Raw genomic sequence first — 53,286 nt, 5'->3', positions numbered from 1 at the left:
GTGTCGCGTTCGGCAGAAGCTTGGCGGACAGCATCGCCGAGTCGTCGATAGGCACGATCTGGTCGTCGTCGCCGTGCATTACCAGCGTCGGCACGGTGATGCATTTGAGGTCGTCGGTGAGGTCGGTCTGGGAGAACGCGACGATGCCGTCGTAGTGCGCTTTCGCGTCGCCGGTCATGCCTTGGCGCCACCAGTTGTCGATGATGGCCTGGTTGGGCCTTCGGTCGGGACGGTTGAAGCCGTAGAACGGGCCGGCGGCCAGTTCGCGGTAGAACACTGATCGGTTCGCCGCCAGCTGTGCCTGCTGATCGTCGAACAACGATTTCGGCAGGCCCCCCGGGTTGGTCTCGGTCTTGACCATCAGTGGCGGGATCGCGCTGATGAGCGCGGCTTTCGCTGCCCGGTCGAGACCGTGACGGGCTCGGTAGCGGGTGACTTCACCGCCTCCGGTGGAGTGGCCGACGAAGATGGCGTCGTGCAGGTCGAGGTGGTCCACGACCGCCGCCAGGTCGTCGGCGTAGTGGTCGAGGTCGTGACCATCTGGAGTTTGGGTGGTTCGGCCGTGTCCCCGCCGGTCAGCCGCGATCACGCGGAAGCCCTGGGCGAGGAAGAAGAACAGTTGCGGCTCCCAGTCGTCGGATGACAGTGGCCATCCGTGGGAGAACACGATGGGCTGGCCAGCTCCCCAGTCCTTGTAGCTGATGTCCAGGCCCTCAGGTGTGGTGACGGTAGGCATGTGTGCTCCTCTGCGAGGGTGCCTCGATGCGGCCGGGCGACCGCACGTTTGTTGACGTGGGTTTGCACTGGGTCGTGCCGACGTGTCACGGGGCGTCGCCGGCGATCATGCGAGCGGTGATGGCTGGCTGGTCCCATTGCGGCCAGTGGCTGGCGTCGTTGATCAGGTGCAGGCTTGCATTGGTGAATCGGGCGGCGAGGTGGGCTGCGACGGTCGGGTTGAGATACTGGTCGTCGCGGCCGAAGGCGACGGTGACCGGGACAGTGATCGTGGCGAGCTTGCCGGCTGAGATCTGCCGGTCCTGCCGGTCAAGTTCGGGGTATAGCGTCCCGGTCCAGGCGCGGATCGCAGCCAGCGCGTCCGGCCACCCCGTCTCGCCGAAGAACTGTGGCACGACCGAGGCGACGGCTACCCCGTGCGGGTCGTCGACCTCGTAGCCGAATTGGCGGCGGGTGTGGGCCAGTAGCCATTGCCGCATAGCCGGATCGCCGAGCAGCGCATCGGCCAGCGGGGTGAAGTGTGGGTCGCCGAGCAGCCGGATCATTTCCGGCAGTCGCAGATCCGGGTCAGAACCGTAATAGCAGTTGAGCAGGATCAGGTGGTCGACGCGATCCTGGTGCGCGAGGGTGAAGTTGATCGCAACTGCGCCGGAAGCGTCATGTCCGATGATTGTGGCCCGGTCCAGTCCCAGTCCGTCGAGGACCGCGCCAACCTCCTCCTCGCGGCGATCGGGTGGAAGGTCGTCGTAGTCGACCCGGTCGGAATGTCCGAAGCCGACGAAGTCGACGGCCAGAAGCCGTCTCGGTGCGAGCTGCGGCGCGATCCGGTCGTAGATGCGTGAGTCGTCGGGAAAGCCATGCAGCGCCACGACCGGTGGGCCGTCGCCGTCGTGTTCGCGGACGTGCAGGCGTCCGAACTGGGTATCGAGGTAGCGCGACCGGATGGGTACATCGAGCCTGTTGTCCGTCATCGCCTTCGTCTCCTCGTGCGGGATGAGCACGGCGCGCGTCCGGTGGCGCCGGATTGGCGCGGGGCGAGCCCTGTGCCGACAGCGTCGGCGCCTCAGCGGCGCGACCGGAACCCAGTGGCGGTTGACGTGCAGTCCAGGCACAGAACGGATCATGTCCTGCACATCGCCAGGCCCGGCGAGCTACTAGACAGGTCATGGAAGCAACCCCGTCCGCTAGGAGTCGCACATGTTGAGCATCGCCGAAGGGTTCCCGCTGGCCAATGGGGTCCGTGTCCCGAAGATCGGGTTTGGAACCTGGCAGATCCCCGATGGTGACCCGGCCTACGACGCGACCATGGCGGCGCTGCAGCTCGGGTACCGGCACATCGACACCGCCCGCGCGTACGGCAACGAGGCAAGCATCGCCCGTGCCGTGGCCGACAGCGGAGTGGCGCGCGACGAGCTGTTTCTGACCACCAAGCTCCCTGCCGCGCTGAAGACCTACGACGAGGCAATGGCCAGCTTCGCTGACAGTGCCGCCGCGCTCGACACCGACTACGTCGATCTGTATCTGATCCATTTTCCAACGCCGCTTCAGGACCCCGGCGGTGACTACCGGGCCGGCAACGCCGAGGTGTGGCGCGCTATGGAGGGGCTTCACGCAACGGGCCGGGTGCGGGCCATCGGAGTGTCCAACTTCAGCGTGAAGGACATCGAAGCCCTGCTGAAGACGGCGAAGGTCGCCCCGCACGTCAACCAGATCAAGTTCCATATCGGCAACACCGAGCCGGACATCACGGCCTTCTGCCAGGACAGCGCGATCCTGGTCGAGGGGTACTCGCCGCTGGCCACCGGTGCGCTGCTGGACAATGTGCAGCTCGCCCACGTCGCGGCCCGCTACGCCAAGTCCGTCGCCCAGCTCAGCATCCGCTACTTGCTGCAACGAGATGTGCTCCCGCTACCGAAGAGCACCACGCCGTCGCGGATGGCCGCGAACATCGAGGTCGACTTCCAGATCAGCGACAACGACATGGCGTTCCTCGACTCACTACACGCGACCACCTGAAAGTCGGTACCAGTGATGGACGTAGAGTCACGCGACTACCCGCTCGAGGTCGTCGAGTCCCTCGATCCCTACCCCGTCCTCGACGACCTGTCGCTGGGCAGGCTGGCCTCGTACGGGACCGACGTCGAAGTCGACGCCGAGACCGTGCTGTTCGCAGCCGGCAACCGCGCGACGATGCTGTTCTTGCTGCAGACCGCCTCGGTGCAGATAGTCCGCCCGGCCACGCTGCTGCAAGACGAAGAAGTACTCGACGAACTCGGACCGGGGAGATTCGTCGGCGAATTCGCCATCCTCACCGGGCAACGGCTGTACCTGACCGTTCGAGCCTCTCGACCGGGCCGGGTCACCGCTATTGACCTGCCTGGATTCCACCGGCTGATGGCGGAGGACCCCGAGCTGTCCGACCTCGTGCTGCGTGCGCTGCTAGCGCGACGGACACGGTTGCGACGCGGACGGGCCGCGGACTCGCTCGTCATCGTCGGTCACGAGTTGTCGGCCGACACCAGAGCCGTCCGCGGACCGGCGCGCAGTACCGGACACTTCCGCTGGCGCGGTGGGCCGAGTTCGAGAATTCCGGCATCTTCTACGCGGCCACCGAGTTGGAGGCACGAGCGTGCGAGTCGTCTCCCGTCGTGGTGATGGGTGGAGGCAACTCGGCAGGCCAAGCAGCCGTGTTCCTCGCCTCGCGCGGCGCGCTGGTCACTCTCGTGATCCGCGGATCGGACCTCGCGGCTGGAATGTCGCAGTACCTTCTCGACCGCGTCCTCGCGCACCGTCGGATCGACGTGCGAACGAACACTGAGATTGTTGAGCTGCACGGGGGTACGCGCCTACAGGCAGTGACGCTGGTCAAGCGTGGGGACCCGGCGAGGGAGGAGCTGGCGTGCAGCGGGCTGTTCAGCTTCATCGGCGCGGACCCAGCGACTGAGTGGCTGACCCAGGTCGACCGGGATCAGGCGGGGTTCATCACCACCGGCGAGCAGATGTCAGGCGACGCCCTTGCGTGCTTCGCGCAGGCAGCGGGACCGCGGCCATTGCCGCTGGAGTCGAGCCAGCCCGGCGTGTTCGCGGTTGGCGACGTGCGACTTGGATCAATGAAACGGGTCGCAGCCGCGGTCGGCGAGGGCGCGACCGTCGTCGCGTCAATACACCAGGCGCTCGCGAGCGAGCCGAGAGCAACGGTCTGAGTTGGCACCGAACCGCCGGACGGCCCGCTTCAGATGCTTGGTGTCAAGGTTGTACACGCTTGCCCAGACCGTATTGAGCTTGGCCTTACGCATTTCGTTCACTTCCCTCCCGCGGCCCGATGGGCGACGGCGGCGAGGCGCTGCCGAAGCGGGTTCGGCAGTAGTCACATCGCGCACGGATTCCGGGCGCTACCGGAATTGCAGGAACCAGCAGCATCACTTCATCAATCACCTGCTACCGCGCCGCACGAACCGTGTTCAGCGAGCGCCAGCCGTGGGTCTCCTACAACGCCGATCGACTGGCGAATCCGCACCTACCTACGCGCGTTGCAGACGAGTTCGGACATCTGTGCAGCGGACTTCGAACATCGACAGCGGACGATCGCGATCCGACTAGTTGACTGAACTCTTTCGAGCGCTAGTTGGTGCTATAGCAGGTGTCAGAGACGGCATGCCGGGCTTGCGTTGCCGTTTCGCCATGGGACGCCATGCGGGCGGCGGCGCGGGCGTGGGTGACGGCGAGCGGGGTGCGACCGGCACGAGCCGCCTCACTCAGGACCTCGGAGACAGTGGTGCCGATCGAGTCGACCAATGGTCGGACTGCTTTCTCGTCCAGCCCATGGCGTTCGATGCCGATCGCGTGGATGACGCCGCCTGCGCTGGCCAAGAAGTCGGGGATCCAGGTGATGCCGCGGTCGCGCAACTGGTCCGCCACGCGATCATCGGCGAGTTGATTGTTGGCCGGCCCAACGACCAACCGGGCGGAGAGTTCGGCGGCCAGGGTCGAGGTGAGGACGCCGCCGACAGCAGCCGGGATAAGCACGTCCAGGTCGGACTTGAGCAACGTTTCCGGCGACGCCCACTGCGCGCCGAGCCGGGAAGCGTCCGCGCGCCGCGCCTCATCGACGTCTGCCACGATCAACTCGGCGCCGCCCAGGGATTCCGCGAGTCGCAGACCGACCGAGCCCAGACCGATGATACCGATCCGCAGGCCCTCCAAAGCTCCATCACCAAAGACGTGGGCTGCGCCGGCCCGGAGCGCAGCCAGTACGCCGTCAGCCGTCGCCGGCCCGGAGTCACCACTGCCTCCTCTGGCCACCGGACGGCAGAAGGCGAAGCCGGTGCGGTCGAAGAGGAACTGCATATCGTCCGGCCCCGTGCCGATGTCCGGTCCGGTCAGATACGTCCCGCCCATGGACGCGAGCGCGTCGGACACGTCTTCGAGCAATGAGCGCCACGGTGCAGACCCTGCGGGCAGGACGACGACGGTCTTTCCCCCACCATGGTCGAGCCCCGCGATCGATGCCTTCCACGTCATAGCCTCGGACAGCCGCACCGCGTCGTCGAGCCCGGCCTGCCAGGACGGATAGTGCCGCACCCGGCACCCACCGATGGCTGGCCCGAGCACCGTCGAATGCACCGCCATGATCACCGTCGCGCCGCTACGGCGGCCACGGCGGACAACAATCCCCTCGTGTCGAATCATGTCGGCCAACCTAGCCAGTCGTCCCGCTTCGGATATGCGGATCCGAATATTGTCCGGAAATCATCCTATGATCCGGACATGGATGAGATTGACCGCAGTATCGTAACCGAGCTCCAGAGAGACGCCCGGCAGACTAACCGGGAACTGGCCCAGCGCATCGGCGTCGCGCCGTCGACCTGTTTCGAGAGGGTACGACGCCTGCACGACAGGGGGGTGATCCGCGGGTACCACGCCGAGGTGGACCCAGAAGCGCTCGGCCGGACCGTGCAGGCGCTGGTGTTCGCCCAGGTCCGGCCGCTGCGTCGCGAACTCATCGACGACTTCCAGCGCGAGGTGTCCGCGCTACCCGAGGTGATGTCGGTGTACGTGCTGGCCGGCGGTGACGACTTCCTGCTGCACGTCGGCGTACCGCGCATCGACCTGCTGCACGCGTTCCTGGTCGACCGCCTCAGCCGTCGCCGCGAGGTCACCGGCTTCCGCACCTCGGTCGTCTTCCAACACCACCGCAACCCGGCGGTCGCACCGCTGACCGCAGCGGACTTCAATGGAAGAAATGCCTGACCCTGGTGAGGTACATAGTGATACCGGTTTCGGCAGCCTCGATGGCGCCTCGTCGCCGATCAAGCCCCCGCAGGGCTCAGCCCTGCTCAGCATGTGACAACACCGCACCAGCTCGGCTGTGGTCAGCCGGCTTGGCGACTTCAGTGAAGGTAGCCATCCCACTTCACCTCGTAGCGTGACCCGCCCGGCAGCGCGTTCAGTGCCGGGATCTGATCGACCGAGCGAGCCAACGCGACCTCCACGGGTCCGGCCAGCTCGGCCGGGATCCGCACCCTGGCCGGCGCGCTACGCCGCCGCGCCGGCGTCACGCGGGGCCTCTGCGCCGCACCCGGCCGAACGGCGGCCACACCACGACCACCACCCGCTGCACCGTGCGCGGCGTGTCGCGGTGCAGGCAGAACCGGTGGTGCTCGGGGACGTCGGCCCCGTCACCACACCGCCACACCCTGGCCACGGCACCAGCATGCGCCCGCTGGTCAACTCCTGTCGCCGTTCGGAGGTCGAGGCGCTGCAGCAACCTGCAAACGACTGTTCGAATCACCGCCGCCGAAGCTACTGTGCAGAGGGTGAACGGGGCCGATAGCAACCACCATGCCAACCGCCCGGTCCCTCCTCACCGCGGGTCCCTCACCTTCGCAACCCAGGAGCGACCAGGCGTCGCCCACCCGCTGTGCGGCCTGATCCTCCGCCTCGGAGACCGCTGCCCGCTCCGCGACCAGGTCACGGACCGGCACCCGGCCCAGCGCCAGCACAGCCACCGCGACCGCTCCGGACCTCACCGATCGTCTCGCCGAAGCTCCCACAGCTGCCGGAGCTCGTGCGGAAGGTGAAGCCTTCGGCGTGGGTTGAGCTGGCGCTCGCTCTGCCCTGGCTGTGGTGGCCAGTTGACTGCACTAACGGCCCTACCGAGTTGGTTGCCCGGGCAGGCCTTCGTGATGATCTGCGACGTGTCTACTGGGCAGCCCCGTTCGTACGGTGAGTTGATGGAGGGGCGTGTCGCCCTTCCTCGGGTCGGTGCTGTTTCGGCTGGCGGGCTTGAGTCGTTGCCGTGGCTGGTGGTCGATGCGGCCGGCAGCGAGGTCGAGGCGGTGAGCCGGTATCTGCGGGATCTCGCGCTGGGCGATGCCAGCCCGGCCACAGGGCGCAGCTACGCGCACGACCTGCTGAGGTGGTTCCGGCTGCTGTGGCTAGTGGATGTTGGCTGGGAGCAGGCGACGGAGGCTGAGGCGGCCGCGATGGTTGGTTGGCTGCGGTCGGCGCCGAATCCGCAGCGGAAGCGTGCCGGTGGAGTGGTGAATGCCCGTACGGGCAAGCCGACCTTGGCGGCTGGGTATGCGCCGTCGACGATCGCGCACGCGCTGACGGTGGTGCACGGGTTCTATGAGTATCACCGGCACTACGGCCGCGGGCCGGTCATCAACCCGGTTCCGCAGAACCCGGATCGCCGGACGCGGCTGGCGCACCGTTCACCGCTGGAGCCGACGGTGCCGGTCCGGCGTGGCAGGCTGCGCCCCAAGGTCAGGTCCCGGGCGCCGCGGGCGATCCCGGACGGGCTGTGGGAGGAGCTGTTTGCTCAGCTGCGGTGTGTTCGTGATCACGCGCTGCCGGCGTGTTTCGTGTCGTCCGGGCGCGAGCGGCTGAGCTGCTCGGGCTGCGCCTGGAAGACGTCGACTGGTCAGCGGGCAAGGTCTGGGTGATCAGCAAGGGCACCCGGCAGCACGAGCCGGTGCCGGTGTCAGCGGGAGGCCTTGGCCTATCTGGCGGCCTACCTGGACGAGGCGTTCCTCCGCGGCAAACGCACCCAGGCCCGCCGCGCAGTCAACCTCGGCATGCCGCCATCCCGACCTCACCGCACAGCCAGGCACGCCACCTGGCTCCTAGCAGCAGCTCGAACCTCTCCCGCGACACCCTCAATATCTGTGGTGATGGGATTAGACATTCACCGGCGACGTGTGTAGTGTTCCTCGTGTTGACAGAGAAGAACAGCGAAGCTGACGTGGACAGCTACCGTCCTGTCCAAGAGTGTGATTGCGAAGTACGTACGACGGCGGATTCCGCCGGGCCGATCAGTGAAGGGGCTCGGGTTTCCCGCCAGGATCCGGTCAGAGTCACTGGAGCCAGTGGTCGGAAAGGGTTCCAGGCTTGACGGATGGAAGTAGCTGTTGCAGTTCGCAGTTGTAGTCAGCGGTTGAAGTCGCAGTTCCGTACCAGCAGTAGCAGTTGCTGTTTGTAGTTGAGGTAGCAGTAAGTAGTTGCTGTTCGAGAGAGAGAAGGGAAGGGATTACACCGTCGGATCGCCCGCCAGTGCCAGTACTTCGCCGGGCGGGTGCCGTAGCTCCATCAGATGGGAAGGTGGTCTTCGGTTACGCATTCAGCGATCCCCGCAGTGACAGCCTTCACGTGGCGCGCTGCGGACATGCAAGACCGGCCTCACGGCCGGTAGATGGTGACAATCCACAACCCCTGGGCCCCGGTGCTTCGGCACCGGGGCCCTTCGGCATGGAGGTTCGATGACCCCAGACCTGCACACGGAGACACCGATGAGTTCAACCCCGCCGGCCGGGCCGGCCAGTTTCGACGATGAGGACTACCCCGCCTACACGATGGGCCGGGCGGCGGAGATGCTCGGCACCACGCCGGGATTCCTGCGGAGCCTCGACGAGGCGAAACTCATCACCCCGCAACGCTCCGAGGGCGGCCACCGCCGCTACTCCCGCTACCAACTGCGTCTAGCAGCACGCGCCCGTGAACTCGTCGACCAGGGCACTGCGCTCGACGCGGCCTGCCGGATCATCATCTTGGAAGACCAACTCGCCGAAGCCCTGCGCATCAACGAGCAGCGGCGGGAACAGGACTAGCGACCGAGGGTCCGCTGAGCCTTGCCCTTCGAGCGGCGAGCACCATGTGCAGCCGAGTTCAGACAACTGCGCAGCCGACTTCGGACATCGACACCGATCTGACTCGGTGGGTATCGGATCGGTGTCGATAAAACGTGTCGAGAAGTCGGAGTGTCGAACAACTTGCCTTAGGCCCCTTTCTCGTACAGTCCAGGGCCTGACGACCGTCCCGGACCTTGCCCAGTTGGAGCTTGATGGTGATCCGATCGACTCGATCGGCGGTGCAGGCGCGTTGATCGGGTACGCCCGGGTCTCGACCCGTGACCAGAAGCTCCACCGCCAGGTCGACGCCCTCACCGCGGCCGGCTGCCAGCGGATCTTCGAGGAGAAGCTGAGCGGCAAGAACACCGACCGCCCCGAGCTTGCCAAGTGCCTGGACTACCTGCGTCCCGGGGACACGATCGTCGTCCTCGAGCTGTGGCGACTCGGCCGCAGCCTGCAGGACCTGATCTCGATCATCGGCGAACTGCGCCGCCGCCGCATCGGGTTCAAGTCCCTGCACGAAGCACTCGACACCACCACCCCCGGCGGCCGGCTCGTCTTCCACGTCTTCGCTGCCCTCGCCGAGTTCATCCGCGAACTCATCGTCGAAGGCACCAATGAAGGCCTCGCCGCCGCACGAGCCAGAGGTGTGCGGCTTGGCCGGCCACCGGCGATGACCCGGAGCAGATCCAGTCCGCCCGCACCCTGCTCACCCAGCACGAGAACAGCGTGTCCTCGATCGCCAAGCTGCTCGGCGTGAGCCGGTCGACGATCTACAAGTACGTCCCTGAGCTGACCAAACAGCCGACCCTCCCGCAGGAGGCCGAGCAGCAGCCTGAGGCAGCCGCGATCATCGAGGCACCGCAGCCGGTGAGTAGGCCCGTACCGGCTGGGCGAGGGCCTGTATGTCCGACCTGCGACTACCGGCCGACCGACTCTCGCGAGCTCGAGCTGCACCGCGACGGTCTCGCCACGATCTGGCTGACCCTCGACCCCGACCACGCCGGACGGATCCTCGAGCGGCGCCACTGCGAACGTTGCCAGCCGCACCGGGCGCGCATCGTCATGTGTGGACTGTTCGACACCACCGTCATGCTCGGTGACGACCTGGCCGTCCCCGAACCCTCCCCCCTCCCCCAACTGGCCGTGCACTGGCTCACCACGAACGCCTGGCAACAGCACCGGGGCGACTGGTACTGCGACAACCATGCCGAGGCCAGGCGGTGAGTCAGTCCGGGCCGTCGCCGACGAACGCTGAGGTCGATCCCCGATCGATCCTCTCCTGGGGCAGCAGCGCATGGTTGCCGATCCGTATCAGTGCTGTCCAGGCAGCCGCCATCCTCGGTTGCCCGACCGCACAGGTGCACCCGCTCATCGCGAAAGGCCTGGCGTGCAGGGCAGCGTCGGCGGCGACGTGGCCACAGACCGACATTCGTGGTCATCCAGCGCACGATCCCGTCGTACTGGTTACCAGCGATGCTGGACAAGCCTTCGTCGCTGTGTGTGGGTGGCATCTTGATGTCGACGAGCGCGACGTCGGGCCGGTCCAGCGCGACCACCCGGACGAGGGACGGCTGGTCTCACGGAACTCGGCTCGTCCTCGGGGCAATGACCACACCTCGCGTCACCCATTTGCCAACGCGGCGACTGCAGTTGGAACGCATGGTGTTCCGAAACGACCGTTTGTGGAACGGGAACGCGCCGCCCTGGCCTGGCCGCGAGCATCGTGGTCGGGCCTCGTTGTACTGCAGGCGATGGACGCGTCTACGACGTCCGGGCCGGGCCGCTCGAGTCAGGCCGGGCGAGACCTGCCTCTACTTGCGGCTACGGACGGGTTCGGGAGTTCTGGGCTGTGGGTGGACGAGTCATCGGCTCGTACACGGCTTGTCCGTCGGCTGGTCATGTCATTCGTAGTGCCGTAGCCGGGGCCAGAGTTGTGCCCACGTGGAGGTGAGTCCTGAGCATTGCAGCACTGGTGCGCCGTACTCACCGTTGTCCAGCTCGACGGGGTTGCTGATGCGGCTGATGACACGGCATCCGGTGAAGTAGGCGCTGGCCTGCTGCGGTGAGTCGTAGCCGACGACGATCGTCGTGGTCTGGTCTGGCTTCGGCTGTCCCCACAGGCTGAACCCGTTGTGACCGGAGAAGGCGTGCGGGAGTCCGTCGCGGTCGCCGAGGACGTCGACGGCGCCGGCTTCGCTGTAGCTTCCTGTGAAGATCACCGCGTGGGCTCTGGTCGCCGGCGGAACGGCATTCCACACCGTGCCGATCGTGTCGATGAACTGTGGCCAGCCGACCTCGTTGCCGATGTCAGGGTTGAGTGCGATGGTGGCGCTGTTCGGCAGATCGCGCTCGGGTAACAGCGGTAGCGCGACCACGGCGCTGATGACCGCCGAAAGCCCGACGGCGGTTGCGAGCGATCCCCACCTCAACCACGTCCTCGTGCCACGCGTCAACCAGGCCGCGGTCGGGATCGAACCGAGCCCGATCAGGGTGGGATAGAGGCTGGCAAGGTAGTAGGCCTTGCCGTCGCCGAGTAGATACGCCAAGGCCAGCATCCCGTACAGGACCGGGATGAAGCGCAACAGTCGCAGTGCCGGGTTGCGCCACGCGGCCACCAGGCCGGCGATCCAGATCGGGACGAGTAGTGGCGAGACCATCACCAGCTGGAACGGGATGAACCCCGCCCGGCCGCCCTCAGCGGATCCGCCGATGTTGCCCGCGACGGTGAGTTGTGGCCAGCCATGACGCTGCTGCCAGATCAGGTACGGCGCGCCGAGCACGAAGGCAATGACAACGCCCGTCCACAGGTGTCTCGATCGAAACACCCACCGGGGCCCGATGACGGCAAGCGCCACGAGCGAGACGACTGCGACGAAGGCCACCTGCGGCTTGGCCTCGAAGCCGACACCGACCACCACCCCCGCCCATACCAGCGGCCGCGGGTCGTGTCGCATCACCGCCCGCACCAGCAGCCAGCCCAGCAGGGTCGTGGACAGCACGTCGAACGTGGTCGTGGTCACGAAATGGCCAGTGGCCAACGAAATCGCCGACACCGCCACAACACAAGCCGCGATCAGCTGAGCCCGCCGGCCGCCACCGGCGTCACGAGCGATCGCAGCGGCCACCATCACCGTCACAGCCGCCGCCACCGCAGACGGGAGCCGCAACAGGTACAACGAGGCCGCGATGTGGTGCATCAGACCCGCGAGCAAGGGCACCAGCGGCGGCTGGTCGGGATATCCGAACGCCGGATGCGACCCGGCGACGATGAAGTACAACTCGTCGCCGTGATACCCGTACCGACCAGCGAACAGCATCAACTCGACGAACACCACGGCAGCGATGACCGCCACCAGCCGGTTGAAACCTACAGCGGCGGTCGCTGGAACGTCGGAGGACTGTTGCGCCACCCCTGCCTCCATCCTCCCGCGCAGCCCATCGAGCCGCGCCGCGCCCGCCCTCACCTACCGGAGATAACCCGGTCGCCGTGACAGCGGCCGCGGACTGACAAACCCTCAGTGATAACGCTAGGCCGGTGATCATCGTCCCCGCGCGGCTCGAGGCAACACGGCGAACGGCCCGGAGCCGAAAATGGCATCGCTCTGCGGGCCAGGCGTTTCTTTGTACCAGCGGTAGCGGGGGTGGTGGTCATCCGGCAGGTCGTCGCCGGGCGTCGAGTCCGACCGGGTCAGCACCTCAACCCGGTCCCGGATCTCGTCTTCGGACAACCGTTCCCCGCTGTCCCAGCTCTCAGCACTCGCGATGCGTACCCGCTCGTACCGCTGCTCGCGGTCCGGGTGCTCGGACACCAGGGCTCGGTAAGCATCGGCCCACAGGTTCCGGTACGCCGCGCGCTCGATGACCTCGCTCATCGCTGCTGCTCCTGACGGTCGTTGTAGCCCTGCTGGTTGATGGCGGCCTGTGCCTGCTCGAACGCCTGGCCCAGTTCGCGGGCGAGCCAGGACGAAGTGAGTTCTGGCGGGCGACAGACCATCAGTGTTCGGCCGGAAGTGGTTCGAGTAGCTCGGGTCCGTTGTTCTTCACGCTGTTCACGGCCTTGGACACGGCGTACATGTCGAGACTGTCGAGGATCGCGAACCGTAATGGGGGCTGATGTCGGTGATGATCGGTGAGCCGATGGACACCGACATCTCGGGCGAGATCATGAAGGAACTCATCAGCCGCGACCTGCGGTAGAACACTGGTTTCCTAAACTGTGGTTCTTCACTCCGATGCCCGAGGCGAACACGGTGAAGAACGAGGACATGCGCCGGATCTCGTCCTGGGTGGCGATCCCCGCAGGGTCGACGTGATCGACCCCAGCTGGCGGTAGATCTTCCGGATCAACTACCCAGCTGGTACAGGTTCGACAGGTCGCAGACGAGCGCTCAGCCCTCAGCGGGGAGCGGCTCCAGCAGCTCAGGGCCGTTGTTCTTCACGTTGTCCACGACCTTCGACACCGCGTACATGTCGAGACTGCCGTCGACAGGCGGCGCCATGATCGCGCCCTGGCCCGACCCGGCCGAGCGGCGGCGGGCGCCCGATCTCGACGAGCACGGCGCCGCGATCCGCGCCGAGCTCGGGTTCTAGCCGGCCTACTCGGTGAACTTCTCGTGCGCGGCCATCGCCGCGCCGACGATGCCGGCGTTTGTTGAGCAGCTGAGCCTGCTTCACCGGGGTGGAGATCTCGAGCAGCGGCACCCACTTGTCGGCGTGCTTGCTGACCCCGCCGCCGACCACGAACAGGTCGGGGGTGAACAGGTTCTCCACGTGCCGAAGGTATCGCTGCACTCGCTTGGCCCACTGTTCCGGACATTTGTGCAGTCGACTTCGAACATCGACAGATCTGCCCCGTGGCACCTAGCTTCGACCGCAAGGGCCGAGAACTCCAGGCCCCAGGGAGAGGGGGCGAACGATGTCAGAAGCAAGAGATGGCTCACGTGCATTGGCCGCGGCCACCACCCTGGCCGTCGTGATCGCCGGGACGGTGATCGCCATGGTGGCACCTGCCCAAGCCGGCGCCGTCGCGGCGGCGACTGCGGTGAAGACGACCCTCCATTGCGGTGACACGATCACGGCTGACACCAAGCTGCACGCCGATCTCGTCAACTGTCCGGGCGACGGCATCGTCATCGGCGCCGACAACATCACGCTCGACCTCAACGGACACACCATCGACGGGGACGGCGTACGGTCGGAGTGTCCCGACGGGCCCTGCGACATCGGGGTGTCGAATCTGGACGGCCACGATCGCGTGACCGTCACCGGCGGGAAGGTCCGCCAGTTCCGGGCCGGAGCGTTCGTCGGGGGAGGTGCCGCTCACAATCGTCTCCGTCAACTGGTGATTGCGGACACCAACGACGCCGGGGTCATCCTCGCGGACACCACCGACAGCACGATCGAAAGCAATGTGGTCCGCGGCAACGACGAAGGGATCGGCATCTTCGACAGTTCCCGCAACGCCGTCCGCGGAAATGCCGTGTCCCACAACGCCGGGGCCGCGATGGACATCGGTGGCAGCGCCACCGCCAACCGCGTCGAGCACAACCGGCTGGCCGCCAACGGCGACGGGATTGTCCTCCAGGAGGTCGACGGCAACCTGATCAGCCACAATCTCGTGACCGGCACGGGATTCTTCGGCTCCGCGGAGACGGGCGGATTCGGGATCATCCTCGACGGCGCCAATCGCAACACGGTGGACCGGAACACGGTCACCGGCGGTCGCGGACCGGCCATCCTGGTCCTGACACTCGACGCACCGAACGCTCCCGAGGACAACATCATCTCGCGGAACACCGTCAACAGCGTGGAGAGTGAAGGGATCTACGTCGGCACCACGGCGATCGCGACTGTCGTGGAGCGCAACACCGCCAACCGCAACGGCAACGACGGCATCCACGTCGACGGGCCCTCGACCAAGCTCACCCGGAACACCGCCAACAACAACCACAACCTGGGAATCGAAGCCGTCCCCGGTGTGATCGACGGCGGCGGCAATCACGCAAGCCACAACGGCAACCCCGCCCAGTGCACCAACGTCGCCTGCTGAACGCAGAAACGACTCAGCGCGGTGAGCCCTGACTTGGGCTCGCCGCGCTGATTGCGTCGGTCAGTGCCGCTGCGGGCCGCAGCGCCCGCCGCGACTTGAACGCCCGCCGGTAGGCCGGCTTCTCGTGGACGGTCTCCGCGCGGGCGTTGATCATCCTCGCGCCATCCTTGATCTCCTTGGCAAACACCGGCAGCAGGCCCCACCGGAACGCCCGGAGCTCGCGCACCGGATCCGCAGCCTCGCCGGCGTCCTCAGGGATGCGGGCGATCACCACCGGGTTGTCCTTGGTCGGGGTGACGTTGAAGTCCTGGCCCCGCAGTTCGTCGGCGTTGCTCTCGTCAACGACGAACCGCTCGAGCAGATCGGCGCGGCTAGCCACCGAGGCGTATCGACCACACAGGCCTGCCAGCCTGCCACGCGCCACGGACACACCAGCAGCGATGTCCGGCCGTGCAGGGACGTCCGGTGGTGCAGGCAGTTATCGCCGAGACGTTGCGTAGCCGCGGAAGCGATGATGAGGCGGTGCCAGAAATGAACCGCCAATGGGTGATCGACAAGCTGCAGGCCTTCCTCGAAACCGCGTCGGTCAAGTACCTCCGCGGCTCGCCGCTCAGCGGCGGCGGGTACCACGTACTGGACAGGCCGGAACGGGAGGTGCAGGCTGCCGCGCAGATCATCGAGCAAATCCTCGACCGGGTGCTTCCGCACTGGCGGACCGCCGACTGGCCTGCGAACGATTCCCAGCCATACTGGCGCCATCGCGAGGCGACCAACCGCGCCATCGCGCAACTCGAGGCTGAGCAGGAACTGATCGAGAACCTCGGTAGTGGAGCACCGCAACTCGACGCCGCAACTCTGCACCCCTGGGTCTGGGGTAGCGTCCAAGGGCTGTGGAGCAGCGGTCACTACCGGGAAGCCATCGGCATGGCGGCCAGGGCCATCAACGCCCAGGCACAGACGAAACTCGGCCGCCGCGACGCCTCGGAGGCAAAGCTGCTCTCCGATGCCTTCTCGACCAACCCGCCATCCCTTGGTCACCCGCGACTAAGGCTCATGCTCGACGACGGCAGCGACACGTTCAAGAACCGCCACGATGGCGCCGGCAACTTCGCCCGCGGCGTGTACTCCGCTATTCGAAACCCGATCGCACACGAGATCGACGAGGAGTTGGACGAGAACGAGGCCCTGGAACAACTAGCGGCCTTCAGCATCCTCGCGCGTTGGGTGGATGCCGCCACCGTTGCAGTGGCCATCTGAGGCACGCGCGGCGCCAACAACGGCGCGCAAGCGGTCGGTACGGCTCAGGAATCGAGCTGGTCGAGATCGTCGGGAGTGAGGTCGGGTCGCAAGCGGATGAACCTCATCGAGTGGCGGACCTGGCCGGCCTGGGTGGCGGCGTCGGCCGCGACTTCGGCGACGACGAGCGGCTCGACCTGGGTCAACGGCTTCTTGGAATCCTTCCCGCCCCACCGCTGGGACGTGATCTTGTCCGGCCACGGGTGGCCCGGCTTGGCTGGGGTCAGCACCGCGCCGAGCTCGGCCGACTGGGCCGGGCTGAGCGGAACGGTGCGGCCGACGATGACCAGATCGTCGCCGCGGTACAGGCCGGCGATCACCACCTCGGGCCGGGCGATCGGCCCGAGCACGCCACCGATCAAGAACTCCCGGGTGGCCCGGTGCTTCACCTTCAGCCACTCGCGGCGGCCGCCGACGTACCGGGTGGCCGCCCCCTTCACGACCAGACCCTCGACGCCCATCGCCGCGGGCAACACGTCGAACCACTCCCGGGCTTCCTCGAGGTCCGCGGTGACCGGTGTCAGCTGCAGCGGGGGCGAGAAGCTGGTGGCGAGCTGCTCCAGTCGTCCGCGGCGTACGGTCCACCGCTGGGTGCGCAGGTCGACCCCAGCCACCGCGAGCAGGTCGAACGCGACGTACGACGCCGGCACGGCGGCGACCAGCTGCCTCGCTTTGGCCGGTGCCGTGACCAGGCGGCGCTGCAAAGCGTCGAAGGACAGCCGGCCCTCGACCAGCATCAGCAGCTCCCCGTCCAATACGACGCCGGCGGGGATCTGGCGAACGGCGGCGGCCGCGATGTCGGGAAACCGGTCGGTCAGGTCTTTGCGCTGCCGTGACCACAGCCTCGCTTGGTCACCGCGCCGGACGATGGTGCAGCGGTTAGTTGACTGAACTCTTCAGCGCACCGCTGGGACCTCGGTCGGTGGCTGGAGCGAGCGTTGCGCAGGCCTACCGCGGGCTCCTGTGACGTGCACGATCTGTGTGGGCACATCGCCGCAACGGTTGACCCTGACGCAGGGTCAACCTCCCAGGATGGGGACATGACGAAGAACAGAGCGATGGAGGTCACTGGCCCGCGCCCCTCCAACGGCGATCCGGAGCAAGCCGACACGGGAGGCGGCACTGCTGTTCGGAGCTACACGATCCAACACGACGGCGTCACGATCTCGGCGTCCCGAGGAGGGCGGGGACGCCTGATGGTCTTCTGCCCTGGGCTGAGCTCGACGCAGGCCGATCTGCATGAGCTTGTCGGGCTACTGCGGCGCGACTACGACGTGGTGACATTCGATTTGCGCGGCCATGGCCTTTCCTCGGCCGCCGACAGGTACTTCTTCGAGGACTTCCTCAGCGATTTGGTCGCTGTGATGTCGCAACTCGGGCACACCGAGCCGGGCGCAACGCCCCTGCTCGTGGGCTACTCGCTGGGCGCGGACCTGGTCGTGCACTACGCCTCGGAGCATCCCGGCAGGGTTGGCGAGCTCGTGCTGATCGATGGGGCCAACCCGGTGCCCGAGCCGTTCATCACCGAGGCCGATTTGCCGGTGTTCCGCGAAATGTGGGAGCAGATGGCGGACCAACTGGAGGGCCTGCGCGGCACGGCAAGGCAGGTGCTGCTCGACGCGCGGGAAATTCTCGACCTGAACATCCAGATCGATGCGATCCGGTCCGGGATCCTTGACCGGTACCGGATGATCGACCGGCCCATCACCATGATCATGTCCACGGCGATGGCAGGCGAAGGCGGCCAAGGGCGTGCGCTCAACCAGAACTGGCACGCCGGGCTCGATCGGCTGGTAAGCGACCAGCCACACATCAGCACCTTCCGGCTCAACGCCGACCACGGCCTGGTCCTGACACATGCACCGGAGATCGCCGACATCATCCGCAGTACCCAAGCCGCGGTCGACTCCTCGACCACGATCTAGGAAACTGGCTCAATGCTGACCATCGGTGAGCTGGCGAGGTACGCCGGGGTGACCGTGCGCGCGGTGAGGCATTACCACGCCAAGGGACTGCTGGCAGAACCCGAGCGCGACCAGTCCGGCTACCGCAGGTACGGCGCCAGCGCCGTGATCGAGTTGATCAAGGTCAGAACACTCGCCGAGGCCGGCGTCCCGCTGGCTCGCGTGCGCGAACTTATGCATGCCGACAAAGAACAATTTGCCGCTGCGGTCGCCGAAATCGACAGGCGGCTGCGGGCCGAGATCCGACAACGGCAGCGCCATCGAGAAGAGATTGCCCGCCTCGCCGTTGGGGACCAACTGGCTCTGCCACTCGAAGTGGTCGGCTATCTGGACCGCTTGCGAGCGCTCGGCGTCGACGAACGAATCATCGAAGCCGAGCGCGACGGCTGGATCCTCCTGGCCGCACAGTCGCCCCAGCATGTCCCAACGTGGATGGCACGCAAGCGGCAACAGATCACCGACCCACAGCTGATCAACTTCTATCGCATCCTCAGCCAGGCTTTCGACCAAACCCCCGACGACCCAAAGCTGGTCGAGCTGGCCGACGAACTTGCCACCTACCTCACCCACTTGACGGACGAACACGGCGAGCACTATGTCAATGACACCAACCTCGACCCACCGCTGGCCAAACTGATGGACACGCTGGCACTCGACACCGTCCCGCCTGCCCGCCGCCTCGTGGCCCTCCTGAAACAACGCGGCTGGACGGGTTGGACCGAACTCGAACGGACTCCTACCGAACGCCTCGACCAGACCGAGCATCCTGCTTGAGACCGTCGCGCACCAGCCGAGGTTTTGGGGACGGTGCCTTCGCATCATGCCGATGGGAAGATCTCTCGCTGAGTAGTTCAGTGAAGAAACCCGTCACACTTCGGTTCGTACCGGCTGCCGCCGGGCAGCGCGTTCGGGCCGGGGATCTCCTCGACCGCACGGGTCAGCTCGACGTCGACCGGCCCGACCAGATCCGGCGGCAGCCGGACCGCGTCGGGGTCAGTCCGCCGTACCCGGGGCATCGTCTCGCCTCGCTGCTCGCGGATCGGCCGGTTGGCCGAACGGCGGCCACACCACCACGACGACCTGGTCGACGACGTCGTCCGGGTCGCGCAGCGGGCAGAACCGGTGGTGGGCAGGCAGGTCTCCGCCGTCGCACTTTCCACACCGCCAGGCCATGCCTCCAGAGTGCGCCCCCGGGGTGATGATGCCGGCCCAGCCCACCTTCCGGTTTAGTCCCGGGCGGTCCTTCTGACTTGGGGATCAGGGGTGATTGCCGCCCACGCGCCGTGCCCGTCATCGGGCCGGTAGAGCCGGGCACCGACCGTCCGGCAGCGGACGACGCCGGTGATAACGGCGGAATCGGGCGTGGATCCCGCCGGGCGTGTCGCGGCGGTCTGAGCGGCTGATCCGGGCCGCCGGCGGCCGCCTCCCTTGATGCTGGTCGTTATCACTGGGTCGCCAGGCAAGGATCGGTGGCATGCAGGCAGACCGCCTTGGATAGACATGCTGCACGCCGGCGACAAGTTCCCGCGACTCGTACCTGAACAGAGCGATTCGGGAAGCGCCCGGTGATCGAGATCAGGGAGTTCATCTTCGTCGCCGACGAGATCTTCGACGGCATCCAGATGCACGAGGGCAAGTTCGAAACCACGGTGAAGGTGGACGAGCGCGTCGAGTACATCAACATGACGCTGCTGAGCGAGATCGACCACAACAACGCCGCCGCGCAGTACGAGTGGAAGAACGCCGAATCCGAGCGCCACCCGAGGCGGTCCGGCAGCTGCTGAGACCCGAAAAGCACGGCAAAGGTGTTCAACCCAGGCGAAGGTGTCGGCGTTCATGAGTACGGTCCCTGACGTGCAAGAGCGGCCCCCGGTGGGCGGGGGCCGCTCGACAGCACTCTGCCGATCATGAAACCGGAGGCTGTACGAAATGAAGGCTACGACCCGCCACCGACAAGCCGCTGCGCCTGTCCAGCCGTGGCTGATTCTGGTCGGCACCGTTGTACCCCTGGCCCGCGATCGTTCTCGTCTCGATGCTCGGCTCACCGGGGGCCGCCGCATCGATCGGAGTCGTCTGGGGCGCGACCTGCGGCGTGCTGATCCGCGGACATCTCCTGAACGGGAAGACTCCGGACTGATGAACCGGCTCAAGCCGGTGAGAGCAGTCGTCATCGACGGGTCCCGCTGACCCTGCGCGACATGCCGCGCCCGGCTCGGTGCCAGGCACCTACCAGCCGCCGCCGTCCTCGAGGAACCCATCGACACGTGCGTACTCGCGCATGATGTCGACCTCGTTGCTGCGGCGGCGGCTTGTCGAGGCGGTACGGATGTCAGAAAAGACGGACGCGACCTCGCTGTGGGCGGTCTCCTTCCACCTGTCACAGCGCTCCAGCGCGTACTGGGGAAGCGTCTGGGTGAGCCGGCCTACGACGATCTCGTCGGCGCTGTCGGCCCGGACAAGGTCGAGAAAGCCGAGCTCGCGGCGAACGTCTACGACCAGGTCCTCTTCGATGTGGGGAGCGACAAGTCGCGCCAATCGCGCCAATGCGGTGAATTGGTAGGCAGGCGCCAACCTGGCCGCTGCCGACGAGGTCCCGGGATCGACGAGCGCCAGTAGATGTATCAGGGGTGCCATCACGAGGCTCTTTATGAGCTGATCACACGAGGGGGGACATGAGTGAGAGCGCGCCGCCGACTGCGGGCTGGGGCTGGGGATGCTTCGGTGGGATCTGCATCGTCGTGGTCATCGTGGGTGCGACCGTGATGGCCGTCAGCAGAAACGACCACCCGGCCGTTGGCGGCGCTCCGGTCACGATCAGCAGCACGCCGGATCCGGTGGAGACCATTCCCGCCGTGACGGAGCAGCAGGCTGGTGAGAAGGCGTTCGTGGCGCTACTGAAGTCCGGTTACCCGCAGTACGCCACGGCTAGCGACGCGTCGGTCATCGCGGTCGGCCAGGCGGTCTGCGACGAGCTGGGCCAGGGCAAGACCTACATCATCGTGAGCCTGGAGGTTGCCGGGACCGGCAAGGGTCTCAGCGCCACGGATGGTGCCACCATCGCGGGCTGGGCGATCGGATCGATGTGCGAGCAGTACAAGGACGAGGTGACCGCGAGCTGAGCTTCCTGCTCCGCTCGGCGACGAGCTCGCCGAGCGCGAGCGGGTGCCCGACGCCGCTCGCGGGTGGATCCATCGCGCCGAGCACTGGTTCTGCGGCGCCGCCAGCACAAGTAGATACCTTCGCGCGGCGATACCGCCTGGCCAGGCCGCTGAATTCTGCGCAGGACCCCGGAGGCCAGCACATCTAACGCGCTGGCCTCCGGGCCCACGATGAACCGCGAGCTTCATTGCTTCGCGCAACGACAGGAGAACACCACCCGTGACCGGGACCAAGATCCGCAAGACCGTCGCCGCAACCGCTCTCGCCGCTATCGGAGCAATCGCCCTGCTGACCGGATGCGGCGGGAACGAATCACCCGCCGGCGGCTCCCCCTCGAATCAAGCCACGATCGCCGGCGTCGCGCCGAGCAGCACGAAACCGAGCGCCAGCGCGTCCGAGCCCAAGACTGCGCCGGACGCCGCAACGATCGCCAAGGCGCTGCAGGCGGCCAGCGTTGGACACATCAAGTCTCTGTGGACCTACACCGAAGACACCGACCCCAACAACCTGATCGGTCGCCCAGGCGGCTACACCTCCGCCACGTTCGCATACGACAACCGCGTCCCGGACTGCAAAGCCAAGCCCGACAGCATGTGCGGCGCCCAAGTGGAGCAGTTCGCGAACGAGACGGACGCCAAGCGGCGGCTCGACTACATCGCCGGGATCTACAAGGCCGCTCCGATCCTCGGCACCGAGTACCTGACCGTGGAGGGCTCGACACTCCTCCGCGTAACAGGCGAGCTGAAGCCGTCCGTGAACCGCGCGTACGTCACCGCCTTCAAGGCAGCGCTGAGCAAGTAGAGGAGAGATGAAGACCGCCAGTCGCCCGAGGGCCGCGGATCCGCCCAAGGCCGTCCTCACCACGTACGGCGACACAGGCGGCGTCCCAGCTCGTCAAGGTCGATGCGGCCTTCGACCCACTGCTCCTGCAGCTCCCGGGCGAAGTCGGTGGATCGGCCGCCTTCGAGCTCAGTGGAGTGCCGGACCGACGCCACCACGGCGGCACGTTCTTCACGCGTCGACAACCGCGGGTCGGCCTGATCGTCCGGTTCGGTGTTCATCCCGGTCATCCCGTTCGTCTTGGTCATCTCGTCCTCCTCTGGGTCAGTACGCCCAGCGGGCGAGCGGGTCGCCGCCGGTCAGGATCGTGTTGATCCGGGTGGCGGTCCGGCCGTACGCCGTGTTCTGGGCCGAGGTCAACTGGACGTCGGTGCCGGTAGCCGCGCTGGTCTTCACGACGTCGAGCAGGAGCGCGGTGTCGTCGTCGGGCGGCAGGTTCAGCAGGCGGCTGAGCCGGGACACGGGCTTGATCAGCTCGGTCTGGGTCGTCGGCTTGGACTCGCCGTCGGCCATCTGCTCGAGCAGTTCCACCAGGTCGACCAGCCGCTTGCGGTCCCACGGGTTCCCGGCCTCGCGCTCGGCCACCGGCGTGAGCGCGGCCTCGAGCTGGTCGGCCGCGGCCGCGAGCAGTCGCCGGTCGGCGGTGGTGATCGGCACGGCCCGGAACGGCGTGTGTTCGTAGCTCCCGTTGAATATCCGGGGCCGGGTGCTGGCGTCCGGCTCGATCCGGGGCAGCGCCAGCTCGTCCATCGTGCCGCGCAGCACCTGAAGGATCCGGTACAGCGCGGCCAGGGCTCCGTCGCGGCCCATGAGTGGTGCCGGCAGCACCCACGGGTCTGGCTCCTCTGCCGAGTCCTCTTCGGTCACGACGAGGGCCAGCAGGAGGTCTTCCGCGGCCTCGACGACTGCCGTCAGTTCCTCGACGTCCGGTACCAGCACCCAATCCGTCCCTGCCGGTGTCTCGCCTGCTGTCGCACCCACTGCTCCTCCTTCGCCGTTGCGGTTCACCGGCGATCCGGATGGTGATTCTGTGGTCATCGCGTACTCCAGCGTTCGTGGGCGGACTGGCGGGTGATTCCGGCGGCATCACCGACGCCTTCCCAGGACGCGCCGGCCGCCCGGGCGGCCGCGACCGCGTCGTTCAGCCGGTCCCGGGCCGTCTCCAGATCCGCGGCCGCGGCCCGTACGTCGACGAGCTCGGCGAAGGCCGGCCCCAGGTGCCGGACCCACTGGTCGCGCAGCAGCTTCCCCGCGGGCAGGTCCTCGATGTCGTCGACCTGGTCGTCAGGGACGCGCAGGATCCGGGCCTTCACATCGCTGGTCTCGCCCCGGGTCCACAGCTCGCCGCGCCAGGTTCCGAGCCGGCCGTCGCAGTTACAGGCCACCCGCCATCCAGCGATCTCCGACGGCGGCCGAGACGCCAGGTCTGTCGTCGTACGGGATCCACGTCCCGGACGGGGCCGTGTGCACCATGACTCCGTCGACGTCCCACCCGGACCCGCCGAAGCCGTCAGCGAACACGTACTCGACGTACCCCTCGTGCCGGTCATCCGCACTCTGCCAAGCCATGCGCTCAGACCACCTTCACGAAGGTGCAGGCCGGGTACCGCAGATCCCGGCCCTGGCGGCGATTGTCGCCGCGATCGCTTCCGACACCGAGCACGACAGCTGAGCAGACCCGAGGGGCGCTCCTGTTCGATTCGAGGCGCGCCTCTCACGGCAGTGGGTCGTACGCCGTACCGCGCCTCGGGTGTCGAGCCCCCTCGGCCGCGGGCTGCCGCCGCCGAGTCGTCTGCCCTGCCCTGCGCGCGATGACGGACACGATCCGGGCCGGCCTGCGGCCGCACGATCGAGCCGACTGCCGTCGGCCCTGTACCAGTTGGGTTTCCTCCCCCTCCTGGCGTCTTCATCATGACCCGACGCCCCTGGCCCGCAACCACCCCGCCTGCGGCGGTCCCTCCGGGTGCGCAGTGGTTGCACTCCAGACGCTCACGGGGCCCGGACTCCGCTTGCCAGGAGGGGGCGGAAACAATCGGCCAAGCAGAGCGTCGACGGCCCGCCACCTGGCAGGAACCGGAGCAGTCATGATCACCGCGGGCGCGAACTCCATTGCCTTGGTCCACACCCACGCCGACGGAACCATCGCGTACGGCACCAGCAAAGGCGACGGGTCGGCCGAAGTCCTCAACGCGAACCGCTGGCGCTGGTCCCGAAACCTGCAGGCCTGGTACATCCCCCACTCCCGCGACAAGCTGTCAAAGGACTGGGGCATCGACGCCACCAAGACCGCCCTGGAAGCGGCCGGGTCCGAAGTCGAGATCAGGATCCACAACGACATCACCCGCAGCGTCGAGGACCGCGAGACCGACCGCGCCGAGCGCGTCGAAGCCCGGGCCGAGATGCTGAGCGACCGGGCCGCACGGCATCAGACCATCGCGGACAGCGCCGACGCGGCCCGCCGACAGATCACCGACCACATCCCTCTCGGCCAGCCGATCCTGGTAGGCCACCACTCCGAGCGGCGGCACCGCCGCGACATCGAACGCATGGACCGCCTCATGCAAAAGACCGTGGAGTCGGCGCAAGTGGCGCGCGACGCGCAGCGGCGCGCCGACAATCTGACCGGAGCCACCGACGCCCGCAACAACCCCCGCAACGTCGCACGGCGCTAGGAAGCCGGTGGGCGCTGAAGTTGATGACGCACGACCGGGACATGCACGCCTTGCCTTGGTCGAAAGTCTCACGCTTGGCATCTCGTCGCCGGCCTGCCACGTGCATGTGTCTGGGTCGCTTCCGCCGCACGGATCGCCGCCGGCCACGCGTTCGTGCAGAACCTCCGACGCGGACACACCACACCCGCCACCGACACCCCGGCACAGCTGCGCCTCCCGGCGGCCTTCACCGAACTCGCACTCGCCGTCCGAACGAGGCTCCCGCCGCGCCGGAGCCTGCCGGCTCTAGCCAAACGCAACAACGCCCGCGGACAAGGGGAGTAGCGTTGGCCTCCTTCGCGGCAGCAGGCAAGGAGGATCAGACAGGACTAGGTTCCGATCTCCCACCCTGATACTCGGTGCGCTGACCGCCGCCGCCGTCCTAGTCGCGACGTCGGCCACCGCGCAGGCTGCGGCGACCCCCACCAACGTCAACGTCAGCCAGCGGCACCTGAACGAGTCCGAGGAAGCCATCGCGGTCAACCCCACGAACCCGAACAACATCGTGATCTTCACGAATGTCGGTCACAGCGAGGCCGGGCTCGCAGCAGGCATGTTCTTGGGCGTGAGCTTCGATGGCAGGCAGACCTGGACCAGGAGGCTGGTCGGCCTCGGCAACGGAGACCCGCTGGGCGACACTTGCTGCGACCCGAGCCTGTCCTTCGATGAGCGCGGGGACCTCGAACTCCCATGACTCGGGGAACGGGATCGACTACGGGGACTACTCGGGGCTGTCGTTCTACGCCGGGCTGGCTCATCCGGCCTGGTCGGACAACTCCAACAGCACCGGCGATAATCCGGACGGTGCGCTGCACCAGCTAGACATCTACACCGCGGCGGTGCCGGTGCTGTAACCCAGTCCCCACCGGACGCAGTGCACGTCACCCGAGAGTACTGCCGACGACCTGCCGGGGCTACGGGCGGGGGTTCATCTCGCCCGTACGCTGGCCGCCACCGAAAGGGTCTGATGCGTAGGCGGAGTACCGGGGCCTCGTCCCGCCTCGCGCGGGTGGGCCGGGCTGCGTGAGTTTGCTCGGCGCCGGGGGACCGACCGCGTGCGGTCTGGCAGGAGAACTGGGTCGCCCGCCGGCGGGGATGCGGGTCTGGATCCACGCGTACTGGGTGGAGGGGTTGTCGGAGTCGATGCGGATGCAGATGGTGAGCCGCGGCTTTGCGTGCCGGCCCGCGGGTGGCATGCGTGGCTCCCGGGGCGAGGGTCAGTGAGTCACCTGCTCGACGAGCCACCCGGCAAGAGGTCAGAGACCGCTCGTTTGGGTGTCGCCGGCCCCTCACATGTTGTTACCCGGGCGGCGCACCTCTGACACGGCTCACAGTCACAGACAGGTCAAGTCCCTTGTGGTGGTGTATCGCTGCGCGATCCTTGGGCGGTTGTTAGGCGGTGAGTGCGGGCAGGTCGTCGGCTCCGATCTCGGGGTTGGTGGTGGGGATGGTGGTGAGGCGGCAGCGGGCCAAGATCTCGAGGCCGAGGTAGCGGCGTCCTTCGGCCCATTCGTCGGTCTGTTCGGCCAGGACGGCGCCGACGAGGCGGACGATGGCGTCGCGGTTGGGGAAGATCCCGACGGCGTCGGTGCGGCGGCGGATCTCCTTGTTGAGTCGTTCGGCGGGGTTGTTGGACCAGATCTGGGTCCATACGTCCTTGGGGAAGGCGGTGAAGGCGAGGACGTCCTCGCGGGCGGCGGCGAGGTGGTCGGCGACGGCGGGGAGTTTCTCGGCGACGTAGTCGAGCAGTCGGTCGAACTGGGCGTGCACGGCGGTCGCGTCGGGCTGGTCGTAGACCGAGTGCAGCATCGCTTTCACCGCCGGCCACATGCTCTTGGGGCAGATCGACATGAGGTTGGCGGCGTAGTGGGTGCGGCACCGCTGCCAGCTGGCGCCGGGCAGGTTGGCTGCGATCGCCTCCCGCAGGCCGGCGTGGGCGTCGGAGGTGACGAGCCGGACACCGGCCAGGCCGCGGGCGACCAGATCGGCGAAGAACTCGTTCCACGCCGGCCCGGTTTCGCTGGTGGCAACGCGCATGCCGAGCACTTCGCGGTGCCCGTCGCCGTTGACTCCGGTCGCCAGCAGGACCACGGCGTTGACCACGCGGCCGCCCTCGCGGACCTTCATGGTCAGTGCGTCGGCGGCCACGAACGTGAACGGCCCGGACGCGTCGAGGGGACGGTGGCGGAAGTCGTCCACGATCGCGTCCAGGTCGGCAGCCATCCGCGACACCTGGGACTTCGACAGCGAGTCGATGCCGAGGGTCTTGACCAGCTTGTCCATCCGCCGGGTGCTCACCCCGGCGAGGTAGCAGTCAGCCACGACCGTGATCAGGGCCGCTTCGGCGCGTTTACGGCGCTCGAGCAGCCACTCGGGGAAGTAGGTGCCCTTGCGCAGCTTGGGGATCGCGACGTCGATGGTGCCGACGCGGGTGTCCAGGTCGCGGTGGCGGTAGCCGTTGCGCTGAGCTGCACGGCCCGGGCTGGGACGGCCCCACTCGGCGCCGGCGACGGCATCGGCATCAGCCGACAGCAGGGCGTTGATGATCGACTGCAGCAGGCTGCGCATCAGATCGGGCGAGGCCTCGGCGAGCGCTTCGCCAAGCAGGCCGGCAGGGTCGACAATATGTGGTGCGGTCATCGTGGTTGGTCCTCGAGGATTCTGTGGAAGGTTGACTCGAAGGATCACGCGGTGGCCGCTTCTTCGTCCGACGTACACGCCGGTGACGAACTCGGCGACCGCGCTACACCACTATCGGGGACTCAACTCACAGACATGACACCATCTGCGTATGCGGATCCTCATCCTCGGTGGTGGTTGGTTTCTGGGTCGGACGCTCGCAAAGGATGCGCTGGCCCGAGGGTGGGATGTCGAAGCCTTCACGAGGGGCCGGAGCGGTCGGCCGCCGGCTGGTGTCCGGCACATTGTTGGTGATCGGACCAAGGAAGCCGACCTTCATCGGTTAGCCAACGAAGGCCCCTGGGATGCCGTAGTCGACACCAGCGCTTATGAGCCGATCGATGTTGCGCATGTGACGAACACCCTCGGCGATCGCATCGACCAATACGTCCTCGTCTCAACCGTCAGCGCTTACCAAGACTGGCCGGCGACCGCAGTCGACGAGACCTCGCCATTGTGGCCCTCGGCCCCGACGTACACGGAGAACTCGCCAGAGCTAGCGAGCATGACCATCGGCGAACGATACGGAACGCTGAAAGCAGGCTGCGAGATTGCCGCCACTACCGGTGCAGCCCGCAGCCTCATCGCTCGCCCTGGCGTCATCCTAGGTCCTGGCGAGTACGTCGGCCGCGGCCTCAAACTGCTGGAACGAGCAGCCCAAGGCAGACGATGGCTGCTCCCCGCGCCGTCTGAGCAGCCGATCCAGCCAGTCGATGTCCGGGACGTCTCAAGATTCTTGCTCGACGCCATCGAGCATCGACTGGACGGCGCGTACAACGTCGTCGCGCCGGAAGATCATGCGACGTACGGCGATCTCATCGACATGTGCCTGAAGCTGACTGGCCACCGTGCTCAACCGACCTGGGTTGATCCTCAGTGGTTGATTGAGCATGGCGTCCGACAATGGACAGAGATCCCGCTGTGGCGCACCCCGGAAGGCACGTGGAAAGTCGACGGCCGGCAAGCTGCCAAGGCCGGCCTGACCTGTCGGCCGCTCAGTGACACGATGCAAGACTTCAAGCTGGCACTGGATCGCGATGGCCTGATCGAGCATCCGCGGCAGAATCAGCTCGGCCTGGAACCAGAGCGGGAAGCCCATCTCCTTGCCGAGTGGGACAAAATGTCAGGCGCTCGGCAGCGCTAGACGAGAGACTGCCTCGGCGTTGAAGACCTCGATCTGGTCGCGCAACTCGATCGCCTGAGCGGTCTCGCGCCAGTCCCGGCCAGTGAGTTGCCGGGCCAGCTGGTCCATGCGCCCGGTGAGGCCTTGCCGACGGTTCGGCGCCGGGATTGTCCACACCGTCTCGAGCGCATCGGCGCTGGCGTCGAGTCGCCCGGCCAGGAGTTCGGCGGTCGCGAGATCGATCTGCGCCCGAGCTGGTGCTAGCCCACCGAACGGGTCCTCCGCGACCAAGCCAATGGCGTCACTGATCCGTGTCACGGCGGTCTCACCGTGGCCGACCTTGAGGAGAGCGGTTCCGGCACAGGCGGCATGCCGACTCGGACCCCAGCCGAATTCACCACCGGTCGCGCCATAGAGCCCGTCCTCACGGATTTGGTCCATCTCGAGGTCAGCCAGAAGAAGTGCTTCCTTCACCTGATTCGGACGCCCCAGCTCCGCCCAGGCCCGAGCTTCAATCGCTCGCAATCTGGCTGTCAAGGCGCCTGCCGGCGCAGCCTCGATACTGCTGGCGATCAGGTCGATCGCTCGACGACTCTGTCCACGCCAGTTGGCAATGAGGGCCTGCGTCCCGCGTGACCATGCCTCAAGGTCGGCGTCGCCGATGAGTTCTGCATAGGTACGCGCCGATCGTGCCTGCTCTTCGGCGGCATCCCACCGCGCCAAGTCGAACGAGACGACCGAGAGCAGCCCGCAAGCTTGCCCGGCCACCTGGTACAGCTGAGCGGTCTGTGCCGGTCGCCGAGTCTTGTCGAGCAGCAAATACGCGACATTGCGGATGTGCCGCGCCTCGGTCAGAAGCTGCAACGGCGGGCGGTCTTGGTACTCGCGGGCAAGCTCAAGAACAGACTCCTGGAGCCACGAAATATCCGTGGAATCGACGGTGCCGGCGATTCGGGCTGCGTGTTCAAAGCTCTCGTGGGCGGCCATGACTGCCGCTGCCTCCAACGATTTGACGTCAACGGACAGGCCGGGCGCGGCCGGGCCGCTACGACCCTCAGACTCGGGCACCACCTGCGGTGCGCCCAACAAGACCTCGAACCGGTCCCCCCAGAAAGCTTCGGCAACTCGCCGAGCCACCGGCCTTGCTTGGGCGACGTCTCCGCGCATCCACCGCGCGAGTTGACGCGGCGACAGCGTGGCCGATTCCTGCATCCGCTGCGCCTTCGTCTCAAACTCCCGGCAAGTCTCGTCGACCGTCCAGGGTCCTTCGTGGACGAGCTGTTCCAGCAGCGTTCTGTACTGCGCCGTAGCCACGACTTCACGGTACGTCAGCTGAGCGCCCTCAGGGCTGGGCCCGCGCGTCGATGGCAGCCCAACGTCCGACAGATGGCAGACGGGCGGCAGCCGTGACATTACGGCGATCTTCAGGCCTTCCGCGCAAGTGGCAGTCAGATGGCAGTCAACCGGCGACTGCGGTTCATGGCTCTGTCAGCCAGCTCGGCACGAAGCTTCCATACACAGAGAGCGCCAACCGCAATGACGGGGTGAGGCTACGTGATACCAGCTATGTGGGTGCTAATGATCATCGCTGCAGTGCTGTACGGGTTCATGCTGCACGACATCATGCGGGAAGTGCGTGGCGAATGACCATTGCTCACCCTCCAAGGCCGACGGTTCGCCGAGTCTGTGTTTGGTTCGGCGAGCACTTGGTCGCCGGCCACACTGCCGATCCTGAGGCCGCGGCCGCGTACGAGGCCGCCATGCGGCGACGCTTCCTGAGCCTGCGCGTGACAAACGAACCCGTCGTGACCCCGGATGCCGACCGCCGGTGACGAGCCAGCGCGGTCGACGCTGGCGGGCGCGGCTCTGGCAGCGCCTCAACGAGGCCTTCCGGCGCTGGCGAGACGAGGGAAGAGGCTCGGCGAGGACTACACCAAGCCAGAGCTACTCGGCTACCTCCGCCGAGACCTGCTCGTCGTCGACAGCCAGGTCGCTGAGCTGGAGCGGCAGATGGCCCACTTCGCTCAAGCAGAAGGTTTCGCCATGGGATACACCTACGTCGAGAAATTCGACGGGTGGCCCGCGGCGTTCGAGGCACTCATCGATTCGGTCAACCGCTGCGAAGTCACTGCGGTGGTGCTGCCGAGCCTGCTGCATTTCGCGATGCGCGACTCGCCATTCCAAATCAGGGACGCCTTCCAGCACGCCACCGGCGCCCGCGTCATGGTGCTCACTCCGTGAACTGGCAGTGCCGAGGACACTCCTCACCTCACACAGGGGCGGGCTTGAGTTGACTGCTCAGGCACCTTTCCCCTGGCAATGTCTGTGAGACATTGCCAGCTGCTTTGAAGCTCGTGGACCGTGCCAACTGCTGTTGTCTGCGCGCGCCACCGACCACCCAGGCCGACCCCCGTCGGCAAGACGGCTGTCCGTCGGATCCTGCCAACAGGTGGCCGTTACATTCTTCGGGTTCGGCGGTCTACTCGATGGCCGGTTTGGTCGAAGAGGTGGAGGCGGGTGGCGTCTGCTGCTACGCGGACGGGGGTTGAGGGGCGTAGGCCGGTGGGGGCGTCCAGTTGGACAATCAGGTCGGCGCGGCGGTGGGTTGGGGTGCAGGGTGGAGGTTCTGAGGGTTGGGAGCGGCGGCCGGCTCGGAGAGATCGGCGGCCAGGGGTGGGGAGTGGGATCAGCGTGGCGGGGAGGTTGGGGGGTGCCTGGCCTATTAGGTCGGGGTTTTGGTGGGTTAGGTCGGATTCGATGAAGGCGAACCATTGGTTGCCGTGGAATTCGAGGGCGCGGAGGCGGCCGGAGAGCCAGTTGTCGGTGTCGGAACCGTCAGTCAGGGTTAGGGCGTCTGGGCGGATGCCGACGATGACCTGGGCGCCGTCGTGGTGGCTGAGGATCATGGATCTGCGGTCGACCGGGGGCAGGGAGATCGACTGGGTGCCGAAGTCCAGAGCTACGCGGTGGTGGGCGGTGACGCGGACAACCGCGGAGATCAGGTTGATCCTCGGCGTGCCCAGGAAGCCTGCGACGAACGCGGTGCCCGGGTCGGCGTAGACCTGCTCGGGGGTGCCGGCGTCCTCGATCCGGCCGTTGCGCATGATCGCGATCCGGTCGGCCAGGGTGAAGGCTTCGACGTGATCGTGGGTGACGAGACCGTGGTCGCCTTCAGGTCCTTGCTCATGGCACCGATCTCCTGGCGGAGCTCGGTGCGTAGCGTCGCGTCGAGGTTCGACAGCGGCTCGTCCATCAGGAAGATCTCCGGCCGGCGGACGATTGCCCGGCCGATCGCGACCCGTTGGCGCTGGCCGCCGGACAGGGTCCACGGGAACTGGTCGATCGCGTTCTCGATGCCGAGGATCCGGGCGAGCTCCGCGGCCTTGACGCTCGCCTCGGCCGGCTCCTCCCCCGCGACCAGCAGGGGGAACATGATGTTCTCGCGGACCGTGCGGTTCGGGTACAGGGCGCCGTTCTCGAAGACCATCGCGACGCCGCGGTCCTTGGGCTGCAGTCGATTCGCGTGGGTCCGGCCGAACCACAGGTCGCCGGCGGTGATCCGCTCCAGGCCGGCGATCATCCGCAGTACGGTCGACTTGCCGCAGCCGGACGGCCCGAGCAGCACCATGAACTCGCCGTCCGCCACCTCGAGGGACAACTCGTCAACCGCGAGATGGTCCCCGTCGTACACCTTGGACACCGAGTCCAGCCGAATCCCCGGCATGCGCCCCCTCCCGAGAGGTCGATGGGCACCGAGTACACCGGTCCACCCGCATCTTGTCCAGTGCATCGGGCGGCACGGCGTACCGTAGGCGGGTGGAATCGAGGAAGTCGCCGCGGGACAAGTGGATCACGGTGTACGGGCGGAAGCCGGTGCTCGAGGCGCTGCATGATCCCGGGTTGTCGGTGGCGAAGGTGGTACTGGCGGACAACGCGACCGGGCAGTCGATGCAGGAGATCCTGCGGGCCGCGGAGAAGTACGGCACGCCGGTTGAGCGCGCAACCGCCAGCCGGGTGAAGTGGCTGGCCGGGAATGGGAAGCACGACCAGGGTGTGGTCGCGGACGTCGACGCGCCGCGGATGACGCCGCTCGAGGAGTTCATCCGGGAGCGCGGCAAGCGGCCGACGAACGTCTTCCTGCTCGACGGCGTCACCAACCCGGGCAACGTCGGCATGATCCTGCGTACGGCGACCGGCGCCGGGTTCGACGGGGTGATCCTGCCCCGAGCCGGTACGCCGCATGTCGGGCCGCTCGTGATCAAGGCATCGGCCGGGGTTGCGTTCCAAGCGCCGATCGTGAACACCTCGACCGCGAAGACGGCCGTCGATCTGCTCCGCACCGCCGGCTATCACGTCTACGGTCTGGCGGCCCGCTCCCAGGACTCGCTGTTCAAGGCCGACCTCGCGCCGCGCGCCGTCTACGTGCTCGGCGGCGAGACCAACGGCATCACCGTCGGCACCGACTCCGACCTGCAGATCCCGCTGCACTCCGGGGTCGAGTCGCTGAACGTCGCCGTGGCCGCAGCGGTCGTCGCCTTCGAAGTCACCAACCGCTGAACCTGAACCACCGAACCCGCTGAGCCACGCAGCGGTTAGCCGGTGATCTTGGTGGCCAGGGCTTCGGCGTCCTTCTTGGTGTAGTTCCCGCTGATCTGGACCTTGCCGGCGGTGATGGCGGACGTGACTGTCGGGGCCGCGGCGACCTGGCCGCCGACCACGATCGCCAACTCGTTCTTCGGTGGTTGCAGGGCGGCCAGCTGGGTGGTTAGCGCGGCGAAGACGCGGGTGCCCTGCTCATCGAGGGTCAGAGTGAGGTACCAGCCGGGCTGGTCGGGTGACTGCGCCGCCTTGACCTCGGAGACGTGGCTGCCGTCGAGTTCGACCTTGCCGACGGTGTAGCGCATGCCGTTCGGATCGCAGACGATCGCCTTCGGCAGTGGGCTGGCGCAGGTGCCTTGCGCGGCCGTCAGCACCCGCCGGAACTCAACCGCCTGCGGAGTCGCGGCCGCCGCCGGCTTGTCGTCGACAAGGCGCAGTACGACGACCACCCCGGCCACCACCACCGCGACCAGCACGAGCACGAGTACGCCGATCAGCACCACGGGACCACGGCGCTGAGTCGTTGGCTGGTACTCCGGAAACGGGGGCTGCGTCATGACAGCCGATGTTATGCACTCATCGAGTCACGCAGCCGGACGGCCAGCTCGGCGTTGCGTTGGGCAAACGACTGCCAGAGGTCCGGCGACGTCGCCACCCGATCGCGAGCCGTCGCCTCCGACACAGCGCGCTGCGTCCACGTGCACATCCGCCCGCCGCGGACCTGGAAGTGCACGAGTACGCCGTCCGCCCAGCCGTACACGTCCGCGTCGCGAGGTTCGAGCCAAGCGACCTTCTGCTCGGCGACGATCCACTCGAGCGCCGCGAGCTCGTCCTGCACCTTCGCCGCGAACTCGAACCGGAGCTCGCCGGCCGCCCGATCCCGCCGCCGTACCAACTCGTCGCGCAGCGCAGCCACCGCGGCCGGATCCCTTTCGAGTACGGCGATCGCCGTCCGAGCCAGCGCAGCACGGTCCCCCGGCCCGATCCCGAACAGCCGGCCGAACTCCTGGGCCGAGCCGTCGCCTTCGACCGTGTACTGCAACGGCAGCACGCGATGCAGACCGGAGATCGCCTGCCGGATCCGCAGCCCGCCGAGGTACGGCCCGAAGTGCGGCGCGGTCCCGCTGACCGTGTGCTCGAACCGCAGCCCGGGCTTGGATCCGTCGTCGAACCGGATGTAGCCGACCACCTCCGCACCGCCCTCGGTCCGGTTCCACCGCGGCTTGGAATGCTCGAGCAGGTTGCGTTCCAGCCAGGCGGCCTCGTGCTCGGAGTCGCACCAAACCCCTTCCACGCGGGCGATCCGCCGTACCATCCGCGCGAGCTGCGGCCGGTCGCCGAGGTGGTTCCAGTACGACTGCACGCGCCGGCGGAGGTTACGGGCCCGTCCGATATACAGCACTTTCCCGGTCTCGTCACGGAAGCGGTACACCCCTGCTTCGGCCGGTAACTGCCGCACATCACGCCTCATCACCACAGTGTGCATGCACTGACTGACTGCGTGTCGACCAGGCGATGCAATGTTTGAAACGAATGCATATCCGGTCTTGCGCCGAGGTTGGCGCGGCGGTCATGCTGGCGGCCACTTCGAGTGCTCGCAGGGGGTAAGTGAGGCCGAGCGCCGCAGTTGTAGGGCCTGGGGGCTTGATGAGGTTTACCGCTGTGTGGGTGCGTCGCGTCCTGTCCGCGCTCTGTGTTCTCCTGCTGACGCCACTCGTCGCGATCGAACCGGCACGGGCCGCGGTCACGCCGACCGGCTTCACCGAGCAGACCGTGTTCAGCGGGCTGGTCAATCCGACGAACGTCGCGTTCTCGCCGGACGGCAGGGTGTTCGTCGCCGAGAAGAGCGGCTTGATCAAGGTCTTCGACTCGCTCGACGATCCGACGCCGAGTGTGTACGCCGATCTCCGCACGGAGGTCTACAACTATTGGGATCGTGGACTTCTCGGTCTCGCCTTGCACCCCGACTTCCCTGCGGATCCTCGCATTTACGTGCTGTACACGCACGACGGCCTGATCGGTGGACCGACACCGAAATGGGGTACGCCGGACACGACCGACGATCCGTGTCCGTCGCCGCCCGGCCCGACGAGCGACGGCTGTCAGGCCAGTGCGCGCCTATCGGTCATCAACGGCACCGGCGCCGAACAAGTGCTCGTCGAGGACTGGTGCCAGGTCTTCCCGAGTCACTCGATCGGCTCGATCGAGTTCGGGCCCGACGGCATGCTCTACGCCGGCGGTGGTGACGGCGCCAGCTTCAACTACACCGACTACGGCCAGGACGGCTTCCCGGCCTCGGATGCGACCCCGGACAACCCTTGCGGCGACGGGCCTGCGCCCGTGGGCGCAACGCTCACGCCGCCGACCGCCGAAGGTGGCTCACTACGGGCCCAGGACGTCCGCACCAGCGGCGATCCGGCCGGTCTGGACGGATCGCTGATCCGGATCGACCCGGACACCGGCCAGGCCGCGCCGGGCAACCCCGCACTGAGCAGCACCGACCTGAACGCACGCCGGATCGTGGCGCACGGTCTGCGGAACCCGCTGCGGTTCGACTTCCGCCCGGGCACGAACGAGATCTGGATCGGTGACGTCGGCAACAAGACCTGGGAGGAGATCGACCGGGTCGTCAACCCGACCGCGGGCGTCACAAACTTCGGCTGGCCCTGTTACGAAGGAGCCGGCCGGTCGCCCGGGTTCGACGCGGCGAACCTCAACATCTGCGAGAACCTGTACGCCGCCGGTCCGTCCGCGGTGGCCTCGCCGTACTACAACTACAACCATGCCGATCACGTCGCCACGAACGAGACCTGCAGCGTCGGCAGCTCGTCGATCTCCGGGATGTCCTTCTACCGGGGCGGAAACTACCCACCGGAGTACGACGGCGCCCTGTTCTTCTCCGACTACAGCCGACAGTGCGTGTGGGCGATGATGCCGGGCTCCAACGGGCTGCCGGACCCGTCGAAGATCGTGCAGTTCGCATCGGGCTACGGATCCACCAGGCTGCAGAGCGGTCCGGGGGGTGACCTGTTCGCGGTCGACTACGACAACGGCCGGATCATGCGGTACGTCTACGACGCCACGAACAACCCGCCCACCGCGGTGATCAACGCCGACCCGTCCAGCGGGCCGACGCCGCTGACGGTGACGTTCGACGGGACCGCCTCCAACGACGCCGACGGCGACGCGCTGACCTATGCCTGGGATCTCGACGGCGACGGCCAGTACGACGACTCGACCGCGGCGACCGCGCAGCACACGTACACCACCAGCGGCACCGTGACCGCGCGCCTGAAGGTGTCCGACGGCCATACGACCGGCGCGACCTCGACACAGATCAATGTCGCCAACACGGCACCGACGGCGCTGATCACCTTGCCCGGACCTGCGACGACGTGGAAGGTCGGCGACAAGATCACCTTCGCCGGCTCGGCCACCGATCCGGAGCAAGGCACGCTGCCCGCCTCGGCGCTGAGCTGGGCGCTGATCATGCACCACTGCCCGAGCGACTGCCACTCGCATCAGATCACGGCGTTGACCGGGTCGAGCGGCACGTTCACCGCGCCGGATCACGAGTATCCGTCGTACCTCGAACTCAAGCTGACCGCCACGGATGCGAGTGGGCTGACCGACACCAAGAGCGTGCGGCTGGATCCGAAGACGGTCGGGCTCACGTTCGCGACCCAGCCGGCCGGGCTGCAGCTCACCTACCTCGCCAAGACCGCGAAGGCTCCTTGGACCGGTACGACGATCGTCGGGTCGAGCGGATCACTGTCCGCGGAGCAACTGCAGGCGCCCGCGAATCAGCTGTACCGGTTCGCGTCCTGGTCCGACGGCGGCGCACGCACCCACAACTTCGTCGCGCCGGCAGCACCGGCCACCTACACGGCGACGTACGTACCGAAGCGCAATCTCGCCCGCGGTCACCCGGCGCTGGCGTCGAGCGTCTACCTCGCCGGGCGGGAGGCGTCGAAGGCGGTCGACGGTTCGATGGCGACCGCGTGGTCGAGTGCTCGCACGGATCCGCAGTGGTTCCAGGTCGATCTCGGGTCGGTCCAACTGGTCAACCGGGTGCTGCTCAACTGGCTGTCGACGGCATACGGAAAGGCGTACCAGATCCAGGTGTCGGGCAGCGGGCGGACGTGGAAGACCGTGTCGTCGACTACCGCTGGAGACGGTGGCACCGACAGCATCGTGTTCTCTCCGAACTACGCCAGGTACGTGCGGATCAACGCGACGGCTCGTGGTGTGGCCGGAAGCTACTACTCGCTGTGGGAGTTCGGCGTGTTCCAGGACACCGGTCCGGTCACCGGCATCGCCGGGAAGTGCGTCGACATCTACCAAGCCGCAACCGCTGACGGCACGCCGACCACGCTCTACACCTGCAAGGGCGCGGCGAACCAGCAGTGGACACCGTCGTCGGATGACGGCACCCTGCGTTCGCTCGGCAAGTGCCTGGACGCTCGCGGTACGGCGATCAAGACCGCCGCGGTGCTGTGGACGTGCAACGGCAGTCCCGGGCAGAAGTGGACGCCACGGTCGGACGGCTCGCTGCTCAACGCCGCCTCCGGACTGTGTCTCGACGCATCCGGTGCTTCGAGTGCGAACGGCACCAAGCTGATCATCTACACCTGCAACGGCGGGACGAATCAGAAGTGGGTGCTGCCGTAAATCAGTCGTTGGTGACGAACTCCGCGACATACAGTGACTCGGCCTTGGACCGAAGGACGGGAGATCATGGACAGCGGCTGGGTGGACGAGGGATTCGGCGCGGTCGCCGACACCTTCGCGGAGAATTTCGACCTGTTCCCCGAGCTCGGCGCGGCGGTCACGGTGTACGTCGGTGGCCGCAAGGTCGTCGAGTTGTGGGACGGCGAGGCCGCTCCCGGACGACAGTGGGACGGCGAGACCGTCGTACCCGTGTTCTCTTGTGCCAAAGGGCTGGTGAGTCTGGTCGTCCACCTGCTCGCGCAGCAGGGGCGACTCGAGCTCGATGCGCCGATCGGCGAGTACTGGCCCTCGTTTGTTGCTGCCGGCAAGGAGAAGATCACCGCCCGGATGGTGCTCGGGCATCGGGCCGGGATCCCGGTGCTCGACCAGACGCTGTCCTTCGAGGAGATCGCGGCCTGGACGCCGGTGATCGCGGCGATCGAGGCGCAGAAGCCGCTGTGGGAGCCGGGGACGTCGTACGAGTATCACGGTCACGTGTTCGGTTTCGTCCTCGGCGAGGTGGTCCGGCGGATCACCGGGCTGCGGCCGGGCGCGTACTTCCGTTCGGTCGTGGGCGATCCGCTCGGGTTGCGGGCCTGGATCGGCCTGCCCGCTGAGGAACTGGGCTCTCTGGCCCGGCTGACCGAGGCCGAAGGACGACCGCCGATGCCGGGTCCGGAGCATCTGCTCACGCGGATCGTGACGATGAACGGCGCGCTGGTCTTCCCGGGCCTCGACGTACCGCACGGCTGGAACGATCCCGCCCTGCTGGGAATGGAGCTTCCCGGGGCCGGCGCGGTGGCGTCGGCGACCGGCCTTGCCGGGCTTTACGCGGCAGCCGTGACGGGTATCGACGGGAGTGCGCGGCTGCTGACGGCAGACACCGTGACGGACGCGGTCCGGGAGGTGTCGTCGGGACAGGGCTTCCTCGGCTTCGACGCGGGCGCGCGCTGGGGCTCGGGCTACCTGCTCGATTCCGCGACCTTCCGGCCGCTGCTGGGTGCGCGAAGCTTCGGGAACGACGGAGCCGGCGGGCAGTTCGCCTTCGGCGACGACGAGTACGGCGTCGGCTTCGGGTACGTCGCCAACCGCATGGTCGGCCACGGTGATGCCCGGGCCAACCGGCTCATCACCGCCGTACGCGACTGTCTGGGCTGACAGACCGGCTCCGACCCGCGGTTGTGCGGGTCGGAGCCGGTTGCCGGAAGGGGTTTCCCGCTAGCCGGCGAACATCTCCCGCAACGCCGCCTCCTGCTCGGTCGACAGGTTCGACTGGATGAGCTGCGGCTTCTGCAGCCCCGTCGCGTCGAAGGTCTCCTTGATCTTGTCCCGGACCGCATCGCTCGACATCAGGAACAACGCGGAGGTGCCGGGCGTGATCTGATCGCGGGCGGCCTTGATGAAGTCGTCGTCGATCCCGACATCGGCCAGCGATCCCGCGATGGCACCCGATGCGGCCCCGATGGCCGCGCCGGCCAGCGGCATCAGGAAGATCATCCCGAACAGCATCCCCCAGAACATGCCGCCCAGCGCACCGACTCCGGTGAAGTTGCGCAACTGCCTGGTCTTCGGCCTCCTGGTCTCCGGCTGCCACGACACCGACGCGGCGTCGTGCAGCGTGATCAATCCCTGCTTCGACAACGCCTCCAACGTGCCGATCGCCTGGTTGGCCCCGTCCCAGCTCCCGAACTTCCACGCGGTCAGTGTCGCCATCGTGCGTCTCCCATCGCCTGCACCGGTGCTCGCTGCCAGCCTCCCGCCACGACCTCACGGTCACCTCACCTCAGCCGGGTGATGCCTGCTTGGGTCGGCTGGTTGGGTCTCCTCGCGACTGCGCTGTATCTGGTCAACCAGGGAGACATCCTCTCCACGGCGGTCTCCGGGTTCCCGGTTTGGGACCTGGGCGGTCTGCTCGGCAGCTATCTGTGGGCGATCTGGCTGCTCGTGCTCGGCGTACTCCTGCTGCTTCGGCGACCGGCGGTCGGGGTTGGCACGGAGAGGTAGACTTGGTTAATTCCGGAACGATGGCATTCCAGGCGGTCTGTCAGGAACCGGCAGGCCTGTGAGGCGATGCCTGATGTCCGTCCGACCACAAGCCGACCGGCCCGGGATCCAGTACCGCTCGGCAGCCGATCTCGACCTTGCACACCTGCTCGCCGAGGTCCGGTCCGCCCGCGCGGCCGATCGACTGGCCCGTAGCGCGGGACGCCGGGACGACACCTTCCGCAGCGACTCCGGCCGGCTCGCCGCGTCGCTCCTCGCCTACGCCAAAGCCCTGGAAGGCTACCGGCTCCCCGTCCCGCGGGCGATCCGCGACGAACTCCGCCTGCGTCGCAAGCTGTCGTAACGCTGGACCGCCCGCCGTGCGGCAGGGTTATCGAAGTACGTCTCCGGTATCCGTCGTACCGGCCGGCGTGGGTGCGTCGCCTGAGGCTGGTGGGACGACCAGCGTGGGGTCACTGCCGCCTTGGTCGAGGCGGAAGGGCGGATAGACGTCGGTCATCAGGGACACGTAGCCCGCGACCCGCAAGGCCCACCGGTTCATCCCGAGGATGAAGTCGTACAACGACCGTGGGTAGGCGCCCGTGAACGCGAGAATCACCGCGGAGATGGCCACCAGGACGCCGACCAGACCGCCGCCACCACTGACGGTCCACTGCCAGCTTTCGGTCCGGTTCACGGCCCATGCTCCACCGCCGAGGAAGATGCCGACGACGATGTAGTGCGGGATGGCCAGCAGCCACCACTTCACCAGGACCAGGCCGCGGGACAGGTGCGCCGGGTAGTCGACCGCCAGGTGCGCGGGATAGTCCTCGACCTCCTTCAGGGTGAACGGCGGATACCGGTCGGTTCCGAGCGCGCCGTAGGCGTAGTACGTCACTCGCCAGGACCACCGCATCACACCGACGTTGTAGTCGAAGATCGCGCGTGGATAGCGAGCGGTGAAGAGGATTGCGAAGAACGCGATGATCGACGCGATCAGGAAACCGAGCCACAAGAACGCCAGTACGACGTAGTGCGGGATCACCAGGATCCACTTGACCAGCCACAGCCACCTGGACAACTTCGGATCCAGCGTGGCGTTCACGTGCACGGGATACGTCACAGATGTTGCCACAAACAACCATCTCCCAGCGGACTTGCTCAAGGAGAGTGGGAATCCCACCCTCGATAGCTGCTGCTCAGCTGAGCGGCAGCGGTGTCTTTCCTTCGGCCTCGGGGGAGCTGATCGCGGCGATCGCCGACGGTTTGAAGCCCTTCGCGATCATCCAGATGGCCACGCTGACCTCCCACGCGAACACCGGGAGCGCCAGGACCGTGTGAGTGCCCTGCCCATATACCCCCAACAGCATCGCGGTTGCCGACGCACACACCAGCGCGCCTCCGACCATCCCCAGCACGGTGATGGCCCGCGGTACCAGGTCCATGCGATACATCAGATACGCCAGCAGGAAGCTGTTGATTCCCAGGATCCAGCTCGGCCCGATCAGGAAGGTCCAGTCGTGGATCGCCACCAGGGACTTCTCGACGGCGGCGACACCCGCGCCGGCGCTGTCCGCCGTACCCGCCAGGTCCTGCCTGAGCGTCACGACCGTGAGGACGCTGACCGCGCCGACGACGATGATCGCGGCCTCCAGCAGCCGACCGCACACGTAACCGAGCGCGATGCTGTGGTTCTGCCGCTTGACGACCGGATAGAGCGTCACCGCAGTGCCGATGACCGTGACGACCAGTAACAGCTCGAGGAGCCCGCCCAGCAACACGCGGTTGTCGGCATCGCCCCCGACAAGGTAATTGCCGTCACGCAGAACGGGCTGGTAGAGCAGCAACGCCGGGATCGACGTGACCTCGGTGCCCAGGAAGAACACGCCCGCGACCAACGCGGTACGTCTCATTGCACTCATGTTCGCCATGCGAGTAAGGCCCCCTGCAGCAGCCCCCGGGCCACTCATAGGTGTCTGCGACGAACAGGCTTGGGTCCACCACCCGCATACGCACTGTGCCGCTCACCATCCTCGCGTGACCACTCCTTGTCAACGCCTACCCTTCGTGGCCAGGTCAGGTGGTGCGGCGGCGCGAGTGGGTTGTCTCGCGGACTACTGACCAAGCGTCCGCGACCGGGCCCATGTGGGCCAGCTTGTCGGGGTTGAGGACGGTGCGGATCGTCTGGATCCGGCCGTCGAGGATGTCGAGGGTCCAGGTGTTGAGGACCTTGCCGTCGCGGTCGCGGAAGATGGCCCCGGGCTGGCCGTTCAGCCGGTGTGGCTCCACGACGCCGCCGATGGTCGCGAACGGCGCGATGAGGGCGGCGAGCATGCGGGACACGTTGGCGGCACCGGAGATGCCGGTACCCCAGTTCGGGGCCTTGCCGCCGCTGTCGCTGACCATCTGTACGTCGGCCGCGAGAAGCTCCCGCAGTCCGTCGACGTCCCCGTCGCGGACCGCGTCGAAGAACCGCTCGGCGAGTTCCTCGCGTTCGGCCTGGTCCGCCGCGAAGCGAGGCCGGCCCTCGTCCATGTGGCGCCGAGCCCGGACGGCGATCTGTCGGCAGGCAGCCTGGGACCGGTCCACGGCCGAAGCGATCTCGGGGTAGTCGAACCCGAACACCTCGCGCAACACGAACACCGCACGCTCGAGCGGGCTGAGTCGTTCGAGCAGGAGCAGGGCCGCCATCGACAGCGAGTCGGCCAGCTCCGCCGACCGCTCCGGATCCTGATAGGGATCGGTCAGCAGCGGCTCCGGGAACCACGGCCCGACGTACCGTTCCCGCCGTACGCGGGCCGAGCGGAGTACGTCGATCGAGATCCGGGTCACCACGGCCGCCAGGAACGCCTTCGCCGAGGCCGGTGGCGTCGGCGAGGCGTCCCAGCGCAGCCAGGTGTCCTGTACGGCGTCCTCGGCCTCACTCACGCTGCCCAGGATCCGGTACGCGATCGAGAACAGCAGTGGCCGCAACTGCTCGAACTCCTCGGCGCGAGTCATGCCAACTCGGCCTTGAAACCCTGCCGCCACGACGGGTAACGCAGCTCCCAGCCGAGCTCCCGCTTGGCCTTCACGTTGGAGAACGCGCGACCCTCGGTCATCATCATCACCGCGACCTCCCCGGCCAGCGGACGGGCCAGCCAGGCAGGGACTCGCATCGGGCGCTTGGCGCCCGCGGCCGATGCCAGGTAGGGCAGCCACTCGCTGGCCGGCGCCGGGTCGTCGTCGACGATGTTGAACACACCCTTGGCCCCTCGCTCCACAGCCAGCACAGTAGCGCTCGCAGCGTCGTCCAGATGCACCCACGAGCAGTACCCGGCGCCACTCCCGACCACCGGGAACTGGCGTTTGCGAACGGGCTCGACCAGATCGTCCATGGCACCCGGCCCGTAGAACCAGCCGTACCGCAGCACCGCGCCGCCGGCCTTGACGACCGCGTCCTCGACGTGGCCGATCGCCTTCATCCCGGGCTCCGCCGGCGTACCGGTCATCGGGTCCACCGGGTCCTGCTCCGTCTTCACCCAGCCGCCTTCGCGGCGGCCGTTCCAGGCACCGTAGCCCTGCGCAACGAAATGGGTCACGCCGGTCGCCTCCGCGGCGGCGAGCAGATGATCCGTCCCCTCGGTGCGCAGCCGGTTGGTGCCGGCGAACCACCGATCCATGTGTTTCATGTCGGGCTTGCCCGCGTGCGCCACCGAGATCGCGGTCATCTGGTGCACGATCACCTCCGGCTGCGCCTTGGCCACCGCCTCACCGACCGCGACCCCGTCCAGCCCGTCCATCACGACCGCCTCGGCGCCCAGCCGTTTCAGCACCTCCAGCTTGGCCGAACTCGTCGTCGTCGCCGTCACCTGGTGCCCCCCGGCCACCAACTGCGGTACCAGCCGCCGCCCGAGCACTCCGGTCCCGCCAGCCACGAACACCCGCATGACTCTCACCTTCCGTTCTCGCAAATGGGTCTCTCAGCCCGAGACGAGGCAGCCCCGCGGGCTGTGACGTGTCCTTCGTCACGTCACACCGACCGGGCCGGCGGCGTCTTGTGTTTGTTCGGTACGCCAGCAACAAGACGAGGACCATCATGAATTCAGCAGTGGAAACCCTGCGCCGTGAGTTCGGCGGCGACATCATCGAACCGGGTGACGCGGAGTACGCAGCAGCCAGTGGCTCGATCCTGGCCTCGGGCAGTCCGGCGTACGTCGTTCGGCCCGGAAGTATCGTGGACGTGCAAGCGGCCGTCCGATTCGCGGCCGACACCGGGCTCGAGCTGTCCGTGCGCGGCGGCGGCCACGCCTTCGCGGGCTTCGGTACGAACGACGACGGTGTCGTGATCGACCTCGGCAGACTCGCGACCGTCGAGGTCATCGACAAGGACCGTCACCTCGTCCGGATCGGCGGCGGCGCCACCTGGGGACAGGTCACGGCGGCCCTCGCCCCGCATTCCCTCGCGATCTCCTCCGGCGACACCAGGAGCGTCGGCGTCGGTGGACTGACGCTGAGCGGCGGCCTCGGGTGGAAGGTCCGCAAGTACGGCCTGGCGTTGGACAGCGTGGTCGCCGCCGAGGTGGTCACCGCCGACGGAGACGTCGTCCGCACGGACGCGGAAGAGAACCCGGAGTTGTTCTGGGCGATCCGCGGTGGCGGCGGCAACTTCGGCATCGTGACCGCGTTCGAATTCGCGGCACACCTGACCACCGACGTCTTCCACGGCAAGATCGCGTTCCCGGCGGCGGAGGCGGCCGACGTGCTCCAGGGCTGGGCGGACTACCTCCGTACCGCACCCGAAGAGCTCACGTCGATCGTGAACTTCGCCAACCCGTTCCTCGGCGGGCCTAACGCGCCGGTCGAGGTCGTCGTCGCCTTCGACAGCGACGACGCGGATCGTGCCGCCGAGGCCCTCGACCCGATCCGCCGGCTCGGCACCGTGATCGCCGACGACGTCGCACTGAAGCCGTACGCCGACGTGCTCGAGGACGGCGCGGTCCCGCCGCCCGGCATCCAGCTGGTCACCCGAAGTGCCTTCGCCGACAAGGAATCCGTCCCCGACGTCCTGCGGATCCTGGCCGAGGTCGGGGCGTCGGAGCACCCGCCGGTCATCTCCGTCCGCAGCGTCGGTGGTGCGGTGTCCCGGGTCCCTGACGACGCCACGGCGTACGCACATCGCCAGGCGGAGTTGATGTTCGCGACCACCACGATCGGTCCGGCGCCGGTCATCGAGGCCGGCCGGCCTGCCCTGGAAGCGATCTGGGCGCGACTCGCCCCGCACGCCAACGGCGCGTACGCGAACTTCCTCGCGTCCGCCACCGAGGACGACGTCGCCGCGGTCTACCCGGCGGAGACCTATCAGCGGCTGGCGGCGGTCAAGCGCGAGTACGACCCCGGCAACCTGTTCGCCCGCAACCACAACGTCCGGCCGTGAGAGAAGGAGCGTCATGAGCAAGGTCTGGTTCGTCACCGGTTCGTCGCGCGGCCTGGGCCGCGCCTTCGTCGAGGCCGCCCTGTCCCGTGGTGACAGGGTGGCCGCCACCTCGCGGAAACCCCCCGAGGATCTGGTCACCGCGTACGGCGACGCCGTACTCCCGCTCGCGGTGGACGTGACCGACAAGGCCGCCGTCTTCGAGAGCGTGGAGCAGGCCAAGGAACACTTCGGCCGTCTCGACGTCATCGTGAACAACGCGGGCTACGGCGTGCTCAGTGCGGTCGAGGAGCTCACCGAACAGCAACTGCGCGACGTGCTGGAGACCAACCTGTTCGGCCCGTTGTGGGTCACCCAGGCCGCGCTGCCCACCCTCCGCGCGCAAGGCGGTGGGCACATCATCCAGATCTCGTCCGTCGGCGGACTCACCGCGATGGCGCTCGGCGGCGGGTACCACGCGTCCAAGTGGGCCCTGGAGGGCCTGAGTGAGTCCCTCCAGCAGGAGGTCGCCGCCTTCGGCGTCAAGGTGACCATCGTCGAGCCCGGCTTCTACGCCACCGAAGGCAGTGCCGGCGCCGTTCACGCCGAGGTCAATCCGCTGTACGCCGATCTCCGCGAGAGCTTCGCTTCACTCACGAAGACGCTCGAGGCCGCCGACCCGGCCGCCGCGGGCCGCGCGATCCTCACGCTCGCGGATGCCGCCAACCCGCCGCTGCGCGTGTTCTTCGGCACCCAGGGCTACCCGATGCTCCAGCAGACGTACGCCGACCGCCTCGAGCTGTGGTCCGACTGGCAGGACCTCGCGGCGGAGGGGCAGGGAGCCTGAAGCAGCTCAGTCGGGGCGGCCCGGGAGGTCCATGGACGCGAGGCGTTCCGGGTCGCGGATCGACAGGAGGTCGACGATCCGGCCGTCGACCACGGTGCACGCCATCACGCCCACCGGTCGGCCGGTCGGATCCCACGCCACCACCCCGGGGTCGCCGTTGACGAGAACCGGCGTGGCGGTCACCGTGGCCCGGCCGCCGCGCTGGGCCATGGCGGCCACCTCGGTCGCTCCCAGCCGGACGGTCACGCCCCGCGAGCTGTAGGTCCGCCACGTCACGTCCGGGTCGAGCACCCGCAGCAGGCCGTCGAAGTCGCCGTCCCGCGCTGCCGCGAGGAACGCATCGACGACCGCGCGCTGCTGCTGCGGTTCGTCGGTCGGACGGGGCGTCCCCTGGACCTTTCGGCGGGCCCGGCTGGCGAGCATCTTGGACGCGTTCGCGGACTTGCCGAGGATCTGACCGATCTCCTCGAACGGCACCGCGAACATGTCGTGCAGCACGAACGCGAGCCGCTCGGCGGGACCGAGGGAGTCGAGCACCATCAGCAGTGCGAGCCCGACCGACTCGGCGAGCAGCGCGCCCTCCTCGGGCGCACCGCCGTCGTGCTCGGTCACGACGAGTTCAGGCAGCTGGTCGTCGTACGACGCCTCGGGCCGGGCCTTGCGCGAGCGCAGCATGTCGATGCAGACCCGGCCCACCACAGTGGTCAGCCAACCGCCGAGGTTGTCGATCGCGGCCGGGTCCTGGCGGGCGAGCCGTAGCCAGGCCTCCTGCACCGCGTCCTCGGCGTCCGCCCGCGACCCGAGCATCCGGTAGGCGACCGCCACCAGGCGCCCACGCTGCTCCTCGAAGGCTCCCGCCACCGCGTCGTCCGGGCCGGCTCCCGTCATGTCGTTACCTTCCTCCAGCATGGTCCGTCATGAGAGTGACGAGCCCGGAAGGGCCGAGGTAACCGATCGAGGAGCACTCTCATGAACATCGCCCTGTGGATCATTGCTTGTCTCCTGGCCGCAGTCTTCCTGATCGCCGGCGCGAACAAGCTGTTCATCCCGCAGCAGAAGCTGGCCAGGGCGCCTGGCGGCGGATGGGTCCTGGACTTCAGCGGCAGCTTCGTCAAGACCCTCGGAGCGGTCGAGATCGTCGGCGCCGCCGGCCTGATCCTGCCAGCGGCGCTCGACATCGGACCGATCCTGGTCCCGCTGGCGGCCCTCGGCCTGGCCGTGATCATGACCGGCGCGGCCACCGTGGAGTTCCGCCGTCAGGAGTTCAAGCACATGGTCCTGAACCTGACCTACCTGGCCCTGATCATCTTCGTAGCCTGGGGCCGCTTCGGCTTCGCCTCCTTCAGCTGAATCTCAGTGGGCATGGACCGCTCGTGTCGCGGGCTTGAAGGCGGGTACGACGACCAGCGCTAGGACGCCCGCAACCGCGGCAGTGATCGCGGCGAACGTGAACCCACGGGTGAACCCGGTGCTGACCGTCCCGGCCAGACTGGCGGCCGCGACACTCGACACCACCGCCACCCCGACCGACGCGCCGAACTCGTGGAAGGTGCTGAGCAGCCCGGACGCGAGCCCGGCCTCGCGGTGGTCGATCTGCGCGAACGTCGTCGTCGAGGCCGCGACGAACGCCGCACCGAGCCCGATGGTGCTGACGGTCATCCCAGTCACGATCACGGCAGCACCCTCCCAGATGGCGGGAACGGCCATCCCCAGCGCCGAGATCGCGAACCCGGCCAACGCGACCATGCGGGCGCCGACGTGCCCCACGAGCGTGCCGGCTACCTGCGCCCCGAGGATCGCGGCGAGCGCGACCGGCAGGAACAACAGTCCGGTGCGGAGTGCGCCGTACTGCTGGAAGTGCTGCAGGTAGAAGGAGCCGAGGAAGAAGGTCGCGATCATCAGGGCGGTCGCGACCAGAATCATGAAGATGCCCGCGACAACCGGTCGGCGGGTGAAGATGCGCAGGTCCATCAGCGGCGACCGGACCGACCGCTGCACCCAGGCGAAGACGCCGTACAGAACGATCGCGCCGGCCAGTGTGCCCAGCGTCGCGGCCGAGAACCAGCCGCGGTCGCCGGCGTTGATCAGCGCGTAGATCGCCGTACCGGTGCCGGCCGTGACCAGCAGAGCGCCTGGTACGTCGAGCCGGCCGGTACCCGCGGCGGGACGGTCGGCCGGCAGCATCCGGAGCAGGACGGCGAAGACGATCACGCCGATCGGCACGTTCAGGTAGAACACCCACTGCCAGCCCGGGCCGGCGGTCAGCAGACCACCGAGCAGTACGCCGATCGCCGAGCCGCCACCGCCCATCGCGGACCAGATGCCGAGCGCCTTGTTCCGCTCCTCGCCGTCGAAGGTCTTGGTCACCACCGACAGCGCGGCCGGGGACAGCATCGCGGCGCCGATGCCCTGGGCGACGCGGCCGGCGAGCAGGAGCTCGGGACCGTTCGCGAGACCGGTCGCCAGCGAGGCGAGGGTGAAGACGAACAGGCCGGTCAGTACGACGCGGCGGGAGCCGAACAGGTCGGCCGCGCGACCGCCGAGCAGCATCAGGCCGCCGAACATCAGCGTGTAAGCACTGACCACCCAAGTCAGCGTCTCGCGCTGCAGCCCGAGGTCGGTCTGGATGTTCGGCAGCGCGATCGCCACCACGGTCACATCCAGGATCAGCATGAACTGCGCGACGGCGAGCAGCCCCAGCAGCCGCCACCGCCGGGGGTCAGGTTCTTCCATGATCCGGTCCTTAAGTCGAACAGTACTGTTCAGGTTAATTCCAGTACAGTAACTCGTACAGCGGTGTTCGACAAGAGGAGTGTGGATGGCGCAGACCACCGGCAAGCGGGCGGACGCGCAGCGGAACATCGCCGCGATCGTGGCCGCGGCGACGGACTGCCTGAGCCGCGATCCGGCCGCGAGTACGAGCGAGATCGCGAAGGCGGCCGGCGTCGGGCGGGTCACGCTCTACGGTCATTTCCCGGCCCGGAGCGACCTGGTCGACGCGGTGTTCGTGCATGCGATCGAGAGCGGCGAGGAGTCGCTCGGGCAGGTCGACCTGAGCGGCGATCCACGCGCGGCGCTGGCCCGGCTGACCGAGTCCAGCTGGCATCTGGTCGACCGCTACCGCTCACTCCTGATCGCGGCGCAGGACACGCTCCCGCCCGGCCGGGTGCGGGAGTTGCACGCGGACCCGATGGCGCGCGTGGAGCGACTGATCGAGCGCGGCCGCACAGAAGGTGTGTTCCGGACCGACCTGCCCACGTCGTGGCTGGTCAGCGTGATGCACAACGTGATGCACGGCGCCGCCGACGACATCCACGCCGCCCGCATCACCCCCGACCAGGCCGCCCCCTACATCACCGCGACCCTCCTGGCGGCCTTCACCCCACCCGGGGAACGCGTGCCCGGGTGACGAACCACTACTCCAGCCAGATGGTTTCGAAGGTGGGGTTGGCGTGGATGTGGACGGCTTCGTAGCCGCCGGGGCCGGTGCGGAACTTGTGCGGGGTGTCGGCGGCGACGACAAGGATCTGGCCGGCCTTGCCGACGATCTCCTCGGTGTCGACGGTGAACGTCGCCGTACCACGCCGGATGATGAAGGTCTCGGCGTAGGGATGCTTGTGCAGCCGGGGGCCGACGCCTTCCTGGGTGGTGGACTCGAGGATCAGCGAGACGTTCGCACCGCCCGGGAGCTCGGTATAGTTCTCGGTCCAGTCCTCGCCGTCGTCCCGCCCGTCCGCGCGGCTGATCACCGCGGCGCCGGAGTTCGCGATCTCGGTCATGAGTACCCTCCCTCGGTCAGGCTGCCACCGTAACCTCACACCGGGTCCTTTCCCACCGCCTTCTCCCGCTCCCCGATCCGCCCCCGCGGCCTAGGAGTCCTTGCGGTCCAGGGGGTTGTGGTTCAGGGCAGGCGCATCCCCAGGCGCCTCGCGGGCGAAGTGCAGTTTGGCCCGCCGGTCGAGCTCACCGGGTTTCATCCGACTTCTTCGACCGTGGCGGCGTGACGTTGGGCGAGGTTGTGGTACACGGCGGCGTTGTGGTCGACGAAGAGCTTGGCGGTGCCTTCGAGCGGGACGATCTTCTTGGCGGGGCTGCCGAGGGCAACGGATTCGGGTGGGATCACCGCGCCGGGCGTCACGGTCGAGCCGGCCGCGATCAGGGATCGTGCGCCGACGACCGCGCCGTCCAGGACGATCGCGCCGTTGCCGACCAGGGCCTGTTCACCGATCGTGCAGTCGTGCACCAGGCACTGGTGGCCGACGGTCACGTTCGGGCCGATCTCACAACCGTTGCTGCCGACATGGATCACGGTGTTGTCCTGGATGTTCGCCCCGGCCCGGATCGTGATCGTGCCCAGGTCGGCCCGGATCACCGCGCCGTACCAGATCGAGACGCCCGCCTCGACGACGACGTCGCCGACCAGCGTCGCGGTCGGCGCGATCCAGGCATCCGGGTGAATGCTCGGGCTCTTTCCCTCAAACGAATACAGCGGCATAGGCCGCACCCTACGCGCGCCAGCGGTACCGGCGTTCGGGCCGCCCGGTGGTGCCGTAGCGCAGGGCCACGTCGGCCTGGCCGCGTGTACAGAAGAACTCGAGATAGCGGCGCGCGCTGACCCGGGAGATGCCGACCTTCTCGGCGCACTCGGCGGCGGACAGGTTGCGCTCGGCGGTCCGGAGCGCCGCGGCCACCAGGTCCGCGGTCTCCTGACTCAAGCCCTTCGGCAGCCGGCTCACGGTGGACCGGGCCGGCGCGAGCACGCGATCGACATCGGCCTGGCTGGTGACCCGATCCGGCACGCTCGCCCGCCGCCGCGCGTACTCCTCCAGCCGCGACCGCAGATCCTCGAAACCGAAGGGTTTCAGCAGATAGTTGACGACACCCTGCCGCACAGCTCCTCGGACGGCGTCGGCCTCACGCGCCGCCGTGATCACCAGGATGTCGCAATCCGGCTGCGCGGCCCGCATCCGGCCGATCAGGTCAAGCCCGAACACGTCGGGCAGGTAGAGATCCAGCAGCACCAGGTCGGGTCGCAGTTCGCGCAGCGCGTCCAGGGCCTGCTCACCGGAGTTCGCCGTACCGACGACCTCGAAGCCGTCCACCCGGTCCACGAAACCGCGGTGGATCCGGGCGACCATGAAGTCGTCGTCGACGACCAGGACCTTGATCATCGGGCTCCCTCGGGCAGGCGCTGGACGGACATCCGGGCTATGAACGCGGCGCCGCCGTCCTCGGTGTTGGTAACCGCGACCTCGCCGCCGCGCCGGCGGCAGACCAGGCGGGTCATCGCCAGCCCGATCCCGCGTTCGCCCTCGGCCGCGGCCTTGGTGGTGAACCCGTGTGCGAACACCTCCTGCACCAGCTCCGGCGCGATGCCCGGACCGGAGTCGCGGACCACGATCTCGACGCTGCTGGCGTCCTGCCGCAGTTCGACCTCGACCCACGCGGGCGACAGCGGCGTACCCGAGTGGGCGGCGGCGTCGATCGCGTTGTCGACCAGGTTGCCGATCACGGTGGCGACGTCGGCGGACAGCTCCGGATCGAGCCGGAGCAGCGTGGTGCGTTCGGACACCCGGAGCTCGACGCGGCGTTCGGCCGCGACGGAGGACTTCGCCATCAGCAGGGCGGCGACCGCGGTGTCGTGGACCCGCCGGGTCACGGTCAGGTCGAGCGACTCACGATAGCGGTTGAGCGCACCGACGTACGTGACGACCTCGTCGTACTCCCCGATCTGGATCAGCCCGGAGATCGTGTGCAACTGGTTCGCGAACTCGTGCGTCTGGGCCCGCAGCAACTCGGCCGAACTCCGGAACGACCCCAGCTCCCGCTCCAGCTGAGCCAGCTCGGTCCGGTCCCGCAACGTCGTCACCGATCCGAGCGACCGCCCGTCCTTCAGCACGTCCATCCGGTTCATCACCAGCACGCGACCCCGCCGTACGACGACCGCGTCGCGGGCCTCGTCACCGTTGTGCTCCCCCGCCAGCACCTCCCGCAGCCGGCCCTCGATCCCCAGCTCCCGCAGGCTCCTGCCGACCGCCTTCTCCGGCAGGTCGAGCAGTCGCCGGCCGACGTCGTTCACCAGAGTGACTCGCAGCTGCGGATCCAGCGCCACGACCCCCTCGGCCAGCCCGTAGAGCATGGCCTCGCGGTGCTCGGCCAGCCCGGCAATCTCCCGCGGCTCGAGTCCGAGCGTCTGCCGCTTGATCCGGCGCGCGAGCAACCACGACCCGAGCAGCCCGAGCAGGCACGCGATCCCGAGATAGATCGCCAGGTACGACGATGCGCCGCGGAGCCGCTGCCAGATCGACGGCGCCCGCTCACCGACCATCACAGTCCCGATGTGATCGCCGAGCGTCCCGTCGTCGACACCATCGCTGAGCACCGGAACCTGGGAGACCAGCTCCTTCCCGTCGTCGACGCGCAGCTCTCCCGACCATCCGCGGCCTTTCGCGACGGTCGCGTCACCCAGCGTCAGCGCGGTGCCGATCGACGTCGGGTTGGTCGCCGCGATCACGCGGCCCTGGGCGTCGGCGACCGTGATCGATGTGACGCCGGACTGGGTCAGCGTGGTCTGGAGCAGCGGCGCGAGAACCTCGGCCGGCGCCGGGTGCCGGATGCCGAACCGCAGGGTCTGGTTGCCGGACAGCTGCTCGGCCAGCGCGGTCACCCGGCGGCCCTCGACCCGGTTGAAGGTGGCGGCGGACTGGGCGAGCGAGACCGCGGCGACGGCGACCAGCACCACCACCACGATCGCCAGCTGCAGCACCAGCAGCTGGCCGGCCAGGGTCGGCTTCCCTAATCTCACAAGCACAGCCTCAGTTTCAACGCCATGCCGCATGATCACCGGGTTGTGCGCCCGAGGGCCACCCTTCAGCGGGATTCCCGTCGTGACCACAATGAACTCAACCTCCGCTGCTGACAGAAGGCAGACGGCCTGCCCACCAGGAGACCACGATCGTCGCCACCTGAACCACTGCCTGTGAAAGGACACCGCCGATGAGGTCTAGGCCGATGCTCTTGGCATCCACCGCGCTGCTCGCGCTGCTCAGTATGACTGCTTGCGGCGC

The 53,286-nt window shown here is 67.7% G+C and carries 62 protein-coding genes (2 of these 62 only partly in view); 29 read left to right on the top strand and 33 right to left on the bottom strand.

Annotation, left to right across the window (positions count from 1 at the left end; translation table 11 throughout):
• Both OG555_RS18735 and OG555_RS18730 read right to left on the bottom strand, forming a co-directional pair.
• A protein-coding gene (locus OG555_RS18735) for an alpha/beta fold hydrolase (protein ID WP_329484190.1) crosses the window boundary here: on the bottom strand, positions 1 to 736 show its 5' portion. 164 nt of this gene lie to the left of the window's left edge; only the first 736 of its 900 coding nucleotides appear in the window; it begins with the start codon at positions 734 to 736; its stop codon lies off the left edge, out of view.
• Positions 737 to 821: 85 nt separating this feature from the next.
• On the bottom strand, positions 822 to 1,859 hold the full coding sequence (locus OG555_RS18730; protein ID WP_329484844.1) for an alpha/beta fold hydrolase: 1,038 nt from the start codon (positions 1,857 to 1,859) through the stop codon (positions 822 to 824).
• 73 nt (positions 1,860 to 1,932) lie between these two features.
• On the opposite strand from OG555_RS18730, the gene OG555_RS18725 reads away from it, so the two are divergent.
• Genes OG555_RS18725 through OG555_RS18715 form a run of 3 tightly spaced genes read left to right on the top strand, consistent with a single transcriptional unit; the run spans position 1,933 to position 3,938 of the window.
• Positions 1,933 to 2,751 (top strand): aldo/keto reductase, encoded by an 819-nt coding sequence (locus OG555_RS18725; RefSeq protein WP_329484189.1) that lies wholly within the window; start codon positions 1,933 to 1,935, stop codon positions 2,749 to 2,751.
• A gap of 15 nt (positions 2,752 to 2,766) precedes the next feature.
• Positions 2,767 to 3,390, top strand: coding sequence for a Crp/Fnr family transcriptional regulator (locus OG555_RS18720; RefSeq protein ID WP_329484188.1), 624 nt, complete (start codon positions 2,767 to 2,769; stop codon positions 3,388 to 3,390).
• Entirely contained in the window at positions 3,297 to 3,938 is a 642-nt protein-coding gene (locus OG555_RS18715; protein ID WP_329484843.1) for an NAD(P)/FAD-dependent oxidoreductase, read from the top strand. Before OG555_RS18720 ends, OG555_RS18715 begins: the two co-directional genes overlap by 94 nt.
• A 418-nt stretch (positions 3,939 to 4,356) precedes the next feature.
• On the opposite strand, the gene OG555_RS18710 is transcribed toward OG555_RS18715, so the two are convergent.
• Positions 4,357 to 5,424, bottom strand: coding sequence for a Glu/Leu/Phe/Val dehydrogenase dimerization domain-containing protein (locus OG555_RS18710; protein WP_329484187.1), 1,068 nt, complete (start codon positions 5,422 to 5,424; stop codon positions 4,357 to 4,359).
• Positions 5,425 to 5,502: 78 nt separating this feature from the next.
• On the opposite strand from OG555_RS18710, the gene OG555_RS18705 reads away from it, so the two are divergent.
• Entirely contained in the window at positions 5,503 to 5,985 is a 483-nt protein-coding gene (locus OG555_RS18705) for an Lrp/AsnC family transcriptional regulator (RefSeq protein ID WP_329484186.1), read from the top strand.
• Between the two features lie 140 nt (positions 5,986 to 6,125).
• Here the strand turns inward: OG555_RS18705 and OG555_RS18700 are convergent, their stop codons facing one another.
• Both OG555_RS18700 and OG555_RS18695 read right to left on the bottom strand, forming a co-directional pair.
• Positions 6,126 to 6,293 carry a hypothetical protein gene (locus OG555_RS18700; protein ID WP_329484185.1) on the bottom strand — a complete coding sequence of 56 codons (168 nt, stop codon included), beginning with the start codon at positions 6,291 to 6,293 and terminating at the stop codon, positions 6,126 to 6,128.
• Entirely contained in the window at positions 6,290 to 6,439 is a 150-nt protein-coding gene (locus OG555_RS18695) for a hypothetical protein (RefSeq protein WP_329484184.1), read from the bottom strand. The genes OG555_RS18700 and OG555_RS18695 overlap by 4 nt, the downstream gene beginning before the upstream one ends.
• A gap of 529 nt (positions 6,440 to 6,968) precedes the next feature.
• On the opposite strand from OG555_RS18695, the gene OG555_RS18690 reads away from it, so the two are divergent.
• The 4 genes from OG555_RS18690 to OG555_RS18675 all read left to right on the top strand — a co-directional run bounded on the left by OG555_RS18690 (position 6,969) and on the right by OG555_RS18675 (position 10,091).
• Positions 6,969 to 7,682, top strand: coding sequence for a hypothetical protein (locus tag OG555_RS18690; protein ID WP_329484183.1), 714 nt, complete (start codon positions 6,969 to 6,971; stop codon positions 7,680 to 7,682).
• A gap of 843 nt (positions 7,683 to 8,525) precedes the next feature.
• Positions 8,526 to 8,843, top strand: coding sequence for a MerR family transcriptional regulator (locus tag OG555_RS18685; protein ID WP_329484182.1), 318 nt, complete (start codon positions 8,526 to 8,528; stop codon positions 8,841 to 8,843).
• Positions 8,844 to 9,066: 223 nt separating this feature from the next.
• Positions 9,067 to 9,624, top strand: a complete 558-nt coding sequence (locus OG555_RS18680) for a recombinase family protein (protein WP_329484181.1) — start codon at positions 9,067 to 9,069, stop codon at positions 9,622 to 9,624.
• Positions 9,594 to 10,091: a hypothetical protein gene (locus OG555_RS18675; protein ID WP_329484180.1), complete on the top strand. Its 498-nt coding sequence runs from the start codon at positions 9,594 to 9,596 to the stop codon at positions 10,089 to 10,091. The genes OG555_RS18680 and OG555_RS18675 overlap by 31 nt, the downstream gene beginning before the upstream one ends.
• Before the next feature lie 677 nt (positions 10,092 to 10,768).
• Here the strand turns inward: OG555_RS18675 and OG555_RS18670 are convergent.
• The 3 genes from OG555_RS18670 to OG555_RS18660 form a co-directional block, all read right to left on the bottom strand.
• The gene (locus tag OG555_RS18670; RefSeq protein WP_329484179.1) at positions 10,769 to 12,277 is read right to left on the bottom strand and encodes a glycosyltransferase family 39 protein; all 1,509 of its coding nucleotides are present in this window, start codon (positions 12,275 to 12,277) and stop codon (positions 10,769 to 10,771) included.
• A gap of 129 nt (positions 12,278 to 12,406) precedes the next feature.
• Positions 12,407 to 12,739 carry a hypothetical protein gene (locus OG555_RS18665; RefSeq protein ID WP_329484178.1) on the bottom strand — a complete coding sequence of 111 codons (333 nt, stop codon included), beginning with the start codon at positions 12,737 to 12,739 and terminating at the stop codon, positions 12,407 to 12,409.
• Positions 12,736 to 12,861 carry a hypothetical protein gene (locus tag OG555_RS18660; RefSeq protein WP_329484177.1) on the bottom strand — a complete coding sequence of 42 codons (126 nt, stop codon included), beginning with the start codon at positions 12,859 to 12,861 and terminating at the stop codon, positions 12,736 to 12,738. The genes OG555_RS18665 and OG555_RS18660 overlap by 4 nt, the downstream gene beginning before the upstream one ends.
• Positions 12,862 to 13,782: 921 nt before the next feature.
• On the opposite strand from OG555_RS18660, the gene OG555_RS18650 reads away from it, so the two are divergent.
• Complete coding sequence (locus tag OG555_RS18650) at positions 13,783 to 14,916, top strand: right-handed parallel beta-helix repeat-containing protein (protein WP_329484176.1); 1,134 nt, start codon at positions 13,783 to 13,785, stop codon at positions 14,914 to 14,916.
• A gap of 13 nt (positions 14,917 to 14,929) precedes the next feature.
• Here OG555_RS18650 and OG555_RS18645 read toward each other — a convergent pair whose 3' ends face one another.
• On the bottom strand, positions 14,930 to 15,295 hold the full coding sequence (locus tag OG555_RS18645) for an SOS response-associated peptidase family protein (protein ID WP_329484175.1): 366 nt from the start codon (positions 15,293 to 15,295) through the stop codon (positions 14,930 to 14,932).
• Between the two features lie 86 nt (positions 15,296 to 15,381).
• Here OG555_RS18645 and OG555_RS18640 point away from each other — a divergent pair, with 86 nt between their 5' ends.
• On the top strand, positions 15,382 to 16,173 hold the full coding sequence (locus tag OG555_RS18640) for a TIGR02391 family protein (protein ID WP_329484174.1): 792 nt from the start codon (positions 15,382 to 15,384) through the stop codon (positions 16,171 to 16,173).
• Between the two features lie 44 nt (positions 16,174 to 16,217).
• Here OG555_RS18640 and OG555_RS18635 read toward each other — a convergent pair whose 3' ends face one another.
• The gene (locus tag OG555_RS18635) at positions 16,218 to 17,030 is read right to left on the bottom strand and encodes an ATP-dependent DNA ligase (protein ID WP_329484842.1); all 813 of its coding nucleotides are present in this window, start codon (positions 17,028 to 17,030) and stop codon (positions 16,218 to 16,220) included.
• 240 nt (positions 17,031 to 17,270) lie between these two features.
• Between OG555_RS18635 and OG555_RS18630 the strand changes: the two genes are divergently transcribed.
• Together OG555_RS18630 and OG555_RS18625 are read left to right on the top strand one after the other, a co-directional pair.
• Entirely contained in the window at positions 17,271 to 18,137 is an 867-nt protein-coding gene (locus OG555_RS18630; protein ID WP_329484173.1) for an alpha/beta fold hydrolase, read from the top strand.
• A gap of 12 nt (positions 18,138 to 18,149) precedes the next feature.
• Entirely contained in the window at positions 18,150 to 18,950 is an 801-nt protein-coding gene (locus OG555_RS18625; protein ID WP_329484172.1) for a MerR family transcriptional regulator, read from the top strand.
• 77 nt (positions 18,951 to 19,027) lie between these two features.
• Here OG555_RS18625 and OG555_RS18620 read toward each other — a convergent pair whose 3' ends face one another.
• Positions 19,028 to 19,336 (bottom strand): hypothetical protein, encoded by a 309-nt coding sequence (locus tag OG555_RS18620; protein ID WP_329484171.1) that lies wholly within the window; start codon positions 19,334 to 19,336, stop codon positions 19,028 to 19,030.
• A 405-nt stretch (positions 19,337 to 19,741) separates the two neighbouring features.
• On the opposite strand from OG555_RS18620, the gene OG555_RS18615 reads away from it, so the two are divergent.
• Positions 19,742 to 19,960 (top strand): hypothetical protein, encoded by a 219-nt coding sequence (locus OG555_RS18615; RefSeq protein ID WP_329484170.1) that lies wholly within the window; start codon positions 19,742 to 19,744, stop codon positions 19,958 to 19,960.
• Between the two features lie 442 nt (positions 19,961 to 20,402).
• Here the strand turns inward: OG555_RS18615 and OG555_RS18610 are convergent, their stop codons facing one another.
• Positions 20,403 to 20,810 carry a hypothetical protein gene (locus OG555_RS18610; protein WP_329484169.1) on the bottom strand — a complete coding sequence of 136 codons (408 nt, stop codon included), beginning with the start codon at positions 20,808 to 20,810 and terminating at the stop codon, positions 20,403 to 20,405.
• A 38-nt stretch (positions 20,811 to 20,848) separates the two neighbouring features.
• Here OG555_RS18610 and OG555_RS18605 point away from each other — a divergent pair, with 38 nt between their 5' ends.
• On the top strand, positions 20,849 to 21,295 hold the full coding sequence (locus tag OG555_RS18605; RefSeq protein WP_329484168.1) for a DUF732 domain-containing protein: 447 nt from the start codon (positions 20,849 to 20,851) through the stop codon (positions 21,293 to 21,295).
• A gap of 259 nt (positions 21,296 to 21,554) precedes the next feature.
• Positions 21,555 to 22,136, top strand: coding sequence for a hypothetical protein (locus tag OG555_RS18600; protein ID WP_329484167.1), 582 nt, complete (start codon positions 21,555 to 21,557; stop codon positions 22,134 to 22,136).
• Positions 22,137 to 22,192: 56 nt separating this feature from the next.
• Here OG555_RS18600 and OG555_RS18595 read toward each other — a convergent pair whose 3' ends face one another.
• Genes OG555_RS18595 through OG555_RS18580 form a run of 4 tightly spaced genes read right to left on the bottom strand, consistent with a single transcriptional unit; the run spans position 22,193 to position 23,744 of the window.
• On the bottom strand, positions 22,193 to 22,423 hold the full coding sequence (locus OG555_RS18595; RefSeq protein WP_329484166.1) for an antitoxin VbhA family protein: 231 nt from the start codon (positions 22,421 to 22,423) through the stop codon (positions 22,193 to 22,195).
• A 16-nt stretch (positions 22,424 to 22,439) separates the two neighbouring features.
• Positions 22,440 to 23,156 carry a hypothetical protein gene (locus OG555_RS18590; protein ID WP_329484165.1) on the bottom strand — a complete coding sequence of 239 codons (717 nt, stop codon included), beginning with the start codon at positions 23,154 to 23,156 and terminating at the stop codon, positions 22,440 to 22,442.
• Positions 23,157 to 23,209: 53 nt separating this feature from the next.
• Positions 23,210 to 23,560 carry a hypothetical protein gene (locus OG555_RS18585; protein WP_329484164.1) on the bottom strand — a complete coding sequence of 117 codons (351 nt, stop codon included), beginning with the start codon at positions 23,558 to 23,560 and terminating at the stop codon, positions 23,210 to 23,212.
• Entirely contained in the window at positions 23,550 to 23,744 is a 195-nt protein-coding gene (locus OG555_RS18580) for a hypothetical protein (RefSeq protein ID WP_329484163.1), read from the bottom strand. The genes OG555_RS18585 and OG555_RS18580 overlap by 11 nt, the downstream gene beginning before the upstream one ends.
• A 515-nt stretch (positions 23,745 to 24,259) precedes the next feature.
• Here OG555_RS18580 and OG555_RS18575 point away from each other — a divergent pair.
• Together OG555_RS18575 and OG555_RS18565 are read left to right on the top strand one after the other, a co-directional pair.
• On the top strand, positions 24,260 to 24,847 hold the full coding sequence (locus OG555_RS18575; RefSeq protein ID WP_329484162.1) for a DUF3560 domain-containing protein: 588 nt from the start codon (positions 24,260 to 24,262) through the stop codon (positions 24,845 to 24,847).
• A 704-nt stretch (positions 24,848 to 25,551) separates the two neighbouring features.
• On the top strand, positions 25,552 to 25,740 hold the full coding sequence (locus OG555_RS18565; protein WP_329484161.1) for a hypothetical protein: 189 nt from the start codon (positions 25,552 to 25,554) through the stop codon (positions 25,738 to 25,740).
• 538 nt (positions 25,741 to 26,278) lie between these two features.
• On the opposite strand, the gene OG555_RS18560 is transcribed toward OG555_RS18565, so the two are convergent.
• Positions 26,279 to 27,526, bottom strand: coding sequence for an IS256 family transposase (locus tag OG555_RS18560; RefSeq protein WP_329475051.1), 1,248 nt, complete (start codon positions 27,524 to 27,526; stop codon positions 26,279 to 26,281).
• 151 nt (positions 27,527 to 27,677) lie between these two features.
• On the opposite strand from OG555_RS18560, the gene OG555_RS18555 reads away from it, so the two are divergent.
• Positions 27,678 to 28,709: an NAD-dependent epimerase/dehydratase family protein gene (locus OG555_RS18555; protein WP_329484160.1), complete on the top strand. Its 1,032-nt coding sequence runs from the start codon at positions 27,678 to 27,680 to the stop codon at positions 28,707 to 28,709.
• On the opposite strand, the gene OG555_RS18550 is transcribed toward OG555_RS18555, so the two are convergent.
• Complete coding sequence (locus OG555_RS18550; protein WP_329484159.1) at positions 28,689 to 30,002, bottom strand: hypothetical protein; 1,314 nt, start codon at positions 30,000 to 30,002, stop codon at positions 28,689 to 28,691. The two genes, OG555_RS18555 and OG555_RS18550, sit on opposite strands and share 21 nt — an antisense overlap.
• Before the next feature lie 501 nt (positions 30,003 to 30,503).
• Here OG555_RS18550 and OG555_RS18545 point away from each other — a divergent pair.
• Entirely contained in the window at positions 30,504 to 30,929 is a 426-nt protein-coding gene (locus OG555_RS18545) for a hypothetical protein (protein WP_329484158.1), read from the top strand.
• A gap of 215 nt (positions 30,930 to 31,144) precedes the next feature.
• Here OG555_RS18545 and OG555_RS42860 read toward each other — a convergent pair whose 3' ends face one another.
• A complete protein-coding gene (locus OG555_RS42860) occupies positions 31,145 to 31,792 on the bottom strand; it encodes a hypothetical protein (RefSeq protein ID WP_442914507.1) in 648 nt (215 codons plus the stop codon).
• A complete protein-coding gene (locus OG555_RS18540; RefSeq protein WP_329484157.1) occupies positions 31,687 to 32,412 on the bottom strand; it encodes an ABC transporter ATP-binding protein in 726 nt (241 codons plus the stop codon). Before OG555_RS18540 ends, OG555_RS42860 begins: the two co-directional genes overlap by 106 nt.
• A 92-nt stretch (positions 32,413 to 32,504) precedes the next feature.
• On the opposite strand from OG555_RS18540, the gene OG555_RS18535 reads away from it, so the two are divergent.
• Positions 32,505 to 33,245 (top strand): TrmH family RNA methyltransferase, encoded by a 741-nt coding sequence (locus tag OG555_RS18535; RefSeq protein ID WP_329484156.1) that lies wholly within the window; start codon positions 32,505 to 32,507, stop codon positions 33,243 to 33,245.
• 35 nt (positions 33,246 to 33,280) lie between these two features.
• Here the strand turns inward: OG555_RS18535 and OG555_RS18530 are convergent, their stop codons facing one another.
• The gene (locus tag OG555_RS18530) at positions 33,281 to 33,844 is read right to left on the bottom strand and encodes a SecDF P1 head subdomain-containing protein (RefSeq protein WP_329484155.1); all 564 of its coding nucleotides are present in this window, start codon (positions 33,842 to 33,844) and stop codon (positions 33,281 to 33,283) included.
• Between the two features lie 11 nt (positions 33,845 to 33,855).
• The gene (locus OG555_RS18525) at positions 33,856 to 34,758 is read right to left on the bottom strand and encodes a GIY-YIG nuclease family protein (RefSeq protein ID WP_329484154.1); all 903 of its coding nucleotides are present in this window, start codon (positions 34,756 to 34,758) and stop codon (positions 33,856 to 33,858) included.
• 191 nt (positions 34,759 to 34,949) lie between these two features.
• Between OG555_RS18525 and OG555_RS18520 the strand changes: the two genes are divergently transcribed.
• Together OG555_RS18520 and OG555_RS18515 are read left to right on the top strand one after the other, a co-directional pair.
• Positions 34,950 to 37,958 (top strand): ricin-type beta-trefoil lectin domain protein, encoded by a 3,009-nt coding sequence (locus OG555_RS18520; protein WP_329484153.1) that lies wholly within the window; start codon positions 34,950 to 34,952, stop codon positions 37,956 to 37,958.
• Positions 37,959 to 38,024: 66 nt separating this feature from the next.
• Positions 38,025 to 39,155, top strand: coding sequence for a serine hydrolase domain-containing protein (locus OG555_RS18515; protein WP_329484152.1), 1,131 nt, complete (start codon positions 38,025 to 38,027; stop codon positions 39,153 to 39,155).
• Between the two features lie 60 nt (positions 39,156 to 39,215).
• Here the strand turns inward: OG555_RS18515 and OG555_RS18510 are convergent, their stop codons facing one another.
• Complete coding sequence (locus tag OG555_RS18510; RefSeq protein ID WP_329484151.1) at positions 39,216 to 39,710, bottom strand: DUF1269 domain-containing protein; 495 nt, start codon at positions 39,708 to 39,710, stop codon at positions 39,216 to 39,218.
• Between the two features lie 81 nt (positions 39,711 to 39,791).
• Here OG555_RS18510 and OG555_RS18505 point away from each other — a divergent pair, with 81 nt between their 5' ends.
• Both OG555_RS18505 and OG555_RS18500 read left to right on the top strand, forming a co-directional pair.
• Positions 39,792 to 40,001, top strand: coding sequence for a hypothetical protein (locus OG555_RS18505; RefSeq protein WP_329484150.1), 210 nt, complete (start codon positions 39,792 to 39,794; stop codon positions 39,999 to 40,001).
• A 73-nt stretch (positions 40,002 to 40,074) separates the two neighbouring features.
• Positions 40,075 to 40,344: a hypothetical protein gene (locus OG555_RS18500; RefSeq protein WP_328524082.1), complete on the top strand. Its 270-nt coding sequence runs from the start codon at positions 40,075 to 40,077 to the stop codon at positions 40,342 to 40,344.
• 27 nt (positions 40,345 to 40,371) lie between these two features.
• Here the strand turns inward: OG555_RS18500 and OG555_RS18495 are convergent, their stop codons facing one another.
• The 4 genes from OG555_RS18495 to OG555_RS18480 all read right to left on the bottom strand — a co-directional run bounded on the left by OG555_RS18495 (position 40,372) and on the right by OG555_RS18480 (position 43,909).
• On the bottom strand, positions 40,372 to 41,115 hold the full coding sequence (locus OG555_RS18495; RefSeq protein WP_329484149.1) for a DUF4389 domain-containing protein: 744 nt from the start codon (positions 41,113 to 41,115) through the stop codon (positions 40,372 to 40,374).
• A gap of 64 nt (positions 41,116 to 41,179) precedes the next feature.
• Positions 41,180 to 41,893, bottom strand: a complete 714-nt coding sequence (locus OG555_RS18490) for a DUF4386 domain-containing protein (protein WP_329484148.1) — start codon at positions 41,891 to 41,893, stop codon at positions 41,180 to 41,182.
• Positions 41,894 to 42,056: 163 nt separating this feature from the next.
• Positions 42,057 to 42,980: an RNA polymerase sigma-70 factor gene (locus OG555_RS18485; RefSeq protein WP_329484147.1), complete on the bottom strand. Its 924-nt coding sequence runs from the start codon at positions 42,978 to 42,980 to the stop codon at positions 42,057 to 42,059.
• Positions 42,977 to 43,909 carry an NAD-dependent epimerase/dehydratase family protein gene (locus OG555_RS18480; RefSeq protein ID WP_329484146.1) on the bottom strand — a complete coding sequence of 311 codons (933 nt, stop codon included), beginning with the start codon at positions 43,907 to 43,909 and terminating at the stop codon, positions 42,977 to 42,979. The genes OG555_RS18485 and OG555_RS18480 overlap by 4 nt, the downstream gene beginning before the upstream one ends.
• Before the next feature lie 149 nt (positions 43,910 to 44,058).
• Between OG555_RS18480 and OG555_RS18475 the strand changes: the two genes are divergently transcribed.
• Positions 44,059 to 45,396, top strand: coding sequence for an FAD-binding oxidoreductase (locus OG555_RS18475; RefSeq protein ID WP_329484145.1), 1,338 nt, complete (start codon positions 44,059 to 44,061; stop codon positions 45,394 to 45,396).
• Between the two features lie 13 nt (positions 45,397 to 45,409).
• Complete coding sequence (locus tag OG555_RS18470; protein ID WP_329484144.1) at positions 45,410 to 46,219, top strand: SDR family NAD(P)-dependent oxidoreductase; 810 nt, start codon at positions 45,410 to 45,412, stop codon at positions 46,217 to 46,219.
• 6 nt (positions 46,220 to 46,225) lie between these two features.
• Here OG555_RS18470 and OG555_RS18465 read toward each other — a convergent pair whose 3' ends face one another.
• The gene (locus OG555_RS18465) at positions 46,226 to 47,107 is read right to left on the bottom strand and encodes a sigma-70 family RNA polymerase sigma factor (protein ID WP_329484143.1); all 882 of its coding nucleotides are present in this window, start codon (positions 47,105 to 47,107) and stop codon (positions 46,226 to 46,228) included.
• 81 nt (positions 47,108 to 47,188) lie between these two features.
• On the opposite strand from OG555_RS18465, the gene OG555_RS18460 reads away from it, so the two are divergent.
• The gene (locus OG555_RS18460) at positions 47,189 to 47,569 is read left to right on the top strand and encodes a DoxX family protein (RefSeq protein WP_329484142.1); all 381 of its coding nucleotides are present in this window, start codon (positions 47,189 to 47,191) and stop codon (positions 47,567 to 47,569) included.
• 3 nt (positions 47,570 to 47,572) lie between these two features.
• Here the strand turns inward: OG555_RS18460 and OG555_RS18455 are convergent, their stop codons facing one another.
• Entirely contained in the window at positions 47,573 to 48,952 is a 1,380-nt protein-coding gene (locus OG555_RS18455) for an MFS transporter (RefSeq protein ID WP_329484141.1), read from the bottom strand.
• 85 nt (positions 48,953 to 49,037) lie between these two features.
• On the opposite strand from OG555_RS18455, the gene OG555_RS18450 reads away from it, so the two are divergent.
• Complete coding sequence (locus tag OG555_RS18450; RefSeq protein ID WP_329484140.1) at positions 49,038 to 49,628, top strand: TetR/AcrR family transcriptional regulator; 591 nt, start codon at positions 49,038 to 49,040, stop codon at positions 49,626 to 49,628.
• A gap of 7 nt (positions 49,629 to 49,635) precedes the next feature.
• On the opposite strand, the gene OG555_RS18445 is transcribed toward OG555_RS18450, so the two are convergent.
• The 4 genes from OG555_RS18445 to OG555_RS18430 all read right to left on the bottom strand — a co-directional run bounded on the left by OG555_RS18445 (position 49,636) and on the right by OG555_RS18430 (position 53,024).
• The gene (locus OG555_RS18445) at positions 49,636 to 49,998 is read right to left on the bottom strand and encodes a cupin domain-containing protein (RefSeq protein ID WP_329484139.1); all 363 of its coding nucleotides are present in this window, start codon (positions 49,996 to 49,998) and stop codon (positions 49,636 to 49,638) included.
• Positions 49,999 to 50,192: 194 nt separating this feature from the next.
• Complete coding sequence (locus OG555_RS18440) at positions 50,193 to 50,714, bottom strand: gamma carbonic anhydrase family protein (protein WP_329484138.1); 522 nt, start codon at positions 50,712 to 50,714, stop codon at positions 50,193 to 50,195.
• Positions 50,715 to 50,724: 10 nt separating this feature from the next.
• Positions 50,725 to 51,390: a response regulator gene (locus tag OG555_RS18435; protein ID WP_329484137.1), complete on the bottom strand. Its 666-nt coding sequence runs from the start codon at positions 51,388 to 51,390 to the stop codon at positions 50,725 to 50,727.
• Positions 51,387 to 53,024 (bottom strand): sensor histidine kinase, encoded by a 1,638-nt coding sequence (locus tag OG555_RS18430; RefSeq protein WP_329484136.1) that lies wholly within the window; start codon positions 53,022 to 53,024, stop codon positions 51,387 to 51,389. The genes OG555_RS18435 and OG555_RS18430 overlap by 4 nt, the downstream gene beginning before the upstream one ends.
• Before the next feature lie 206 nt (positions 53,025 to 53,230).
• On the opposite strand from OG555_RS18430, the gene OG555_RS18425 reads away from it, so the two are divergent.
• Positions 53,231 to 53,286: the 5' portion of a Bug family tripartite tricarboxylate transporter substrate binding protein gene (locus OG555_RS18425; protein ID WP_329484135.1), read on the top strand. The gene runs 931 nt beyond the window's last position; only the first 56 of its 987 coding nucleotides appear in the window; its start codon is at positions 53,231 to 53,233; its stop codon lies beyond the right edge, outside the window.

The sequence above is a fragment of the Kribbella sp. NBC_01484 genome (assembly GCF_036227145.1).
In the GTDB taxonomy this organism is placed as follows: domain Bacteria; phylum Actinomycetota; class Actinomycetes; order Propionibacteriales; family Kribbellaceae; genus Kribbella.
The sequence above is the reverse complement of the archived record's forward strand: the minus strand, read 5'-3'. Positions and strand labels throughout refer to the sequence as shown.

What these genes read in the sequence shown, in the direction of transcription:
- OG555_RS18650 (WP_329484176.1), top strand. Translation starts at nt 13,783, where the DNA reads ATGTCAGAAGCAAGAGATGGCTCACGTGCATTGGCCGCGGCCACCACC.
- OG555_RS18660 (WP_329484177.1), bottom strand. Translation starts at nt 12,861, where the DNA reads ATGGTCTGTCGCCCGCCAGAACTCACTTCGTCCTGGCTCGCCCGCGAA.
- OG555_RS18580 (WP_329484163.1), bottom strand. Translation starts at nt 23,744, where the DNA reads ATGGCTTGGCAGAGTGCGGATGACCGGCACGAGGGGTACGTCGAGTAC.
- OG555_RS18625 (WP_329484172.1), top strand. Translation starts at nt 18,150, where the DNA reads ATGCTGACCATCGGTGAGCTGGCGAGGTACGCCGGGGTGACCGTGCGC.
- OG555_RS18730 (WP_329484844.1), bottom strand. Translation starts at nt 1,859, where the DNA reads ATGATCCGTTCTGTGCCTGGACTGCACGTCAACCGCCACTGGGTTCCG.
- OG555_RS18575 (WP_329484162.1), top strand. Translation starts at nt 24,260, where the DNA reads ATGATCACCGCGGGCGCGAACTCCATTGCCTTGGTCCACACCCACGCC.
- OG555_RS18605 (WP_329484168.1), top strand. Translation starts at nt 20,849, where the DNA reads ATGAGTGAGAGCGCGCCGCCGACTGCGGGCTGGGGCTGGGGATGCTTC.
- OG555_RS18560 (WP_329475051.1), bottom strand. Translation starts at nt 27,526, where the DNA reads ATGACCGCACCACATATTGTCGACCCTGCCGGCCTGCTTGGCGAAGCG.
- OG555_RS18665 (WP_329484178.1), bottom strand. Translation starts at nt 12,739, where the DNA reads ATGAGCGAGGTCATCGAGCGCGCGGCGTACCGGAACCTGTGGGCCGAT.
- OG555_RS18610 (WP_329484169.1), bottom strand. Translation starts at nt 20,810, where the DNA reads ATGGCACCCCTGATACATCTACTGGCGCTCGTCGATCCCGGGACCTCG.
- OG555_RS18690 (WP_329484183.1), top strand. Translation starts at nt 6,969, where the DNA reads ATGGAGGGGCGTGTCGCCCTTCCTCGGGTCGGTGCTGTTTCGGCTGGC.
- OG555_RS18540 (WP_329484157.1), bottom strand. Translation starts at nt 32,412, where the DNA reads ATGCCGGGGATTCGGCTGGACTCGGTGTCCAAGGTGTACGACGGGGAC.
- OG555_RS18555 (WP_329484160.1), top strand. Translation starts at nt 27,678, where the DNA reads ATGCGGATCCTCATCCTCGGTGGTGGTTGGTTTCTGGGTCGGACGCTC.
- OG555_RS18710 (WP_329484187.1), bottom strand. Translation starts at nt 5,424, where the DNA reads ATGATTCGACACGAGGGGATTGTTGTCCGCCGTGGCCGCCGTAGCGGC.
- OG555_RS18515 (WP_329484152.1), top strand. Translation starts at nt 38,025, where the DNA reads ATGGACAGCGGCTGGGTGGACGAGGGATTCGGCGCGGTCGCCGACACC.
- OG555_RS18505 (WP_329484150.1), top strand. Translation starts at nt 39,792, where the DNA reads ATGCCTGCTTGGGTCGGCTGGTTGGGTCTCCTCGCGACTGCGCTGTAT.
- OG555_RS18440 (WP_329484138.1), bottom strand. Translation starts at nt 50,714, where the DNA reads ATGCCGCTGTATTCGTTTGAGGGAAAGAGCCCGAGCATTCACCCGGAT.
- OG555_RS18725 (WP_329484189.1), top strand. Translation starts at nt 1,933, where the DNA reads ATGTTGAGCATCGCCGAAGGGTTCCCGCTGGCCAATGGGGTCCGTGTC.
- OG555_RS18500 (WP_328524082.1), top strand. Translation starts at nt 40,075, where the DNA reads ATGTCCGTCCGACCACAAGCCGACCGGCCCGGGATCCAGTACCGCTCG.
- OG555_RS18705 (WP_329484186.1), top strand. Translation starts at nt 5,503, where the DNA reads ATGGATGAGATTGACCGCAGTATCGTAACCGAGCTCCAGAGAGACGCC.
- OG555_RS18490 (WP_329484148.1), bottom strand. Translation starts at nt 41,893, where the DNA reads ATGAGACGTACCGCGTTGGTCGCGGGCGTGTTCTTCCTGGGCACCGAG.
- OG555_RS18530 (WP_329484155.1), bottom strand. Translation starts at nt 33,844, where the DNA reads ATGACGCAGCCCCCGTTTCCGGAGTACCAGCCAACGACTCAGCGCCGT.
- OG555_RS18510 (WP_329484151.1), bottom strand. Translation starts at nt 39,710, where the DNA reads ATGGCGACACTGACCGCGTGGAAGTTCGGGAGCTGGGACGGGGCCAAC.
- OG555_RS18480 (WP_329484146.1), bottom strand. Translation starts at nt 43,909, where the DNA reads ATGCGGGTGTTCGTGGCTGGCGGGACCGGAGTGCTCGGGCGGCGGCTG.
- OG555_RS18450 (WP_329484140.1), top strand. Translation starts at nt 49,038, where the DNA reads ATGGCGCAGACCACCGGCAAGCGGGCGGACGCGCAGCGGAACATCGCC.
- OG555_RS18685 (WP_329484182.1), top strand. Translation starts at nt 8,526, where the DNA reads ATGAGTTCAACCCCGCCGGCCGGGCCGGCCAGTTTCGACGATGAGGAC.
- OG555_RS18460 (WP_329484142.1), top strand. Translation starts at nt 47,189, where the DNA reads ATGAACATCGCCCTGTGGATCATTGCTTGTCTCCTGGCCGCAGTCTTC.
- OG555_RS18485 (WP_329484147.1), bottom strand. Translation starts at nt 42,980, where the DNA reads ATGACTCGCGCCGAGGAGTTCGAGCAGTTGCGGCCACTGCTGTTCTCG.
- OG555_RS42860 (WP_442914507.1), bottom strand. Translation starts at nt 31,792, where the DNA reads ATGCGCAACGGCCGGATCGAGGACGCCGGCACCCCCGAGCAGGTCTAC.
- OG555_RS18720 (WP_329484188.1), top strand. Translation starts at nt 2,767, where the DNA reads ATGGACGTAGAGTCACGCGACTACCCGCTCGAGGTCGTCGAGTCCCTC.
- OG555_RS18565 (WP_329484161.1), top strand. Translation starts at nt 25,552, where the DNA reads ATGAGCGCGGGGACCTCGAACTCCCATGACTCGGGGAACGGGATCGAC.
- OG555_RS18475 (WP_329484145.1), top strand. Translation starts at nt 44,059, where the DNA reads ATGAATTCAGCAGTGGAAACCCTGCGCCGTGAGTTCGGCGGCGACATC.
- OG555_RS18470 (WP_329484144.1), top strand. Translation starts at nt 45,410, where the DNA reads ATGAGCAAGGTCTGGTTCGTCACCGGTTCGTCGCGCGGCCTGGGCCGC.
- OG555_RS18435 (WP_329484137.1), bottom strand. Translation starts at nt 51,390, where the DNA reads ATGATCAAGGTCCTGGTCGTCGACGACGACTTCATGGTCGCCCGGATC.
- OG555_RS18595 (WP_329484166.1), bottom strand. Translation starts at nt 22,423, where the DNA reads ATGACCAAGACGAACGGGATGACCGGGATGAACACCGAACCGGACGAT.
- OG555_RS18525 (WP_329484154.1), bottom strand. Translation starts at nt 34,758, where the DNA reads ATGAGGCGTGATGTGCGGCAGTTACCGGCCGAAGCAGGGGTGTACCGC.
- OG555_RS18455 (WP_329484141.1), bottom strand. Translation starts at nt 48,952, where the DNA reads ATGGAAGAACCTGACCCCCGGCGGTGGCGGCTGCTGGGGCTGCTCGCC.
- OG555_RS18630 (WP_329484173.1), top strand. Translation starts at nt 17,271, where the DNA reads ATGGAGGTCACTGGCCCGCGCCCCTCCAACGGCGATCCGGAGCAAGCC.
- OG555_RS18465 (WP_329484143.1), bottom strand. Translation starts at nt 47,107, where the DNA reads ATGACGGGAGCCGGCCCGGACGACGCGGTGGCGGGAGCCTTCGAGGAG.
- OG555_RS18545 (WP_329484158.1), top strand. Translation starts at nt 30,504, where the DNA reads ATGCCGACCGCCGGTGACGAGCCAGCGCGGTCGACGCTGGCGGGCGCG.
- OG555_RS18445 (WP_329484139.1), bottom strand. Translation starts at nt 49,998, where the DNA reads ATGACCGAGATCGCGAACTCCGGCGCCGCGGTGATCAGCCGCGCGGAC.